Origin of the sequence: Cytobacillus sp. FSL K6-0265 (genome assembly GCF_038003465.1) — a bacterium.
Taxonomy (GTDB): domain Bacteria; phylum Bacillota; class Bacilli; order Bacillales; family Cytobacillaceae; genus Cytobacillus; species Cytobacillus stercorigallinarum.
The window spans coordinates 1,610,874-1,668,544 of the sequence record NZ_JBBOPE010000001.1; the positions used below are offsets into that span (position 1 = coordinate 1,610,874).

The window sequence follows — 57,671 nt, forward strand, 5'->3', positions numbered from 1 at the left end:
ATCGGTGACAATTGCGTCTATATCCCAACACCTCACACTATCTAATTGTTTTTTAGTATTAATTGTCCAGATAATTGCTCGTAATTGAGCTTGTTTCAGCGCGGACATCACTTTTTTGTTTACCATTGTCCACTTCAAACTTACATATTCAAATTCCTGAGCTATCCTTTTTATATCTTTTATTTGCAGGGGATAATTGACTAATACAGCGATTTTTACTGATGGCATGAGCTTTTTTATCTTCCTAAGTGAGTCGAGGTTAAAAGACTGAATAATGATTGAATCAGTAGAATATGGCATTAGTAACGAATGTAGTAAGCTTTCAATGCCAGGATTTTTTTCAGGTTTTTTTAATTCAATTAATATACCTAACTGATTGTAAAACTTATCTAATACATCTTTGAGTAAGGGGATTTTTTCACCTTGGAATGTTTTAGAGAACCAACTCCCGGCATCAAATTGGCATAACTCTTCATATGTATAATCAGATACTTTACCTGTTCCGTTTGTTGTTCGATCAATTGTTGCATCATGTATGACAACGATTTGTTGGTCTTTAGTTAACTGGATATCTAATTCAATCATGTCAGCACCTAATTGAAGCGCACGCTCAAAAGCAATCATAGTATTCTCTGGACGTATTCCCGCAGCACCTCTATGCGCAATTTTTTGAAAGCTGGGATGAAAGAACTGGTTTTGTTTCTTAAACATTAATGCCAATTTGGCATTAATTGTATGATAAGCTCTTTTCACTTGTCTCATTCTTATGCCCCTTTCTCATGATTTTTGCTTATCGTAAATGACTATGACACTTGTTGTCAATCCCAGTTCTCATATTTAATTTTACCTCCAGTTAATGCGATTGTTTGATGTTCCCCTTGATATATTAGCTTACCATCCTTCTTCACTACCAATTTTTCATAAGTAAATACTTTTTGTCCTGAAGGTAGTTGAACAACGATTTTCTCACCATAATCAGTCTTAGGTGCTTCGATAACAATTATACTTCTACTATAAAAGTAAAGTGCGATAATAGCAGTAATCATCAGTGTGATGAGAAGAATAAGTATTCTGTTTAAATTAAAAAGTTGCTTTTTATTCCTTTCTTGACGTGTCAAGTAGTTCCCTCCTATTCAATATTCAACATATTCAAGTAGAAGAAAATCATGACAAATAATGAAAAATTTGAAACCAATCGCCCGCTCATTCGTATGTATGTTATAACCTATTTTATGTGAGGGGGAGTGTGGATTTGTGTGAAAGAAAGGAAAGTATAAAAAACAAGGATGATGATGATGGAAGTTTTTAATCTATCCATTGAAACACTGTATTTGTATGCGTTGGTGATCTCAGGTGTACTAATTATTCTTTTATTCTTTTTTGGGGATGCATTAGGGGGAATAGAGGAGGCTAGTCCTTTTCTTAATCCAATATTGATTCTTGCTTTTATTGTCTTTTTATCTGCAAGTGGCTATTTATTAGAAGTATTAACAACGATGAATAGCATTCCCATTGCCTTAATCTCTATAATTATTGCCTTTATTTTTTCCGTATTATTAAATGTGTTTATCCTTGTTCCAATGTCTTCTGCTGAAGAATCACTTGTCTATTCAGAAGACTCGCTAAGAGGACGGGTGGGAGTGATCATCATACCCATTCCAGAAAAGGGCTATGGTGAAGTATTGATTGAGAGCTATTCAGGTAGAATTTCTAAAACAGCTGAAAGCCTAAACGGAAAAGCAATCGCTGATGGCGAAAAAGTATTAGTCATTGAAGTAAAAGAAAGTAGAGTCATTGTTACGACACATGACCAGATATAGAGGAGGAGAAACTTATGCTTTTAATATGGGTTGTTATAGGAATTGTAGCGGTTTTAATTGTTGCGCTATTAGGAATTTTTGTTACGAAATATCGTACTGCTGGACCAGATGAAGCTTTAATTGTGACAGGTAGTTATTTGGGCACTAAGAATGTACATGTAGATGAAGCGGGTAATCGTATTAAAATTATTCGTGGTGGAGGGGCGTTTGTCTTACCTGTTTTCCAGCAAGCAGAACCTCTTAGCTTATTATCAAGTAAATTAGAAGTCTCAACACCAGAAGTTTATACTGAACAAGGTGTTCCTGTAATGGCAGATGGAACGGCGATTATTAAGATTGGTGGCTCGATTGGTGAAATTGCTACAGCTGCAGAACAATTTTTAGGGAAAACGAAAGAAGATCGTGAAAACGAAGCGAAAGAAGTATTAGAAGGTCATTTGCGCTCCATACTTGGTTCAATGACAGTCGAAGAAATTTATAAAAATCGTGATAAATTTTCGCAAGAAGTGCAGCGTGTCGCTTCGCAAGACTTAGCGAAAATGGGTTTAATTATCGTCTCATTTACAATCAAAGATGTAAGAGATAAAAATGGCTATCTGGATTCATTAGGTAAACCGAGGATTGCCCAGGTGAGAAGAGATGCAGACATAGCTACGGCAGAAGCAGAAAAAGAAACGAGAATTAAGCGAGCAGAAGCTGATAAAGATGCACAAAAAGCAGAATTAGAAAGAGCGACTGAAATCGCTGAGGCAGAAAAAGAGAATCAAATGAAAATGGCTGATTATCGTCGCGATCAAGATATCGCTAAGGCACGTGCTGACCAAGCCTATGATTTAGAAACAGCAAGAGCTAAACAAGAAGTAACTGAACATGAAATGCAAATAAAAATTATTGAAAGACAGAAGTCAATTGAATTAGAAGAAAAAGAAATACTTCGAAGAGAAAGACAGTATGATTCAGAAGTAAAGAAAAAAGCAGATGCCGATCGTTATTCAGTGGAACAATCAGCAGAAGCTGAAAAACGTAAACAAATTGCGCAAGCAGATGCGCATCAATATCGAATAGAATCAGAGGCGCGTGCAGAAGCAGAAAGAGTACGTGCAGATGGGTTAGCCAAAGCAGAAGCACAAAAGGCACAAGGGGAGTCAGAAGCTGAAATTATCCGCTTGAAAGGTTTAGCAGAAGCAGAAGCAAAAAGAAAAATCGCAGAGGCATTTGAGCAGTATGGGCATGCTGCGATTATGGATATGGTTATTCAAATGTTACCAGCATATGCGAAAGAAGTGGCAAGTCCACTATCTAATATTGATAAAATTACAGTTGTAGATACTGGTAGTGGCGCAAAAGGTGGAGCGAATAAAGTGACAGGCTATGCCACTGACTTAATGACCACGATGCAAGAATCTGTTAAAGCATCGTCAGGCTTGGATATTAAAGAATTAATCGAAAATTTCTCAGGCAAATCTAATATTAAGCAAAGCATTGAGCAATTAGGCATGGATATTAAAACCGAAAATCATAAAAAAGAAGCGTAATAGTAGGAAAAAACAGCAGTGAGCCTGAACTCACTGCTGTTTTAATCTTTTTATTCAGCTGTTTTTAAATCTTCAATTGAATCGATATCCATATATTCAGGTACAACGATTCCTAATTTTGTTCCTTCTAAGTTAGTACCTAGATCTTCAAATTTACCTTCAAATTTATCATAATAATCAGCATGAGTTAAAGGCAACCATCCAGCAATATGGGCATCAAGGCTACCTTCAGCAACACCAGTCCACATTGGTCCTGCCTCAACTTGACTAAGAGTAACATCATAACCTAAATCAGTTAAAACTTTACTGATAACATTTGTACTTGCAATTTCAGTATCCCAAGCAACATAGCCTAAGCTAAGTTTATCACCATCAACTGATTCAACGCCTTCAGTCCATTCTGATACGAGATCTTGGTTATTCTCAACCCATTCAGCCGCTGCTTCTTCAGGCTTTTGTCCTTCCGAAATTTTCACCATAACATCATTCATGTGTTCTTCAGTCCAATTGAAAGCATCTAATACTTGATAAGCATTTGGCTTGTCTTCAGCTAGACCATTTCTCACGATTGTATGGATATTTTCCTCTTCTCCAAAAGTCCCTTTAGGGTCTTCTAAATATTTTAAATCAAATTCCGAGAACATCCAATGTGGGCTCCAGCCTGTAATAATAATTGGTTCTTCAGCATTATAAGCCTTTTTCAATGAGGCTGTCATTGCCGCACTTGAGCCTTCAACTAAAGTCCAATCACTTAATTCATATTCTTCAAGTGTTGTATTTGCCGCTTTCATAATGCCAGCACCAGGATCGATCCCGATGATTTCGTAATCAACCTGATCTCCTATAGTGGCATTTTCGTCTGTTTCATTTGATCCACATGCTGCTAATCCTAATGCGACAGCTGGAACCATTAAGTAAGAGAGCCATTTTTTCTTCATGTTATATTCCCCCTAGTTTTTTTTCTTTCCTATATTTTGAGTAAGCCTGTCAAGGATAATAGCCATAACCACAATCGCAAGACCTGCTTCAAAACCTGTACCAATTTGGATCTGCGTTACTGCACGATAAACATCCGCACCTAAACCTGGTGCACCTACCATTGATGCGATAACAACCATTGATAAAGAAAGCATAATACTTTGGTTAATACCTGCCATAATCGTCGGTGTTGCTAACGGTAGTTGTACTTTTAGTAATCGTTGTTTTACAGTTGATCCAAAAGCTTCAGTTGCTTCAATAATGTCGGTCGGGACTTGTTGAATCCCGAGAATGGTTAAACGGATCGTCGGTGGTACGGCAAAAATAACGGAGGCAACAACACCTGGTACAACCCCAATACTAAAGAAGAATATTGCCGGAATTAAATAAACAAATGCCGGCATTGTCTGCATAAAGTCTAGAATAGGTGTAACAATTTGTCGCACCGTTCTTTTTTGTGAAGCCCAAACACCTATTGGTAGTCCAATAATGACGGTAATAATAACAGATGTTAAGACAAGGGATAGGGTTTGTAACATACCTTCCCAATAGCCGAGATTTTGTATTAATAACAGTCCAATCAATGTAAAAAGTGCAATGCCCTTGCTAGCTAATTTCCACGCGAGTAATGCTAAAATGATGATTAAAATCAATGCTGGGATAGCCATTAATACTGTATTCATACCATTTACAATCGCCTCAAGTACAATGGTAATACCATCAAAAACAATTGCAAAAGTAACGGTAAGCCAATCAACAAAGGCATCTATCCAGCTAGCGACCGGAATTTTAGGAATAAAGCTTTCTTCCATGATTAGTACACCTCCTTATTAGATTGATCTTGAGTTGTACTTGTATCATGTTCAAAATCATTAATCGCTTCGTTATTGCCTGCGAGTGCTGCAATTACTGCACCTCGAACGAGAATACCGTTCAAGCGGCCATTTTCGTTTACAACAGCTACAGGAATCGAGGCAGTAGAGACAATATCAAAGAGATCTGTCAGAACGGTATCTTCCGTTACTGTTTGATAATTTGTATCTAATATCTCTTCGATGGTCTTTCTTGAATCAACTGCTTCTTTTGCTGCGGATGCATGGACAATACCACGAATATTTTTCTTTTTATCAACAGCATAAATGCTGGAAATGCCCAGTTTCTTCATTAATTGTAGGGCGACTCTTGGTCCTTTATCTATCTGCACGGTTTCAGCTCGCTTCATTACATGTTGAGCTGTAAGTACTTTTGATAAATCAACATCTTCTACGAATCTTTCAACATATTGATTAGATGGGTTCATCAGAATTTCTTCAGGTGTGCCAATTTGTACAATGACACCATCTTTCATCAATGCAATTCTATCTCCGATTCTTAGCGCTTCGTCTAAGTCATGTGTAATGAAAACAATCGTTTTTGCCATAGAGCTTTGTAAATCAAGGAGTTCATCCTGCATATCTTTTCGGATTAATGGATCAAGGGCGCTAAATGCTTCGTCCATTAATAAAATATCTGTATCATTTGCTAAAGCTCTTGCTAACCCAACACGTTGTTGCATACCACCACTTAGTTGATCAGGGTATTGATTCTCATAACCTTCAAGACCAACAAGTTTCAATGCATCAAGTGCTTTTTGTTTACGGTGATCCTTAGCCATTCCTTGAATTTCTAAACCATATTCTGTATTTTCTAGAATGGTACGATGGGGGAGTAGGGCAAACTTCTGAAAAACCATGCTTATTTTTTTTCTTCTTGTTTCTCTTAGTTCATCCTTGGACATTTTTGTAATGTTCTTTCCATCAATAAGTATGTCTCCAGTTGTTGGTTCGATGAGTCGGTTGAGGGTTCTTACTAATGTAGATTTACCACTACCAGAAAGTCCCATTATGACGAAGATTTCACTATCATAAACATCAAAATTGGCTTGGTTAACACCAATTGTTGCACCGGTCTGTTTAAGAATTTCATTTTTACTTTGACCCTCATTTAAGAGTTGAGTGGCCTTTTTAGTGTTTTTGCCAAATATTTTAGATACTTGACTCACGCTAATTTTTTTTGCTCTCTCATCCATTGTTTCACCTCGTTTAACTTGTATATGTTGTTTGTTTATACAGGATTTGGATCATAGTCGAATGAAATATGTTTTTTCTTACGCTATCATTAAGTACTATTTGTAGTTACCTACTTTATGAAATATATGGAATCTAACTGTCGTTTTATTAACTTTTTTGTAACCAAATCTACGAAATACGACAAATTCCATCATTCTTAATTATGAATCCTCGTTCTATTTTCCTGTGAATTACGACCTTCTTAATTGTAGGAGTTTAAAGAAATAAGAGCAAAGTTCATATATTAGCATATTCTATAATATAGTTCATACAGTAAAAACTGTACGAACTGTATACAGTGAATTCTTATAAATGCTCTGTAATGCTCGATATTTCAATTGTTATGCTCTCTTTACAAGGGGGAAAAAAATGATAAGCTAAAATTGTAAGTTTCTTGTCATGGCAGGTTTTAGTTAGCATTTAATGATCAATAATAATTATCAATGAAATTAAATGGGTGTGATGATGATAAAATGTATGAAGAAAGGTTAGACAAAGCAAGAGAAAGAGTAATTGAAACCATTTCTCAAAATATGAATTTATATGGGATAACGCCATCTGTAGGTAGGTTATATGGTTTATTATATTTTCAAGCAGAACCAATGACGTTAGACGAAATGAAAGAAGAACTAGGTATGAGTAAAACCAGTATGAGTACCTCTGTGAGAAACTTATTAGAATTAAAAATGGTAGAAAAAGTATGGAAAAAAGGGTCGAGAAAAGATCAATATCAAGCAGAAGAAGATTGGCATCAAACTTTTGTTGATCTTTTTACAACGAAATGGAGACCTAGCATTTCAATGAATATTTCAGCTATTGAGAAATCATTAAAGGAAATGAACCAATTATTAGAAGAGGGAAATGTCCCAGAAGAAGTACTAGCGGCAGCCCGTGAAGATGTAACAAAATTACACGACGCACTAAATTATTATGATTGGTTAGGAAGATTAGTGAATAGCTTTGAGTCTGGAGAGATATTTCAGTTAGTCCCAAAGGAACGAAAATCTTAATAACCGTTTTAAAGTCACAGCCATTGTTGTTGTGGCTTTTTTTATGAATGAATAGTGTAAAAGACAGAGAAGAGGGTGCAGCATCGAGTCAGAAGAAAAAAAGAAGTGAGTACTAAATCGAAGAAAAAGCGGATACATAATAATGCTAACGGTTTAAGAAATGTCGCTTAGTTGTCGTAAGAAGACGACAATCGCTATGTTTACCAAACGAACCAACTTGAAATGGTAAAGGTTCTTTTTTGGATATAACGGTCCAAGACTAGTGAGAAGGAAAAAATCATCTACTAAGGATAAGCCTAATAGTTATTTGCCCTAAAAATGTGCATTTGACTATCGCACATATTAGGTTAGTTGAATAGGATATATAGAATCAAGATAAAGGAGGTTATTCAAATGTCAGAAGGATTTGGATACGGTGGAGGCTTTGCACTCCTAGTTGTTTTATTTATTTTGTTAGTGATTATTGGAGCTTCTTGGGGATACGGTGGCTTCTGCTAATCACCTAAAGGTTTTGGAATAAAAGGGTAAATATAAAAAATAGGAGGAGATCTTTTTATGTATGGTTACGGTGGTGGCTGCGGTTATGGCGGTTACGGATACGGTGGCGGATGTGGCGGTTTCGGTGGCGGTTTTGCACTGATCGTTGTATTATTCATCCTTTTAATCATCGTTGGAGCGGCTTGTTTTAGATAATTGCTAAGTGATAAAAAATCGAGGGGATGCCAATTAAGGCATCTCCCTCTTTTTTATTCAATCGCAAATTTATTAATCTATTGGTGCATTAATATAAAGTTTTCCTTCAGCGATTTCAGTCGTTTTATTGCCAAAGGTATCTTTAACAGTGACTTCAATCTCTGCACCAGGAGCTACTACATTAGAAGTAGCAGTATAATAACCAACATAATGACCTGGAGATGTTTCCATAATTGGTAGGTCATTTACGTTTGTGGTTTGTGCACGTAAGTTTGTTAAAGGCATTTTTAATGCAAATGTTGCTTTTAAGCCTGGCTCGCTGTCAAATTCAATTTTCACTGTTTGACCAGCTGCTAATTCTCTATCTTCACCAGGTTGAAGATTTTCAATATCAAGGCTTGAGTATTTGGCTTCAATTGTTACAGTTTCAGTCGAAGAGTTACCCGCTTCGTCAGTAGCAACAACTGTAATTTCGTTTGTACCTTCATCTAATAAAATACGTTTTGAGAATGTACCATCAGATACATTTGCATTTTGGCCATTTACTGTAACAGTATCTAAGTGGTCATCAGAAACCGTTCCTTCTACAGTCACCGCTTCTTTATTTGTTTTCGAACCATCTTCAGGACTAGTAATAGCAAGTGATGGAGCTTCTTGATCTAATGTAATTGTCACTGGCTCTGAAGGATCCGTTTCACCAACTTCGCTTACACCTGTAGCAGTTAAGACATTTTCACCTTCATTTAATTCAACATCTAAGCTGAATTCACCCTCTGCACTAGCAGTTGTTGTTCCAGCTTCTTCATCACCATTGTACACTTTAACATCCACATTTGGTTGTGTTGAACCTTCCACAGTTACTGTTTCTTCATTAGTATAACTTCCATCAGTTGGGGAAGTAATGGTTGGTGATGTTAATTCATAGTTAACTACCGCACGAATCATATAGTTTCCTTCCGCAGCAGGTGAAGCTGACCAAGCGCCACCAACTAATTGGAAGCTTCGTCCAGCGTTATCTCCATTTTCATCTGTTCCTAATCCAGGAGCATTAGGGTTAGGGTCTGTTTGAATATAAACCATGAAGAAATCACCATCTACTGTTACACCTTCAGTGGCAAGATCGACATGTGTCCATTCACCATTTCTTAATGCTGTTGCATCAATAGGTCCAGCTAGTTTTTCACCAGGTGTACCATTTTCTGTTGCATCATAAATCGCAACTTGGAAATCTGTTCCACCAGGTGTTGGAAAAGATGTATCCCAGAATCGGAATAAACCGCCAGTAACCATTGCAGATTCTTGACCTTCTTCTAGACTCATACGAACGGCCCAGCCATTGCCAGCATCATAGAATGCACGTGCGTTTTCAGCTGTACCATCATCATAACCGATTTCGCCTTCAAAACCGATGAATGGTTTTAGTTCGATATTTACTTCTACATTTTCTTCATCAAGTGTGACAGTCACATCTTTACTTGAATACGAGTTGGCCATTACACGTAGAGTGTACTCACCTTCATAAGCCGTAATTGAGTAGTTACCATTTTCATCTGATGTAACCGGTGTTACTTTTGCATCTTCAACAAGAAGGATAGTAGCTCCAGTAACTGGTTCGCCAGTTCTTTCATTTGTTACTGTACCATTAATTGTTCCTTGCGGTAGTTCATCTAAGACGAAGTTTGCAACTGCTTCTCCATCTGCTTCAAGATTTACTGTTTGCTGTTCAGAAACAAAACCATAGGTTTCTGCTAAAAGGGTATATTCACCAGCAGCGTGAACCAATTGGTAAGAACCATCAGCCGGGTTCGTATTTACAGATCTACCTGATTCAATTACACTCACTTTTGCACCAAGTGGTAAAGACATTGGAGTTGCTTTTTTATCCGACCCTTTTTCAACTGTAGCTTTTTCAGTGTTAGGTTGGATCTTATCAGCATTTACTGGTTTCGCATCTTTTTTTGCTTCAGCTTTCGCATCTTTCTTTTCTAAAGCAACTTTTCCAGTTTTTGTTGTTTCAAGTGGTGTGTCTGTTAATGCAACATCATCAATGTACCAACCAGGTCTTGTTACAGAACCATCAGTTGTTAAGTTAAAGCCGATATAAATCCGTTGACCTGCATATTCGCTTAAGTCAACCTCACCATCAATCCAATCATTTGAAAGATTAGAATATCTAGCGAGTTGAGTCCAATTTTCTTGGTCAGTTGAGACGAAAACATGACCATAATCATAATTGTTTTCAATGTTATACCATTGTTTAAATTGTAAATAGCTACTTCCTTCTGGTAAATCGATAGGAGGCATAACAAGTGTCATGTTAGCGTTACTTGCATATTGACTATCTAAGCCAGTTGCAAATACTTTTTCTCCAGAGAAAGCACTTTCAGGACCTGTAGTCGGTACACCCCACTCCCAGTTATTCGCTGCACCAAAAGAAGTCCAGCCAGCTGGAGTGGATTCAAAGTCTGTTGAATAGCCAACTGTAATACCAGGTAATACAGATACTTCGTACATATCACTTTCAACAGTGTTTCCACCAAAGTCAGTCACAATGAACTTATAGGAGACAGAAGGTTCATCAATGTCATCACCTGGAATCACTGCACTATACGTGCCAGATTTGTAATCTCCACTGTCACGTGTAGCAGTAACAGTTTTTGTGCTTCCATCTGCAGCAGTATATTCAACTGCTACATTTGTTACACTTACATTATCAGCAGCCGAAACCTCTAATGATAAATCCATACCAGCATAAGTTTCGTCAATTGCTTCATGTTCAAATGTTGGTGCTTCTTCATCTTCGCCATCTTTAGCAACAGTACCCTTAATTGTCCCCAGTCCATCTAAGATTGAGTTTACAGCATCGTATGCATTTACTAAGCCATGCCCGAAGCCATTGTTAGGTACTTCTGTATATGTTCCATTTGTTAAAGGTATAGCAGTAGAAGAAATAATCTCTTCCAGATCTTCAACGGTTAAACTTGCATTCACTTGTCGTAGAAGTGCTGCAACAGCTGCTACGTGTGGACCTGCCATGGAAGTACCGTTCCAGCCACCTTCATATCCACTGCCAGGTACGGATGAGCGAATATTTACACCAGGAGCTGAAATATCTGGTTTAATAATTCCTCCATAAGGAGAAGGACCTAATAATGAAAAGCTTCCTAGGTTATCATTGATGTCCGTTGCTCCAGTTGTGTACGCTTCTGGTAAGTTACCAGGGTTCGCAACTGAACCAGGACCACCTGGATTAAATAAAGTTGTATTTCCTGCAGAGAATTCAGGGAAGATTTCAGCAGCACGCCATGCTTGAACTACTTCTCTATACCAATCATCGATTCCAGGACCGCCGCCCCAAGAATTGTTAACAACATCTGGCGCCATTGCTGGGTTTGGATTCCCTTCAGCATCTGTAGGGGCTAAAATCCACTCACCAGCTGCAATTAATTGAACATCAGAACCACTACCGGCAGAATTTAATGCTTTAGCAGCAATCCATTCTGCGCCAGGTGCAACACCAATTTGGTTGCCACCGTCTGGCTCAGAACCAACCATAGTACCAGTTACATGTGTACCGTGACCTTGGTCATCATAAGCTTCTTCATTGCCATTAACAGCATCAAAGAAATTGTACTCATGATCAGGAGAATCTGGATTAGCAGCATCATACCCACGATATTTCTCTTTTAATGCTGGGTGATTCCATTGCACACCTGTATCAATGGAAGCAACAACTGTACCTGAACCATCGATTCCCATTTCCCAAACAGCAGGTGCTCCGATATGATCAATATTCCATTCAATATTATTGATCTTACCAGCTTCTTCCGCTTTTGCTTGTTCTTCTACCGTTGGTGTATGTAGCTTTCTTGTTTCATTTGGTAGAATTTTTTCCACTTCAGGGAAAGTGGCGATTTGCTCCATTACCTCTTTAGTTGCTGTCAAAGCAACCGCATTTACGATAAAGAAAGATTGAACTTCCTTAGCGTCCCCTTTCTTTTCTTGTTTTTCAAGATAAGAAAGTACATTTTCTTGTGATTCAATTGCCACTGTTCTCATATCTGAAACAATTGCTGAACGTTTCATATATTTTGTTTGTGCAGCAGACTGTTTTTGAGCCTTTGCAGTTTTTTCCGCTTTTTGTGCTGATTTTTGAGGATCAGCTTTTTCCTTAAATTTAACTAAAAATGTTACTTTTTCTTCTTCTTTAAATTCTTTCTTCAACGTTTTGCTAATTTTGTTTTCCGCTACTTCGCTACCTGACTTTGCAACAGAGGTATTTACGCCTTTATTACTAGCAGAGCTGATGCTAGGAAACATCATTGGCACGATTAAGAAAGCGATCATAGCCATACTTAGTAGACGAAACCAACCATTTTTTCTTTTCCGCTTCAAGTAATTCCCCTCCTAAAAATGTTTTCATTAATATTTGATGCTCCTTGTTATTCACCTCCTCGTATGTTGAAGGAGCGGTTACTTTTAAAAGAAAAGTATCCCTCCTTATGATTAACACTCTAGCTAACGAAGGGTTTCAAAGTTGTCGGAAAATGTCGAATTTATTTGTTCGTTTTTTAAAATGAGTTAATCGTAATAGCGAACAAAACGATAATTAGTACATTTGAATCCAATCGCATGAGAAATTTTGCCGATTCTTTGCTCGTTTTACTCAAAAAGCACAAGTAATTGGGTGAATTTTTAGAAAATTAAGTAAAAGGTAATTATGTTGGAAAATCTTACAATTTTTCATAAAACTTTTGAAGGTGGTCATAAGTTTAGGGTCAATAGTAAGAGAAGAGTAGATTGATATCTGGTTTATGATTGAAAAGAACTAAATATGAGCAGACAGGCGAGTGAAAAAAGTGTATACAAGGTTTGTTTCACTTAAAAGGAACTAAATAAGAAGCGACTAGGAAAATTAGTACGGAGGATATGGAAAGTTTTTTGTATTAGGAAAATAGTTTCATTTAAAACTGAAAGCAATCTTGTCTAATTTTCTAGAAAAAACTTGTCGCTTTTTTTAGAGAAGAAAAAGAAGGAGATTTTATGTTTCATTTGAATTGTAATATAAGGAAACACAAAGAAAGGATGAAAAGGGGTTGGAATCACACGGCCAATCATTTATTGATATCTATCGTATTTATCATCATCAAATCTTTAGATTCATTTATTCAATGATTGAGCAACAAGAAACAGCGGAAGATTTAATGCAAGAAACATTTATTAAAGCTTTTTTGTCAAAGAACCAAGTGGAGCATCAAGACAAAATTCATAGTTGGTTATTTAGTATTGCTAAAAATACGACGATAGATTTTATTAGAAAACAACAGAAGTTTCAATATGAGATATGTTTAAATAAAGATTGGAAAAAAATTAATGCTATTCCGGAAGATCAATTTATTCAAGGGGAGGGAGTCACAGCGTTATATCAGGCAATGAATCATTTGAAAACGAATTACCGAAGAGTGCTTGTTTTAAGAAAGATAAAAGAATTTACGATTAAAGAAACAGCAGAAATTTTAGGTTGGAGTGAGGAAAAGGTAAGAATTACAACGACGAGGGCGATTAAATCGTTAAAGAAAATTTGGAAAAACACATATGGGGATCATTACCATCTATTATGATAGATGGCTTATTTTTTGTCATCATATTTAATGTAAAAGCGTTACACTCCAACAATCGTCTGATTCTTTTCTTGAAGGATAGAAATTGCGAACTCAAGGTGATATCTTCATGGCTTGATGGTTAATTCTCTTTAACCGTCGTTGGTTTGTTTCATAACACATAAATCGTATCTGATAACAAGATAGCTTCTTCAATTTTTATTAAAGAGTCAATCACTGACTATTCAACAGCACATTGAACCCACCATTTGAGCATCTTCACTGGAATTTCCGCAACCTTGCTAATAGAACACGGCGAAAAGAAACCATATGAACCATCTTTTCATTCTCCTATTCATTCGTTTTGAAGGAAAAAAAACGCCTAAAGGATTCACTATGGGCGCATATCAAAAACAGATAAAATGTTTTAAATATGTTCCTACACTGATATGAAACAGATCAGGTTCAAAGGGTCATTCTAAAACGGATGAATCTCAACCAGCATTTACTGCTACCCCCACATATTGGTTTATTGTCATTTTTATTTCCACCATTATTACAGCAGATGTTTGTTATCATGCTAGTTTAAATAAAAATGGGAGAAATCTCCTGCTTAACCATGGAAAACATTGCGTTTGAAGTAGGGTTTCTATCATGTTAGTCTTAATTTTGTTATTTTGAGTTCATTGTATATATGAATGGAGGAAAAGATGTTGAAACTGATTGCAGTTATTTTTGCAGCAAGTACATTGTTTTTAGTCCATTTCATCCAATTTGCTGATTTACGCGTTTTTGCTGAGACATTAGATGTCTATGATATATATGAGGTTAAAGAGGGCGAAACGATTTCTTCCATTGCTGACCAATTAGAAGTGTCTGAGGAAGAATTAACAATGATGAATCATCTAGAAGATCAACCGATTCAAAAAGGTGATAAGCTTATCATTCCTAAAGTAAAGGATAAAATAAAGAAAGAAAAGAAGCCTGACATTTCGTTAACATCTGAGGAGAAAGATCTTTTAGCAAGACTTATCCATGCAGAAGCGAAGGGCGAACCGTTTGAAGGAAAGGTAGCTGTAGCGGAAGTTGTGATCAATCGAGTGCAGGATGATCGTTTTCCTGATACCATTCGAGGTGTGATTTATGAAAATAAGCAATTTCAACCTGTTGATAATGGTTCGATTAACAAGCCTGCAGATGAAGAAGCAAAAAAAGCAGTAAAACAAGCAATGAAAAACCATGCATTGCCAGATGAAACGGTCTTTTTCCACAACCCAACAATTGTACCGCAATCTTGGTTGAATACGAGAGAAGTTGTTACAGAAATCGGTAATCACCGTTTTTCGATGTAAAGCAAACCCTTCTATCTTATTGAACGAAGATGAACTAAGAATAAAAGAGTCTAAAGTGACAGCAGTCACTTTAGGCTCTTTTTGTAGTGTTAAAAAAGGGTTACTATAAGGAATTTGCTTGCCTTTATGTAGTGTTCAATTATAATGGGAATTGAAATATAAATAATATCTTACGTTATGTCTTACATAAAGGAGTGATACTATGTTATCAAATATAGGTATACCAGGTCTTATTCTTATACTGGTACTGGCACTCATTATTTTTGGCCCGAAGAAGTTACCGGAAATTGGACGAGCAGTGGGAGAAACGTTGAAGGAGTTTAAAAACTCTGCTAAAGGATTAGCTAATGATGATGACGATCATAATGAAAAGAAGAAAAACAATTTAGAGAAATAAATTTCAACTAGAAGTTGGCTGACATCTATCCTATGTCAGCTTTTTTGTGCGTAATAAAACTTGCATTCATAGTGGGTGACAATAGGTTGATATATGTAATATAAAAGGCGCAAACCTATTGGTTATCTTTTTAAAGAAAATGCCATATATTGAATAGCATTGCAAAGTTTCATATACAAGGATAAAATTGAGGGTACGCAGTAGCGACTAAATAAGAATTTATACATGTTAGTGAGGAATTATATTATGAGTACATTTAAAGACGAAGTATTATCGCGTCGAACATTTGCAATTATTTCCCACCCTGATGCTGGGAAAACAACCTTAACAGAAAAGCTGCTTTTATTCGGAGGGGCTATTCGTGATGCAGGGACTGTAAAAGGGAAAAAGACAGGGAAGTATGCAACAAGTGACTGGATGGAAATAGAAAAACAACGTGGTATTTCGGTTACTTCTAGTGTCATGCAGTTTGAGTATAATAAAGCTAAAATTAATATCTTAGATACTCCAGGACACCAAGATTTCAGTGAAGATACTTATCGTACATTAACAGCAGTTGATAGTGCAGTTATGATTATTGATTCAGCAAAGGGAATTGAGGATCAGACCTTAAAACTTTTCAAAGTTTGCCGTATGAGAGGTATCCCTATTTTTACATTTATTAATAAATTGGACCGACAAGGTAAGATGCCATTAGAACTGTTAGCTGAATTAGAAGAAGTGATGGGCATTGAATCATATCCGATGAATTGGCCTATAGGAATGGGGAAAGAGTTTTTAGGTATTTATGATCGTTTTAATAATCGCATTGAACAATTTCGTGTTGATGAAGAGGATCGTTTCCTTGAATTGAATGATGAAGGCGAAATTAACGGAGATCATTCTTTAAAACAATCAGGACTTTATGAACAAACGCTCGAAGAAATCATGTTATTGAATGAAGCAGGAAATGAATTTTCTCGTGATCGCATTGCTTCGGGTGACCTAACACCTGTGTTCTTTGGCAGTGCCTTGACTAATTTTGGTGTGCAAACGTTTTTGGAATCTTATTTACAGTTTGCACCTACTCCTCAACCTCGAGAATCGACTATCGGAGAAATCAATCCTTTAACAGAAGATTTCTCAGGGTTTATCTTTAAAATTCAAGCGAATATGAATCCTGCACATAGGGATAGAATCGCTTTTCTAAGAATTTGTTCAGGGAAATTTGAACGAGGAATGAGTGTGAATATTCCTCGCCTAGGTAAACAAGTCAAATTAGCACAATCAACACAATTTATGGCAGATGACCGTAGCACTGTTAACGAAGCTGTTAGTGGCGATATCATTGGTATTTATGATCCAGGAACATATCAGATTGGTGACACATTAACAAGTGATAAAAATGGTTTCCAGTTTGAAAGACTCCCTCAGTTCACCCCGGAATTGTTCGTTCGAGTCACAGCAAAAAACGTGATGAAGCAAAAGCATTTTCATAAAGGGATTCAACAGTTAGTGCAAGAGGGGGCTATTCAGCTCTTTAAAACAGTAAAAACAGATGAGTACTTGCTTGGAGCGGTTGGACAATTACAATTTGAAGTATTTGAACATCGAATGAAAAATGAATATAACACCGAAGTATTAATGGAAAGGTTAGGCTCTAAAATTGCAAGATGGGTTGAAGGTGAGGAACATTATGATAACCTTTCTAGCTCTCGCAGTTTACTTGTTAAGGATCGGTATGAACATCAAGTGTTTCTATTTGAAAATGAATTTGCCCTTAGATGGTTCCAAGATAAAAATCCAGATGTACCATTATATAATCCGATGGATCAGCAGCAACAATAATTATCATTACAGGCACGCACAATTTTTTGTGCGTGTTTTTAATTTATTCCAAAATTTTAGGCAAACAACTGTCATGCTCAAAAAAAATATTGCTTTTCAAAAAGAAAGAATTTGAGCCACAGTTGTTATCCATACAAGTACAAGTGAAGGTCAAATTATTTATATGAAAATAATGATTGACAGTAAATGAAATACAGATTATAGTATAAATACGTTACAAAAATACTTTAGTGCATAAAAGCGTTCAAGCAAAATAGTATTATTAGATTTTATATAAATTAACCGGTAGTGTCAGTAGGTGACTTATGAACAGCCAAAGAGACTGAATGGGTGGTGAAAATTCAGGTCATAAGTTTTCCGAATTACAGCTACCTATAAAGGTTAAAAATAGATGAAGTGGACAAGTGAGGTTGACTTGTCAATTAGGGTGGTACCGCGGAGCTCATTCGTCCCTAAGTAAGGGAGTAATGAGCTCTTTTTGACGCTTTTAGAAATATTGGAGGTTAGTATTATGCAACAAGAACCAGTCATCAAAGTAAAGACATGGGAAGCGTTATTTATAACCATCATTCTCCTTAGTGGCATAAGTTATTGCATGATTGCCATTGAGGCACCACCACATATCCCTATTATACTTTCGATGATTTTTTTAATTGTCTATGGACTAGTTAAAGGAGTCGAGTTTAAACAAATAGAGCAAGGTATAATGGATGGAACAAAATCTGGGTTAGGTGCTGCATTCCTATTCTTTTTTATAGGTATGTTAATAAGTAGCTGGATGGCTAGTGGCACAATCCCAACATTTATTTATTATTCTTTAGAAATAGTTGGACCGAATTATTTTTATGCGATTTGTTTCGTTGTTACCTCAATTATTGGTATGAGTATTGGTAGCTCATTAACTACAGCGGCAACGATTGGTGTAGCTTTTATGGGATTGAGTGCAGCATTGGATTTAAATCCAGCCATTACAGCAGGTGCTATTATCTCAGGAGCTTTTTTTGGAGATAAAATGTCTCCACTGTCAGATACAACTAATTTGGCATCCATGACTGTTGGTGTGGACTTATTTGATCATATTAAAACAATGAGTATGACAACGATTCCGGTATTTATCTTATCCTTTATTATTTTCTTCTTAATCTCACCAAAGGGGATGGAAGAAGCAAGCTTAGAAAGAATAAATGACATGCAAACTGGTTTATTGCAGTTAGGTTTGGTGCAGTGGTATTCAATCATTCCTTTTCTTGTCTTAATTGTACTAGCGATAAAGAAAATACCTGCTTTAATCACATTAGCATCGTCAATTGTTACAGCAATTATTGTTTCCTTCTTTGTGCAAAATGAAATGAATATAGCAAAGTTGATTACTATATTATTTAGTGGTTTTACTTCAAATAGTGGGATTGAGGATATCGACTCATTATTAACTAGAGGTGGAATGGAAAGTATGTTTTTCTCTATTTCACTTGTCCTCTTGGCTTTAGCAATGGGTGGGTTATTTATTAAACTAGGGATATTAGCGGCACTTATACGAGGTATTACTGATTACTTATCTAATCGTGGACTATTAATTTCAGCAACTGCTTCCACTGCAGTGGGTATTAACTTTATTGTTGGTGAGCAGTATTTATCAATTCTATTAACAGGTAACGCTTATAAAGATTCTTTTAGTAAAGCGAACTTGCATCCTCGATATTTATCCAGGGTTTTAGAAGACGCTGGAACAGTGGTTAATCCACTTGTACCGTGGAGTGTTTGCGGAATTTTTCTAACGACAGTGCTAGACGTTAGTACTTTAACCTACTTGCCATTTGCCTTATTTTGCTTAATAAGTCCTTTAATGACTATTTTATATGGTTGGACAGGTTGGACAATGAAGAAGCAGTAATACATTGGAGTCATTTTTTCTTTCAGATTGGTAACTGAAGAGGAGAATGACTTTTTTTGTGCAGTCATCAAATCCTATCTAACCCACTTTATGGTTATGAATGAAATGATTGTAAATTATCGGTAATATTTCATCATATTTTAATTTTTGATAACATTTTTCTATTTATATTGCACAAGTATGAAAGTTGCACAACTTTTGTCATTATATTGTAGTGAATGTGGTTTAAAAATATTCTTTACCCCTATAATTTTCTAATTTTACCCGTATATTTGTATTGATAGACTAATAAAGATTGAAGCTAGTCTTCATGCACGATTCATCTGAATTTCCTGTGTTATAATTTGGGTGAATAAAGAGGTGAGTGCATGATTAAATCACTGTTTAGAGGCTTGAAGACTCAAAATAAAACCATTGAAGAAGAAGTTTATGCGATTCAAAATGGTGATCGATATTTAAGAGATGTGTTTATAGATAAATTTAAACCTTTTATAGCTAAGTCTGTTTCTTTAGTCTGCAGGAGGTTTATATATGATTCCGATGATGAATTTAGTGTAGGTCTAATCGCTTTTAATGATGCCATTAATAATTATAATCGAGCAAAAGGAACGAGTTTCGTTTCTTTTGCAGAGGTTGTTATTAAACGAAGAGTGATCGATTTTATTAGACAGCAATCGAAACATCAAACCCTTAGTATAGATGCAAACCATCAGTATGAGGATGGTTCAAATGAACAAGCAAGTGCGTTAATAGAATCAGAAATATCGATAAGAGGCTACTTAGAAATACAAGATCAACAGGCAAGGAAAGAGGAAATAATAAAGTTCACAAATGAGTTATTATATTTTGGTATTAGTTTTAAAGAGATTGTTAAATACTCGCCAAAACATGCGGATGCAAGAAAGACAGCAATTGAAATTGCTCATTTGATTGCCAATGATGTGATGTTGAAAGACATGCTGTACTCGACCAAAAAATTACCAATCAAGCATATGGAATCAAGAATAAAAGTAAGTAGAAAAACAATTGAAAGAAATCGTAAATACATTATCGCAATGACATTGGTTTTATGTAATGACTATGTCTATTTAAAGGATTATTTGAAAGGGGTGTTAGAAACGTGAAAAGAGGAGTGATTGTTGCCATTGATGAACGTTTCTTAACACTTTTAACAAATGAAGGAGAATTTTATTTAAGCCATAAATTTGAAGCAATATATGAAATAGGCCAAGAGATTGAGTTTGAGCCAGTGAAGAAAAATCCGAGGGTAAAATATGTTAAAAAACCGAAATATGTAAAAATGATTATGCTTGCTGCTGTTTTTGTTCTTTCCTTTTTAGGTATGTCTTTTTGGCCTAATCAATCTGAACAAATGATCTCTGCTTATATGACCATTGATATTAATCCAAGTATTGAATTAGCAGTAAATGAACAATTCGAAGTTGTACAATTAAAGGGTTATAATGCAGATGGAAAAAAAATCGTTGAAGAGATATCAGGTTGGGAAAATAAGCAGTTTGATATCATATTTTCAGATATTCTCGCGATCATTAAGAGTCAAGGTTATATGAAAAAAGGAAAAGAATTAACGTTCGCGACAGTTATCATGTCAGATCAATATTTTGAAGAGAGCTTAAGGAAACATACTGACTTTGTTACAAAAAAAGTGAATGAAGAAGAAGTAAGTTTGAATTTGATTGAAGGATCTAAAACAGAACGACAGTTAGCGCAAGAAAAAGGACTTACTCTAGGTGCGTACAAAGAGTCGAATGAAAGCACCGAATATGATAATGCCCCAAAATCGGATATAGATGAGTCTGAAGAACAGAAAATGTCCGAAGTTACTAAAGAAGAAAGTGATGAACAAGAAGATAAAAAAGAAATGGAAAAGCACACGTCCATAGAAGAAAAGGAAATAAAGCAAGCATCTGATGATAAAGAGGCTACTAATGCAAGTAAAGTGGCAAATGAATCGAAAATAATAAATCATGAAGAAGAAGAGATTGAAGAAAAAGTGTATCGTAAAAGATATACTGATGAAGAACATAAAGGCCCACCGTCTAAAAAGAACAAAGATATGGATGATCTTAACTTAAAAGAAAAACATCAAAATAAACATGATAAAAAAGACTATCATAAAAAAGATGATGATAAGAAGAATGACAACGACAAAGATAATAATCGAGGTCGTGATGACGATGAATGGCATGACAGGCATCATCCAGGAAAGCGCAATGATGAAGTGAGAGATGAAAATAATGAGAGAAAAAAATATAATGACGAATCACCATAATTACAAGATTTATGGGTATAATAAAAAGTCCGAGTTGATCCTCGGACTTTTGCCATGTTATTTTTGTTTTCCAGAAAGTTCTGCTTGAGCTTGTTGAACTAATCTTTTGGTGATTTCTCCTCCGACTGAACCGTTAGATCTGGAAACAGTATCCGAACCCAACTGTACACCAAATTCTTGAGCGATTTCATATTTAACTTGATCTAAATATTGTTCAATTCCCGGTACTAAAAGTTTATTACTATTCTTTGGCATGATCTCACATCTCCTAACGATAATTTTACAGTAAATGATATCACTGTATTTGTATTATGATGAATTGTGTTCATTTCATGAGTGGTAAATTAGCTGTTTGTATCCTTGTTTTGGCAAAGAAAAAATAATTAGCTTTCAAAACAGAGGGAGATTATATTATTATAGAGTTTAATTGAGTTTAGTTGAGGTGAAAAACGTTTGTTAAAAGATCTTAAAGACTGGATAAATAGGCGTTCGCCAGCACAAATAATTACGGCCTACTATTTCTTATCGATTACTATTTCTGTAGGACTTCTCTATTTGCCAGGTGTTAATCAAAAAGGTGTAGAAGTTAGCTTTATAGATACTGTATTTACTGCTGTGACAGCTGTTAGCGTAACGGGATTAACCGTTGTTGATTTATCACAAACCTATAGTGTTTTTGGCTATTTTGTGATTATGATTATCATGCAATTCGGTGGAATTGGTATTATGGCATTAGGTACATTCTTTTGGATGTTATTAGGTAAGAAAATTGGCTTGAAGAGTAGAAAACTAATCATGGTTGATCACAATCAGTATGCGCTATCTGGACTTGTACAACTAGTGAAAGAAATAATTAAATTAATGATTCTTATCGAAGTAATAGGAATGCTTATCCTCGGCTTTCATTTTTTAAAGTATTATCCTTCGTGGGAGGAAGCTTTTCTCCACGGATTATTTGCTTCTGTAAGTGCGACAACAAATGGCGGTCTAGATATAACAGGTTCATCAATGATTCCATATGCACATGATTATTTTGTGCAATTTATTACAATCGTACTAATCTCTTTAGGGGCAATTGGTTTTCCTGTTTTAATTGAAGTAAAAGCTTTTCTATTAAAACGTAAATGGGAAAACTCGCTACCGTATCGTTTTTCTTTATTTACTAAAGTAACAACTGTTACATACGCTTTTTTACTCGTTTTTGGAACAATTATTATTTTAGTAATGGAGTTTCAGCATTTTTTTAAAGGACTTTCATGGCATGAAAGTTTCTTTTACGCACTATTTCAGTCAGCAACGACAAGAAGTGGTGGGTTAGCAACAATGGATGTTAGTGAATTTACATTGCCAACCCTATTGATTATGAGTATTATGATGTTTATTGGTGCTTCACCAAGCTCTGTTGGGGGAGGCATACGGACAACCACTTTTGCGTTAAATATTTTATTTATCTGGAATTTTGCCAAAGGAAATAAACATGTGAAAATCTTCCGCAGAGAAGTTCACCAAGATGATATATTGAAATCATTGGTTATTACAATTTTAGCCACTCTTTTATGCTTTATAGCGGTTGTATTGATTAGCATAACAAATACGCATTTATCGCTAATTTCAATAATATTCGAAGTATGCTCTGCTTTTGGAACGACTGGCCTTTCGATGGGGATAACAGCTGATTTAAGTCATACTGGAAAAATTGTCATAATGATTCTGATGTTTGTCGGTAGAATAGGCTTAACTTCATTTTTATATATTATAGGTGGTAAAGAAGAAAAGCCACATTATCATTATCCAAAAGAGAGAATTATCATTGGATAATTAGATGGATACGAAAACCAAGCTTGATAAAAAGCTTGGTTTTCTAATCTGCTTTATACCCTACATCTTTTGTTGGATGAGAGAAGGGAGCATCAGGTACTTCTTTTTCTTCTATAAGTGCGCGATTCTCAGGCGTATTAAAACCAATATCGTTTGTTGGATGAACCCATCTATCTCCAGCCATCACTGCTGGATCTACTTCATCACTCCAATTCTCAAGAGGAGACTGTTCAGATGTATAATAACTATCGCCAATTGTTACACCAAATTCGTTTACAAAAGGTGGCTGCAGCTCTTTATGACTTTTTCGAAAGTCAGGTGAAGAAATTTGATGTGGTAAGCTTTCCAATTTGCTTCGCTCTTGCTTGTTTTTTCTTTTCACTTAGCATCACTCCTCTTTTTATCTTTCTCTTCTGTTGAGTCGTTTATTATATTGAACATGAAGAAATAAAAGGTAAGCATAATGAAACGAAATTAGGTGGAAAATATGTTTGTTCTTACGAATTACGAAGGAGGAGGCAGGATAATGAAGAGAAAAGCTAGCCATCGTGCTGTTGAAAAATATAGTAAGACCCCAAAAGCAAATCAGGAAGATGTTGAATTTTCAACTGAATTTACTAGTGGTGAAGATGTAAATAAAGGTGCGAATCGCAATTCAAAACAAGGAAGAAAAGGGAGAAGCTAAATGAAACAGTTGAAAAGTGAGCGGAAACAGAAACAGCCTCCACAGGTTAATGTAGAGTTTGGGATGGAGTTTGGCGATATGAACGCTTCAAAGATATATGATGTTACAAGTAAGAAAGGCAAGTTAAATAAGAGATAGATAAAAGTACAAGCCAGAAAAGTTTTACTCTTTTCTGGCTTGTATTAATCCTCTATGATGCAAACACAGCTGCCTGTTCTTTGGCATAATATACAACCATAACAGATTCATTCATCTCAATGAAACCGGTCTGGATATATTTCTCAAGATTAAAGGGAAGCTTCTCAACAATGGAATGTTTATATAGTTCTTTTTCATTTAGATGTAGTAAAGCAAAGTCTTTGCTGACTGAACTTGGATCTTTCAGGAACTGTTGATAAAGCAAAGATCGTTCTTTTTTATCAATAGAGGATGGCCACCAAGGCTTTCTTGGCTTATATTTTTGATTAGAAAGGTAATCATATTTCATTAATCCTTCAATGACTGCTAAATTTTTTACCTTTGTATCCTCTAGGAAAGCAAATAATCGATGGAATAAATCCTCTAATTGGTGGCCAATTCGTGACCATCCCATCCCTTCCCAATAACTTCCGAACTCTTGGAAAAAATCAAAAGGAGTAGGGAAAATGTTTGTAACTAAGTATTCAATCGTATGATCCATCCGATGGTCATTCCAATATTTCTCTATCACATCTTCTACTTGTTTGATGCGGATAATATCTTGGAATGATAAGACATTGTTCCCAAGGATTTCATAAGGTGATTGATCCATATAAATATATTGATGATTAGCTGCACTTTGTCGTAACCCTGTTCCCCTCAACATTTTTAAAAATCCTAGTTGTAATTCTTCTGGACGCAGGGCAAATACATCATTGAAGGTTTTCTTGAATGATGCATAATCCTCTTCAGGCAAACCAGCAATTAAATCAAGATGTTGATCAATTTTGCCACCTTCTTTTACCATTGTCACTGTTCGGGTCAACTTCTGAAAGTTTTGTTTTCGCTTTACCAATTCGTTTGTATAATCATTGGTTGATTGTACGCCAATTTCAAACCGGAATAAACCGGCAGGTGCGTGATCGTTTAGAAATTGAATGACTTCTGGCCTCATAATATCAGCTGTGATTTCGAATTGAAAAACAACACCAGGCATATGTTCATCAATAAGAAATTGAAACATTTCTAATGCGTAGCTGCGACTAATATTGAATGTACGATCAACAAATTTAATCGTTTTCGCACCGTTTCGCATTAAATAACGAATATCTTCTTTCACCTTTTCACGATCAAAATATCGTACACCAACTTCAATGGAAGAAAGACAGAATTGACAACTGAAAGGGCAGCCTCTACTCGTTTCTATATATGTAACCCTTTTACCAAGCTCCCTCTTATCTTCTTCAAAGCGAAAAGGAGAGGGAAGTTCGCGAAGGTTAAGTTTGTTATTTTGTGGATTAACATGCAATTTACCATCTTCAAGATAAGCAATACCGTTTACTTTACGCCAATCCTTTTCTCCATCTATTTGTTGAAGTAGCTGTTTAAAAGTTTCTTCTCCTTCACCTACAGCGATAAAATCAATTTCTGAAACATTCTCTAACCATTCAGGGACATCATATGTCACTTCTGGTCCACCGAGTATGATTATTACATTAGCATTTATTTTTTTGATCATACGAATGACTTTAATGGTTTCTTCAATATTCCATATATAACAGCTGAAACCTATGACATCTGGTTGCTTATTAATTAAATCAGTAACTATATTCATAACTGGGTCTTTAATTGTATATTCAGCAAGTTCGACGTTGAAATCAGGTTCAGCAAATGCTTTTAAGTACCGTATGGCAAGGTTAGTATGAATATATTTAGCGTTAAGTGTTGACGCAATGACTTTCATTTTCTTCTCCTTTTATAACGCTTTCAGAGAAGCAGTGGAAGCATTAAATGTCCAACAGCTCCTTTATTTTTAACTAGCGTTTCATTTGACAGTTTTCTTGGGCAATACATTCTATTTTATCATAATCTTTATTAAAATCCTAAAGTCAAAAATTAATAAGTTTTAACACTGACTTCATATTGTCTTTAAATTGGTAAGTTATGATTAATCTATCAAAGGAGGAGTGATAAAATGTTAATCGCAGCGATTATACAGTGGCACCGCTTTTGGTTTGTTGGCATAAATTATTTTTTAGATGGTGATATTCCTGAATGGTTATTTCACCAACTATTTTCGAAGTCCATGCATCATCAAGAAAAGCTCATCTATTTCTTGAAGAAACAGAAGGTCACTTCACGCACAAGGAGAGCATCATTACATGGGTAGGATTGTTATAGTTAATATAAAAAAATGGCTATAGACATATACGAATAAAAGTATATTATCTATAGCCATTTTTTTATTCTTTACTATTGTTTTCCTCTTCTTCAATAATCCCATCATTTCCTTTATCAATACCAGTAGCCTGATTGACCATCATGGAGAAAAGGTTTAAACCTTGATCCATTGGGTCCATTTCATATTGTTTCTGGCCAATTTTTTTTGACTTTTCAATATCGCTCATTAAAAGGCACCTCCATGTTAGTTAGGTTGCACTAGTTAATTTGGCACCATTCATAAATGAAAAAATTAATTATTTTTGGTTAAGGTAATGTTGTAAACACGTGGCACAAGTGATGGAATCTTCCCTAATAAACTTTATCCGTTTTAAATCTGAACGATTAACGATCGTAAAATGGTGATAAGTAATACCACATTCCGTTTTTCTTTGATTTTTAACAATATGAATTAAATGATCTTGTTTACTTACAACTGTTGGAAACGTCATAAACGATTAACTCCTTTTTATACCTGGTACTAATACGTGATAATGTAATCATAATCTATTTCGTGTTTTTTGTGAAATGATAAAATATGGATATTTAAAAAGAATAAGCGACATGAAATATAGTGAAAAGAGGATTCTTTCAAAGGGTGAATTTGTTTGATTAAATGAACAAAAATAATGAAGTAAGAACTCTTAAAGTTGTGTTAAACAAGGGAGTACATAGTTAACCATAAACAAAATAAGCACCTAGATTAAGATCTAGGTGCTCCGGGAGGATGAAAATAAGGAGGGATTTTTAGCCACCCTCTTTTATGCATGGTGTTTTTAAGATTCATACTAAATATCATTTTTTCTGCATAAAATCTAGCCCACATAAGTCCAATATCGTTTCTAATTGATTGAGTCATGTTAGTTGAACACATCATAATATTTGAAGCTACTTTAATACTAATTAAATTTGCAATTTCATCATTTGTTGATTTAACACCCAATGGAATGTTATTGGGATCTGAGTTAGGTTTCGATTGAGCTGTATTTGAAAGTGGGATACCTTCTTTTATCATAAAATTTTCTAAAGTTAATTTTTGGTGTTCAGCTAATCTTTTCGATTCGGTCAATAATTCTATTAACTCATTATCAGTAGTGGTATTTAAACAAGTTTCTAATGCAGGAATTTCTTCAGCAATTGAAGTGTAGTATAACCAACAGCCCATTGCTTCTCCTATATGGGGATTTTGTTTAGGGTCTTCTTCTACTGAGGTTGATTTTATGTAATTTATAACTGCTTGAAACGCGTTAGGCAACTATCATCCCTCCGTATTCTTTAGTTATTTAATATAAATTATCTCCAGAAGTTAAATAACTATGTGCGTCATTAGAATATCTAATGTACTACAGTTGATTAGGCAGGATCTTTGTAAATTGTAGTATACGGTCAAACAAAACGTTCACGTATCTCCAATCTCTACTTGTTTCTCGACAATTCAAGTATAAAAGGCTGGATGATTACTTGTGTTTTTTATGTCTTCAAATGGTTTTAACAGAACCAATCAAAACAAAAATAACAGGTCGATAATCTCTTGAAATCAAGAGTGATCGACCTGTTATTATGAGCGTCCCAGATAGGAATCGAACCTACGACCTACAGCTTAGGAGGCTGTTGCTCTATCCTGCTGAGCTACTGGGACATATATCGTTTTTTCTTTGACAATATAAAATTATATACCTATATAAATGAATGGTCAATAATAAAGCGCTTGAAAATTTTTAATAATTCTTATGGTTTATATAAAGGGAAAAGAGTGTTTAATGATGTGTATATTTAAAAGGCAGTAGTTACATAACAATGTAACTACTGCCTTACCTTATCTATCTAATCAATTCGGTATTTTCTTCGATAATATCGAAAGATCGTTCTAATTTGTCTTTTTAGTTGTTTAAACCGTGCAGTGCTTAACTCAATCAGTGGTTGAGTAACCGCGGTGACCCATTTGCTTGATAACAGTAAAGTAAGCACTAAGGCAAGTCCTGCTAACAAGAGAAAACTTCTCGGATCGTTGAAGAAATCTTGCACTTCACTTTCTCTAAATATTCGTACGAAAAATCCGTGAAGAAGATATACATATAATGTGTTTTTACCTAGCTTTGTAAATGAGTAATGTCTGTTAGGCACAAAAGCAAAGAAACATGCCATCATCATCAAACTAAGTAAATAGAAACCTAATCTAATTAACATAGATGAAATAGATGCATCATCAACAACGGAATATGGCTTTGACCCAAGTAACCATTCATAGTTGATGTTTGGATTAAAGTAGAATAAAACAAAAACAGCGACAAAAATACCAACCGCACCGAGGCGAATCGATGGTCTAAATAAGACTTGGAAATGTTCTTTTTTCATTAAATAACCAAGTAAGAAGAATGGGAAAAACACAAACGTTCTAGATAAACTTAAATAGTTTGATACCCAATCAGCATATCCTACAGCTAACCCAATCGCAAAAGAGAGTATAATGGCTACACTTGGTTTGAATTTGGCAAATATCAATAACAATAGATGCCAGAAAAATAAAGAAATTAAGAACCATAACGACCAATGTGGATTTAGTGGATCCACGTTAAAGGCAGCACCTTGATGTAAGAAATAATAAAAGACCGAATAGATTAGTTGGAAAATAAGGTATGGCAAAATCAATTTTTTAGCTATTTTTTGAATATATCCCTTTTGATAATAACCTTTTGCAAAAAAGCCTGAAACTAATATAAATGCAGGCATATGAAATGTATAAATAACTTTGTAAAGCGTATAAATTGTTTCACTATCTTCAATAAAAGAGCGAATCAAATGTCCGAATACGACAAAGAAAATAAGAATAAACTTTGCGTTATCAAAAAAGTAATCACGCTGTCCCATAAATCCTCCTTTATTAAAGACCCCCTAAAACATCCCTTATTATATACCCATTATTGAAGAAAATAAATCAATTTAAACATGTGAACGAGTGGATAAAAATCTAATACATGGACATGTAAAGGTAATATGGCATCAAAACATATAGGTATATATAACTAATTGTAGTTAAAATACCCCTTCAATATCCCCCTTTTATCGATTATAATGTTAGCAGAATCTAGTATAATGGAATCATTATTTTGTAAAAGGATACATTATTTAAAGGAGGAATTATATTGAAAATACTGAAAAAATGGCGATTAAAACAAAGTAGTATCCCTTTTTTAAATGTGATGTTATTAAAGGTATCCAAGTCAGATAAATGGAGAAAGTTAAAAATCGGTCAAAAGTATGGGGTCGCTTTGTGGCTTACTTTAGGCGTATTCACGCTATCTACGATTTTGTCTTTTTTTATGCTTGTATACAGTACCTTTAAACTCAATGAAGCAGAGAAGGCAAGTGAAAGAGCACTAGAAATCGCTGATATAGGTACAGATTTCTACTTAAAAGGCGGAACGATTGGGAATTATATTATTGATTCTAATCCAAAACATTTAAATACATATGAAGAATTAGAAACAGAAATAAAGAATAAGCAACAAGATATACAACAGATGATCCAGTCAGAAAAAGCAGAAGAGATGTTTAGTAAAATCAATGAATATGATAAAGAAGTGAATCAATTATTTTACGATGAAATCGCACCAAATGTGAAGTTGCAACATGTACGCGAATACCGTTTAGGCAAGTTGCAGGTAGACAATTACATCGAACAGACAATGAATACATTAGATGAATTAATATCTATAGTAAAAGCAGAGCAGGAATCTGCCATTAACCAAGCAAGTTGGATGATGATTGTATCCCTTGTTATTTTGGTACTTTCATTAGTACTATCAGCAATTTTCGGATTTTTTAGTCATAGAATAGTGAATAAACAATTAGCCTATCGCCTTACAAAGGTTGTGACAGCTTCAAAGGAAATAACAAAAGGGAATTTAAAAGCTAGTGATATTCATTCGAATAATCAGGATGAAATTACAGAAATCGCAGACGCCTTTAACCAAATGAAACACCAGTTGCGACAAATGATTCAAGAAATGCTTACAGTTTCACAAAGTTTAAATGAGAGAAGTGTTCACCTTGGTACAGTTTCTTCGGAAGTCGCAGCAGCTAGCCAAGAAATCTCGGCGACAATGGAGGAACTATCGGGAGGAGCAGAAGAGCAAGCAAGTGCAAGTGCGGATTTATCAAAAATAATGGAAGATTACTTATATAAAGTGGAGAATGCAGAATCGAAAAGTGTTTCTATGCGCGAAGCAGCCTCAAATGTAAAAGATATGACATTAGCAGGAAATGAATTAATGGAAAATTCAAAAGAGCAAATGAATAGAATAGATGAAATTATTAATGATTCGATGCATCGAGTGAAAGGGTTAGATCAAGAAACGAAACAAATAACTAAGTTGATATCTGTTATCCATGATATCGCTAACCAAACGAATTTGTTAGCATTAAATGCGGCAATTGAGGCTGCGAGGGCAGGGGAGCATGGCAAGGGCTTTGCTGTTGTTGCTGAGGAAGTAAGAAAACTTGCCGAAAAAGTCTCCTATTCAATCAGTGATATTACTTCAATTGTAAATAAAATTCAATCAGAGTCGGTTGGAGTAGTAAAATCGTTACAAGCTGGCTATGAGCAAGTAGAGATCGGAAGTAATAAAATTCATCAAACAGCCAATACGTTCCACAGTATATCAACTGCCACTACTGCTATTCATGGAGATATCGAATATATTTCGTCAAGTATGGTAGAAATGCTAGAAAATTCAGTAGTGATGAGTGAATCTATAGAAAACATTGCTGCTGTTTCGCAACAATCAGCAGCTGCAGTGGAAGAGACGAGTAACTCGGTTACACATACAAATGATTCAATGGAAAATATTCAGCAATATGTACAAAAGTTAGCTGAAATGGCCAATACATTAAATAAACTTATAGAAAAATTTAAATTATAATGGTAAAAACAAGTATTCTGCTGAATTAAGCAAGTACTTGTTTTTTTATTATGAATAAAAAGGATTATGACGATTTTTGTAGAATAACCTCGGTGGTAGAATAATTTGTTTTAGGGGGTAAGGTCTTTTGCCAACATCGAATAGTTCTTTTGAAAGACAAAAGTTGTTAGAAAAGCTCTCAAATGATGAAGGAATCTATTCAGAGCTCTTTATGGAAGCCATAGATGGAATCATCCTATGGGAGGATGGTGGGAATATTGTACATGCGAATGAATCAGCGTGTCGCATATTTGAAACTTCATATAATGATATTACAAAATGTAAGATTGAAGATTTTGTTGTCGATAAAGATAAAAAGTACAAGGAAATCTTAAATGTATTATATAAAAGAGGGGCAATACGAGATGAAATTCTATTCTTTATGCCTAACGGACAATCCAAGATTTTAGAATTTACAATGAAACTACAATCCTTTACAGGTTTTCATATGGGGATTTTTCGCAATGTGAGTGAGCGAAATCAAATGGAACAAGAATTAAGGAAAAGTGAATTGAAGTTTAGAAGAGTATTTGAAGGTACACTTGAAGGGATTATTTTATGGGATAACGAGGGAGTGGTACAAGACGTTAACCCTTCTGGAGAAAAAATTTTAGGGGCAACGCGCGAAGAATTAATTGGAAAGTCGTTAAAACATATGGTTGCTAGATTCTCAGGGAATTTAAATGAGATGAGAGAGATCATCAAACAAATTACAATGAACGGTTCTTATGAGGGAAGGATACAACTACGAGGTAGCGAAAATGAAAATAAATTATTTGAGTATTTAGTTAATTATAATTTATTTTCAGAATTTACAATTTCTACATTTAAGGATATAACGGATAAAGTCGAAATGGAAGAAAGATTAAGGAAGTCCGATACACTGAACGTATTGGGTCAACTTGCTGCGGGTATTGCACATGAGGTGCGTAATCCAATGACTGCAGTAAAAGGATTTATTCAATTGCTTGAGAACTCATTAAAAAAGGAATCGGATCATGAAATGTATTTTAATATTATTTCTACGGAACTCGCAAGAATCGATTCTATTATTAATGAATTTCTTTTTTTAGCAAAACCACAGGCCGTGAGGTATATGGAGAATGACATGATCAACATTATGCGAGAAACGGTTAAGTTATTAAATGCTCAGGCACTTCTGAATAATATCCAATTCCGTACTTATTATGAATATGGTTTACCAAAAATTATGTGCGAAGGAAACCAACTGAAAAAAGTTTTTATCAATATTATAAAGAATGCAATTGAAGTGATGCCAGATGGTGGATATATCACAATTACCATTAAACGTCTTGATGATAAAACGGTAAGAATTTCGATCCAGGATGAAGGTGGAGGTATTTCGCAGGATAAGTTAGAAAAGCTTGGACAGCCATTTTATACTACGAAAGAAAGAGGGAATGGTCTTGGATTAATGGTTTCATATAAAATAGTTGATGAACATAATGGAGCAGTTGAAGTGGAAAGTAGTGAAGGTGTAGGGACAACTTTTCATATTATTCTTCCTATGAACAACTAATTTTTTGAAAATATTGGTAGGGAGAATGTATTTTATGTTATAAAATTAGATATATATCTAATTAGATATATGTTAAAATGTATATATTCATATTGTTGTTAAGAAAAGGAGTGAAGGATTATGCAATTAAACCGCCTTGTTGCTTTTCATAAAACGATGGGCGATCCAACGAGAATAAGAATTGTATATTTGTTATCAAAAGGTCCATTACACGGACAAGCAATAGCAGGAAAGTTAGGTTTAACACCACCAACGATTACCCATCACCTTCATAAATTAAGAGATATTAATTTGGTTTATACAAGAAGAGAAAAAAATACAGTCTATTATTATTTAAATGAAAAGATTATTCTTCATCAAGCTGTTACATTAGAGAAAATCATTAGCCAAAAGGAGGAGTTAGAAGAAATGGAGCAAGATTACGCTTATACAAAGAAAGTTCTAGACGCTTTTATTCAAACTGATGGAAAATTAAAATCTATTCCTGCACAAAGAAAGAAAAAGCTTATCATTTTTGAACACATGGTAAAAGGGTTGAAAAAAGGGGTGAAATATGAGGAGAAAGAGATAAATGAATATATTAAAAATTTTCATGATGACTTTGCCACGATTAGAAGGGAATTTATTACGAATCAATACATGTATCGTGAGAATGGGATATATGAAGTAAATCCTCCAGAAATGTGGGCGAAAATAGAATAAATAATAGCAAGGTTACTCTAGACAACAAAATCATTGTTGTGATTGCCGATTGACCATTAGTATGAAAAGTAGGGGGCTTTTGATCTTGAGTTTGGGCTAAAAATAAACGAGCAAATGCTGACCGGTATAAGGTATTTGCTCGTAAGTTTATCTAGCCGTAAGTTTCTTAGTAAAATTCAGGTTTGCGATCTTCGAAAACAGGGATAGTTTTTCTGACACGATCAACTTCCGAAAGGTCAATCGTCGCCGTAACGATTTCCTCATCTTCTTTACCGCTTGCGAGAACTTTCCCCCAAGGGTCAATAATCATCGAATGTCCAGCGAATCTATTGTTAGGATCCTGCCCAACGCGGTTACAGGCAATCACATAACATTGGTTTTCAATCGCTCTTGCCCTTAATAAGGTTTGCCAATGATCGACTCTTGGTTTCGGCCATTCTGCTACAACAAAAATCGCTTTGGCCCCGTTTAATGTATGTGCTCGAAACCATTCTGGGAATCGAATATCGTAACAAATCACACCGGCTACTTTCTCTCCATTAATATTAAAGCTACCTTTTTCTTCTCCAGCAGATAAAAATTTATGTTCATCCATTAATTTAAATAAGTGCATTTTATGATATTCTTGTAGCAAATCACCATTTTTATCAATTGAAATCATCGTATTAAAATAATCATCTTCACGCTGAGTAGCAACTGATCCGCCTACAATATGGACATGATATTCTTTCGCTAAGTTTTTTAGGAAGGCAATGGTTTTTTCCCCTTTTACATCAGCAGTAGAAGACAAATTTTCAAGATCATATCCAGTTGTCCACATTTCTGGTAGAACAATAATATCTGGGTATGGTTGAATTTTACACGCTTCCTTTACCTTCATTTCTACATGCTTATAGTTTTCTTCAGGATGCCCAAATTGTATATCTATCTGTATACAAGCAATATGTAAATTCATCGTTAAAACTCCCTTATTTCAATCTTATTTATACTTTAAATATATACGATTTTTAAAAAGTTTACTACTGCTTAATCATTTTATCTATTTGTCGAAAAGCCATGCAAACGATTCTTGAAAAGTGTCGAATCATGTTGATATAAAAAAAGATTGTCTTATTTTGCGAATCTATTTACTTTTATAAAAATTCTTGTAATAATTTCTCAAGTAGACAAAAAAATAATCGAATGCAGGACAATTTTAGGAGGAGAAAAGTTGAAGTTAAATCAAAGGGAATTATTGGACAAGATTCAAATAAAAAGAGAAATTATGATGAAGTGTGCAAGGAAAGTAGGTATTAATGATAAAATAACTATTCAGCATAGTCAGGAACTAGACATGCTTATATATGAATATCAGAAGGCAAAAATAAACTCCGAGCCCCGTAGGACCCGAGAATATAAATTAAATATTACACAATACCATGTAAATATAAAAAATAAAGCTGTATGAAATTAAAAAAGCTCAATTAACAAGATCATGAAAAGTAAACCAATGATAAAAGAATAGGTAGATGTTCTTTCATGACCATCTCCATGGCTCTCTGGTATTAATTCCTTGTAAATAATAAATAGCATGGCTCCTGCGGCAAATGCGAGTCCATAAGGGACAAGTGAAGCAACATAAGACGTTAAGTAAAAACCTAATAAGCCCGTGAAAATTTCAATTGTTCCTGTCAACGTGGCAACAATAAATGCTTTGAATCTACTGATTTTTTGGTTGACCAAAAATAAAGCAACTAAGAATCCTTCAGGTGCATTTTGCAACCCAATGGCAAATGCGATTAAATTACCAGTGTCTCCTCCGTTTTCAGACGCATAACTAACACCAACAGAAAGTCCTTCCGGAATGTTATGAAGTGTAATTGCGGCAACAATTAACATCGCTTTTTCATCAAATTCAATCCCTTTTTTGTTATGAGCGATGTCAATATGTGGAATGTTTTTTTCTAGTACTGTTAAAGTTAAAACCCCTAGAAAAATACCTACGACTAATGGTAAAAACCCTCCTGCATTTAATGCCTCTGGAATAAGACTCATTGTAGAAGCAGCCATCATTATACCTGCAGTAAATGCCAGTAAAATATCACGCCATTTATGTGTCATCGATTGACCAATAAACAAAATGATTAATGCACCAAGTCCTGTGGACATTGCTGAAAGAATTGTTCCATATAGCACTTCTGTCATTTTATAACTCACCCCTTTAGAATCAGCCCTAAATTAAAATAATAAGATGCAGGTAATTAATTAGCCTAGTATATGCATAATCAAGGAAAGAGGTCATTTAAAAAATATGACCTCTTCTATCGTGTCAAATAAGAAAATTAACATCCATTAATCATTCATTCCATTCAGCAATTTTTTGATCTGATGGTAATAAAAGGCTAAGGAATCCGATTAAAGGAAGTAATCCAGTGAAAATCATCGTTTGGTTAATACCAATCCAGTCACTTAAATAACCTAATGCAATCGACCCAATTGCGCCCATTCCAAATGCAAATCCAACTGTCAAGCCTGACATCATTCCAATTTTACCAGGTACTAATTCTTGAGCATAGACAACTGTTACAGAAAAACTAAGCATCAAAATAAATCCTGTGAGTGCCAAAAAAACAAAGGCAACACTAGCTGGCACAAATGGAATAAGTATGGAGAATGGTAAAGAAAGCGCTAAAGATAGAAATATAACAGTCTTACGTCCAAATTTATCTGCTAAAGGTCCTCCGAAGAAGGTACCAATAGCACCTGCTGATAAAAATACAAATAGCATTGTTTGTGCTCCGCTAATTGAAAAATCATAATTCTCTATTGCATAAAAAGCATAAAAGTTTGTCATCCCTGAAACATACCAAGATCGGGCAAAAATAAGAATGAGAACAATGGCTAATGCTATTTTTACTGGTTTAGTAAGTGGTTTATGTGCAGCCACCTTTTTCTTTGCCTTTTTATTAGTTTCTTGCAATCTTAGGTTTTTTGCATACCAAATGGCAATATAAGCGAGAAAACATACGGCTAAAAAAGCAGCAATAGTAAACCATAAAGCGCCTTTTTGCCCAAAAGGCACGAGTACCAACGCGGTAATTAATGGGGCTAGCGATTGACCACTATTCCCACCAACTTGATAAATCGATTGGGCTAAACCTCTTCTTGGACCAGCGGCCATGTAAGCAACTCTTGAGCCTTCAGGGTGAAAAATAGCAGATCCTAATCCTATAAATATGACGGAAATGATAATCCATTCATACTTAGGGGCAAAAGCCAATCCGACGATGCCAAATAACGTAATAGTTAAACCAATGGGCAAGGCAAAAGGCATGGGCTTTTTGTCTGTCATGTTGCCAATAACAGGTTGAAGAACAGAGGAAACAATATTTAATGCGAAAGCAATCATCCCTAATTGGGTGAAACTTAGTCCCATTGATCTTTCTAAAATAGGGAACATCGCGGGAATGATTGCCTGAATGGCGTCATTTAATAAATGACAAAGCCCAATAATAAATAAAATACGATAACTAGTATTTCCTTGCTTAGGGAGGGCTTTAAGGGAAACAGCTAGGCTCATAGAGAAAGGCTCCTTTTATGTAAGAATAATTCAATATACGAAATAATTATTGGAGTTAAACGAACAAAAATCAAGTCTTTCTTTTTAAAAAATGGAATATTCAAAAAGGAACCCGAACATTAGAAGTATTAGAAATTAACTATTCTTCATCCTATTTTATTTCTTATAGCATCGATTTTATATGTTGGAATTTATTCCAATCAAATGCGATAAAAATAATTAGTGGAAAATGAAACAAACTATTTATTAGCCTTTCCAGCAGAAGGAAACATATCCAACTTGTAAGGGAAGCAAATATTTTATAAGCTTCCCTCATGATTCATATGTCTATGAATTGATGGAATCAGACGCTAACGGTAAAATGATTGTCACAACAGTACCGTTAGAAGCACTACTTTCGATTGTGATTTTTCCTTTATTTGCTTCGACAATCCTTTTGCATACAACGAGGCCTAGGCCTGTACCATAATCTTTAGAAGTATAAAAAGGTTCAAAGATTCTGTCCATCTCTTTCTTGGGTATACCTACTCCAGTATCTTTAATGGTGAGATAACAATGGTGAGAGCTTGTTGTTAGAGAAATAGACAGATACCCATTACTACTCATTGACTCAAGCGCATTTTTGGCGATATTTAAAAACACTTGCTTCATTTGATCTTTGTTGCAATATATTCCTACGGGTTCTTCTGGTAAAGAATCTTCATAGTGAATATTGGCTAAGTTGGCCTCAGATTTAATAAGTGGCTCTAGTTCACGGATAATATCTTGTACATAAATATATTCCTTTTTTTCAATAGTTGGCTTCCCAAGAATAAGGAACTCACTAACGATTTCATTTATACGACTGATTTCATTATTTATAATTGAGAAATAATACTGATCTTCTTCATGTTTATGTTTCTCTGATAATAATTGGATCAAGCCTTTCACACCAGTAAGTGGATTCCTAATTTCATGGGCTGTACTTGCAGCTAAATTTCCGACTAGCTCTAGTTTCTGTATTTCATTTTCCTTCTCAGCGTTTTTGGCATGTTTTTTTAACATGAAATATTTTATAAAGAAAAAGAAAATATGAAGCAATATAAAAAGGGGTAAGAAGAAGATTGCTGTATGCCTAAGTATACTGCCGCTATCGACATCAGAAATACTTACTTCAATATTCCAAGGCAGGCGATCAATTGGCACAGTATATACTTGATCATTTTTGCCTATACCGCCATTCATATTCATTATTTGCTTTCCACTTGAATTCGTAATGGAGATGGATGCATCAGGGGTAAGAATTTGCATAATATTTTGCATATAATCTACTCTTAAATGTGCACCTACTATTTTTTCTAGCTGGAAATTAACATCAAGAATAGGGTTGGCAATCCCGATGACTTGTTGTTCAGGTGTTAATGTCTCCACTTCTTCAGATATAATTAAATCATTCGTGCGCATAATTTCTTGGATATATCGATCGTTAGTAAAGTCATGATTTTTTAATAATTCTGAAGTCCCTGTTTCGAAAGAACCCTTTGCGTCCAAGAGAAACATGCTGCCATATCTCATGTCAGTTAATTGTGTGCGTCTCACTACTTCTCGAATGGTTTCCATATCATTTTGTGCGTCAATTGATAATGCTAAAATATCTAAAGTGGTCACTGTTTCAGAAATGAATTGATCCCAGTTCTTTTGGTGGATGGTTGCAATCCACTTTGCGTCACCTAATCTTTCTGTTTCCTCACGGTCGCCTACATAATGATAAATAGAAAGCATCCCGAGAATAGAAGGTATAATAACGATAATGATATACAGGAAATAATTATTCTTTCGTTTCATTCTTTTTCTTCTCCATAAAATAGCCTCAATGATATTTATTAGTAAATATATAGAAATTGACAGTATGCTTTTCGTTACTTATAATTAGTTTGAATTCAAAAATCTCTATTTTAAATTATTTTAGGAGGATTGGAGACATGACTGAATCTAGCCAATCACTCAAACTATATATTGTACTTTCAAGAGCGAATAGAGCGATTAATGAAATTGTTAATCGTAAAATTCAAACCTATGGATTAAATCCGACTGAATTTGCTGTACTAGAATTACTATATCATAAAGGTAATCAACCTTTACAGCAAATAGGTGGTAAAATTTTGCTTGCTAGTGGAAGTATTACGTATGTAGTTGATAAGTTAGAAAGTAAAGGGTATTTGCGAAGGGTGGCATGCCCGAATGATCGAAGAGTGACTTATGCAGAAATATCCGAAGAAGGTAAGGCCTTTATTGAAAGCGTATTTCCAGGTCATGAAGAGTATATTCATGAATTAATGAGTGAATTAAATGCAGAAGAAAAAGAGACAGCTATTGAATTAATAAAAAAACTTGGGTTATCTATTAGCAATCGATAAAAACGGTTCATACAGAATCGTTTTTTGTTTTATTCATGAGGTGTGAACTTTAGAGAAATAAAGGTAAATTAATTTAATTATGTGTTGTTACTTAAGTCCTGTGTATTTTTTAATAAGAAATATGCAGGATTTTATAATATATTATAGAAAGAGTTAACTTGCTCAAATTTTCGTTCATCATGAAAATACATACAAATTAACGATTATTACTTGGAGGTGTATGGGGATGAAATTTCCTGAATATGAATACAAAAGGCCACAACTGGACAAAGCAAAAGTTCAGTTTGATGCGGCACTGCTCGCATTTAAACAAGCAAAAACAGTCGAGGAACAAATAGAAGCGATGAAAAAAATTAATCGTATACGAAATAAGCTGTTTACGATGTTAAACTTAGTAATGATTAGGCATTCAATTGATACGAATGACGAATTTTATCAACAAGAACAAGAATATACAGATGAAATAGGACCAGAGATTGATGGTCTTAGTACACAGTTTTACGAAGCTCTGGTGCAATCTAAGTTTCGCGAAGACCTTGAAAGTAAATTTGGTAAACAGCTATTTGCCTTAGCAGATAGTGAATTAAAAACATTCAAGCCGGTAATTGTGCCGTTATTACAAAAGGAAAATAAACTTACAAGTGATTACAATAAGTTGATCGCTTCAGCAAAAATAAATTTTGATGGTAAAGAATTAACATTAGCACAGTTAGATCCATACTTAGAATCGAAAGACCGTCAATTGAGAAAAGAAGCGAGTGCGGCTAAGTTTCAATTTTTGGCAGATAATGAACATAAACTAGACCAAATATATGATGACCTCGTTAAAATAAGAACAGAGATTGCACATCAATTAGGGTATGAAAACTTCGTTGAACTTGGATATTATCGAATGTTTAGAATTGATTATGATGCCGATATGGTTGCAAAGTTTAGAAAACAGGTGGAAGAGTTTATCGTTCCGATGGTCGCTAAATTAAAAGAAAGACAGCGTGTAAGAATTGGCGTGGATTCATTAAAGTACTATGATGAACCGTTTAATTTCCTTTCTGGAAACCCAATGCCTAAAGGATCATCTGATTGGATTATTAACATGGGGCAGAAGATGTATCAAGAACTTTCACCAGAGACTGGCAAATTTTTTGAATTCATGATTGAAAATGAATTAATGGACTTACTTGCGAAGAAAGGGAAAGAAAGTGGAGGCTATTGCACGTTTATTGAGGATTATCAAGCACCATTTATCTTTTCTAATTTTAATGGGACTTCAGGGGATATTGATGTTTTAACACATGAAGCAGGTCACGCTTTTCAAGTTTACTCAAGTAAAGACTTTGAGATTCCCGAATATGTATGGCCAACACATGAAGCGGCAGAGATACATTCGATGAGTATGGAGTTTTTTACTTGGCCATGGATGGATACGTTCTTTAAAGAAGATGGAGACAAATACCGCTTTGCCCATTTGAGCAGTGCCCTAATCTTCTTACCTTATGGTGTAGCTGTTGATGAGTTTCAACATTGGGTGTATGAAAACTATCAAGCTTCTCCAGCGGAAAGAAAAGCAGCATGGAGAAATATTGAGAGAAAATATATGCCTTACAAAGATTATGAAGACAATGATTATCTAGAGAGAGGCGGATATTGGCAAAGACAAGGCCATATTTATAACTCTCCATTTTATTATATAGACTATACGTTAGCACAAATTTGCGCCTTTCAATTTTGGCAAAAATCACAGGAGAATCATGAACAAGCCTGGAAAGATTATCTTCATTTATGTAAACTCGGCGGTAGCCAACCATTTACAGGATTAGTATCTGAAGCAAATTTAATTTCTCCTTTTGAAGATGGTTGTGTTGAATCCGTTGTCGATTCAATCGAGCAGTGGCTAAATCAAGTTGATGATAAAAAGCTTTAAAAAATGAGGTGCAAAAAAAGGAGAGGCAAGAAACCTCTCCTTTTTTGATGAAATTATCTTCCTTTTTATTGAATGACAATATTTCCTTCTTCTAAAACTGCGGATAATTCACTTTGTTCTTCCTCATCAATAATTTTGTCTGCAATCTTATCTTCTAATTGTTCCTGAATGACCCTTCTGAGAGGGCGGGCGCCGAATGCAGGATGATAACCTAATTGAGCCAATTTAGCTTTTACCTCATCTGTCACATTTAAGTGGATATTAGATTGAGCTAATACGGCATTCAATTCTTTTAATAGTAAATCAGTGATAGTGAGAAGATGCTCTTTTGTTAACGATTTAAATTCTACAATATTGTCAACTCGGTTTAAAAATTCAGGTTTAAAAAATTGTCCTAGAGAGTCGAGTATACTTGCTTCATTCCAAGCGTTATTTTCCGTTGCAAAGCCAACTTGGACTTCTTTTGTTTGAACACCGGCATTACTTGTCATAATAATAACGGTTTCGTTAAAGTGTACCGTCCTACCTTGGCTATCTGTTAAGCGGCCATCTTCAAGTATTTGTAGAAAAAGATGCTGCACATCGGGATGTGCTTTTTCAATCTCATCTAATAGGATAATGCTATAAGGGTTTCTACGTACTTTCTCCGTTAACTGTCCTGCCTCTTCATGGCCAACATAACCTGGGGGAGAACCTATAATTTTCGCTACACTATGTTTTTCCATATATTCACTCATATCTAGTCGTATCATAGATTCTTTTGTACCGAATAATTCTTCAGATAATGTTTTCGTTAATTCTGTTTTACCAACACCTGTTGGTCCGACAAATAAGAACGATCCGATAGGACGATGTTTAGATTTAAGGCCAGCACGGCTTCTTCTAATAGCTTTTGCTACTTTTTCGACTGCGACTTCTTGGCCAATCACTTTATTGTTTAGGTTTTCTTGTAGATGTTTCATCTTAGCTTGTTCATCTGTCATTAATTTTCCGATTGGTATGCCGGTTTTATCCTCAATAATTTTTTGGATATGTTCGACCTCTACTTTTGCTCTTTTTCTAGTGTTTGAACCAAGAGCCTTTTCCAATTCTGTTTCTTTATCTCTTAATTTAGCTGCTTCTTCATATCTTTCTTCTTTAAGTAACTGTTCTTTTTGCTTTGCTATTTCTTTTAAACGCAATTCAATATCTTCATCAGATGAAACACCCAATGTTAAATTTAATTTTGACCCAGCTTCATCCATAAGGTCGATTGCTTTATCTGGTAAGAAGCGGTCTTGAATATATCTAGACGATAGTTCTACACAAGCTGTGAGGGCTTCGTCTGTATAAATAACATCATGGAAGCTTTCATAATTGTCTTTTAACCCTTCAAGGATATGTCTTGCTTCCTCCAAACTTGGTTCTTTGACGTGAACAGGTTGGAATCGTCTTTCTAACGCTGCATCTTTTTCTATTTTTCTATATTCAGAAATAGTGGTTGCCCCAATTAATTGCATCTCACCACGTGCTAGTGCAGGTTTTAAAATATTGCTAGCATCCATTGATCCTTCAGCTGAACCCGCACCAACTAATAAATGGATTTCATCAATAAATAGGATTATGTTTTTTCGTGTCTGTACTTCATTTATTAGTTGTTTCATTCTTTCTTCAAATTGACCTCTAATTCCTGTATTCGAAACAAGGGAGGCAACATCTAACAAATAAACCTCTTTATTGAGTAATTTCTTTGGTACGTTACTATTAACTATTTTTAGTGCAAATCCTTCTGCGATAGCTGTTTTCCCAACACCGGGTTCACCGATTAATACCGGATTGTTTTTGCTTCGTCTATTTAGTATTTCAATTACTCGTGAAATCTCTTTATCTCGACCAATCACTGGATCAATGAGACCCGCTCTTGCCATTTGGGTTAAGTTTTTAGCGAATTGATCAATGAACCCACCATTACTACCTTGTTTTCTTTGAGATGATTCATTCGCTTGCGGTTGACTTTGATGATGAGCATTTTGCCCATTTGTCAATTGTTTAAAAAGATCATCGAATGGGATAAAACCAGAGAAACCATTCATCGTTGGACCAAAGGCAGGAAGAGATTGTTTTTCGTTCTCGTAACAGCTTTGACAAAGACGAATCGTTGTCTCTTTACCGTTAATCGCATATCTCATATTGACATTCGCTTCATTTTGTTTGCATGCTTGACATTTCATTAAAAATTCCTCCTTTTGACTTTGACTAACTTTGACCTTATGAATACAGTATACTTTGACCTTCTTTGACTTTCAAGTATTTTGATGAAGTTTTTTATTAAAATTAGAAAAATGGGATTCAGTAAGAAAAAGCTCGTCTTTGTTTGTCCTTCTTTACATATATTGTGAAGAAGGAGGAGATCGACTTGACGAAAATTAATTGGGGAGCTTCCTTTCAAATCGCAGCAGTCTATGTAGGGACTGTTGTTGGTGCAGGGTTTGCAACTGGTAGGGAAATCGTCGAATTCTTTTCGAGATTTGGATTTATTGGTTTAATTGGTATTTTAATGAGTGGATATATATTTGTGTTCTTAGGATCAAAACTAATGATTATTGCTGCAAAAATAAATGCAAAATCTTATCAAGAGTTAAATACACATTTGTTCGGGAAGCATTTTGGAATATTGATCAATGGATTAATGCTCATCATGTTATTAGGTGTCTGTGCTGTTATGCTTTCAGGTGCAGGTGCTGTGTTTGAAGAACAACTAGGTTTATCTAAATCGACCGGTGTAGTCTTTACCATTGCCTTATCAATTATAACCATGCTTGTAGGTATAAAAGGATTATTTGCTGTAAATGTTGTTGTCGTTCCTATGATGATCAGTTTCAGTTTCATCTTGTTGTTTTTCTCTATTCAACAGCCGTTCTTTTTAGAAAATATTTTATATATTCCTTTTGCTGAGGACGGTTGGAAATCAGTTGTATCTCCATTTACGTATGCCGCGTTTAATTTAATGTTAGCGCAAGCTGTGCTCGTTCCAGTTGCTTCGGATATTAAAGATATACATACGATTAAATGGGGAGGATATTTTGGTGGGATTGCATTGACATTGATTTTAGTTTCTAGTCATTTATCATTGGTCAATGTACCTAATTTAGAAAGTTATGAAATTCCTATGGCTGCGATTATGAAGTCACTTGCGTCTTCAATATATTGGATATTCGTATTTGTTATTTATGGTGAAATTTTCACTTCTGTGATTGGAAACGTTTTTGGAGTGGAAAGGCAAATTCGGCAATATTTTAATATTCCTACGGTGGTAACAGTGATTGGGATTTTTACTATCTGCTATTTCGGTTCATTCATTGAATATGGAGAACTGCTTTCCTATTTGTACCCTTTATTTGGCTATATTAGTTTAACCTTTATCATCTTATTATGGATGAAAAAAGAGACTGACAGCTAGGACAGTCTCTTTTTTTATTATTTTGTTTGAATGGTTTTGGCCATTTCTATAAAAGCATCTTTATAATTAGTATCTTCATTCTTATTGAATAAAGTAAGTTTTACTTGAGCTGAATCATTGTGGATAATAAATGCCGTTACTGTATCGGTTTCAGATGAAGCTTCGATCATAACAGCATCTTTGAAAAAGTCATCTTGTGGAAGGGAAGGATGCTCTACTTCTTCGTTAACAGATTGAAGTTGGATGATTGTATTCTCCTCAAGTTGTTTCATGTCCACTTCTTCAGGAAGTACCTCAATGCGCATAAACACCTCAGCTTGATCATTTAAATGAAGGATATCTTTATTTGGTTCCTCTGCGGTTAAGGTGAAATCGGGTAAAACATGTAAAGAAAACGCTTGATTGTCACTTTCTTTAAGAAAAGCTGTTTCTTCTTTTGTTTCACCGTCTATTTCATATGATAAATTTTCCTCCATGACGCGAATTTTATTTTCTTCTTTTTGGCTATCGTCTTTGTTTTCGTTTTGATCTTCATTTTCATCTACTTCTTCATTTGGTGGATTACTATTATTATTTTCGCCATTACCATTGTCTGTTTCTGATGTCCCGCATGCTGCTAAAAGAAAGATAGCTAATGGAACAGTTAAGCATTTTAATAGGTTCTTCAAAACAAATTTCCTCCCTAAGTTACGTAATCAATGCATTAGACGAGAAATGCTGCATATTTGTTACAAATTTCCTCTAATAATATTGATAGAGAGCTAACAGCTAAGCATAGAAAATATATGCTTGCGACCATTTTCACAAAATCTATCTGGTTATACTAAAGGACTGAATACAAAAAGGAGCAAGGAAAATATAATATGTGAAGTGATCAGTAAAACAATGCTTCTTTTCCAAAGGTAAATGGTTCCCCAATATAATCCTGCTACTAATGCTGCTAGTGGCAATGCCCATGAGCCTGAATAAAACTGTACTGAAGCAAAAAGAATAGAGGCGATGCCAACAGCAAGAAAACCATTTATATAGTTCATTACCCTCTTTTGTACAAATCCACGCCAGAAAATTTCTTCACCGGGAGCGAAAAGGAATATTAATAATAAATACTGCCAAATATTCTTTGCTCCATAATAACTATAGAGCTTTTCGACAGGTTCTGTAATCGAGACGCCGATAAAACTCAATACTGTATAACCTAGCCAAAAAATGCCATATAGAAAAACCCCTGATAATGTACCCCATAATAAGTTTTGGGTAAAGGATTGTTGATGATCTAGTTCTATACTTATAATGGCAAAACTAATAAGAAATAACATGGTGGCACTAAAGATATACCAGAAGATTGATTTGTCCTCAAATGTGAAATACATTAGTACATGTGCAAGGACGATCCCGACAACTAAGCGAATGTCAGGTGAATTCTTACGCATTTCATATAACCCCTTTCATGCAAGCCAATCATTATTCTATCAAAAAAGCAGTAAAAAAAATATGATTATATCATTAGAGGATTTTATTTATGACGAATATATGTCAAATGGAAAGAAAAGGTGACCATGTAGAGTAGAGAGAGAGAAAAAGCGATTCCGTCTAATGTAATGTGGTGTATCCATCGCGATTTTCTTTGGTGTAGGAGTAGCAGAAATGAAAAAATCCAAACAAATCTGAATTCTTATGAAAGAATTCACTTTGTTCGGACTTTTCTTTTTAATGAAATGTCGATCAATCTATAGTTATCTTTAATGTTTTAAAAAAATATGGTTATTTCTTATTAATTTTCTTGGACAATTTTATAATTTTTATGATTTACTACTGTCCGGTGTTCTAATTCTAAATCTCTGTAGTTTTCCATATAGCTCAAGTCAACGATGACGGAGTTCTCATTTACTTTTTCGACGATGCCCCTCAAGCCATCTCTAAATTCAATTATGTTTCCAACTTCAGCTTTTTTCACATACATTGCTCCTTTTCTTTCCATATTTTTTGTTAATAACCATTTTGCACTAAAACTGATTATTCGTAAAGGAATATACATTAATAATACGAAAAATCTAAACCTTGATGGATGACCGGTCTTTATTTTCCTATTTTGCCGTACTCTATAGTTTTCACCTTGTGTTAATAGGTATCACTTAAATCTGATTAATACTCTTTAAAAGCATGCATTTTTTTTATAAAATGGAAGGAAGCAGAGGTGAATAATATGGATGCATCAACTATAGAAGAAATCATAAACAAATTAAAGGATAAAGAGATCACAGAGTACTATGTAAAAAAAGAAGATTTTTTAACGTTTCGCTCAGTCATTGTTAATAGGGATGATTTTAAATATATTAGAGGAATTGCCCAAAGAGGGGGAGATGTCATTTATCAATATTTAACTGAACCTAGAAGTTAAAAAAGGTTTGTTTTTTATACATGTGATATAGTAAAAGAATCCTAAAAAATATGTTATTCTAATGGATATCTATATTACATATAAGAGTGATGAAAAAGGAGATCGATGAAAATGATAGAGAAAAAATTTATAGTAACTTCACCAACAGGGATTCATGCTAGACCAGCCACACAATTGGTACAAACAGCGAGCAGATTTACTTCCGATATTCAATTAGAGTATAAAGAGAGAAAAGTAAATCTGAAATCGATTATGGGTGTAATGGCATTAGCAGCAGGCAAAGGTGCGGAAATTACGATAATTGTTGATGGTAATGATGAAGAAGCGGCCATTGATCAACTTGCGACAATGCTTAAAGAAGAAGGTCTTGCGGAATAATGGCTTTCTTACAAGGGATACCTGCATCAGAAGGAATTGCTATTGCAAAAGCTTTTCGCTTTGAGCCAATTGATGTGAAGATCGAGTGTGAAAAGGTTGAAAATAGTACAAAAGAAGTTAACTCTTTTTTTGAAGCACTCGAAAAAACCGTTGATGAATTAAAGCAAATTAAAGAGCATGCGAGTACCGAGGCAGGAATTGAAAATGCGACAATTTTTGATGCACATCTTCTTGTTTTGAGGGATCCGGAATTAATTGAACCAGTGGTTGATCGGATAATAAAGAAACAGTATAATGCAGAATTTGCTGTGAAAGAAATAACCGATCACTATATTCATTTATTATTACAAACTGAAAACGAGTATTTAAAAGAAAGAGCAGCAGACATTAAAGATGTTGCCAATCGATTGCAGGCACATCTTTTAGGGATACCTGTTTTAAACCCAGCTATGGTGGCGGAAAATGTAATTATTGTATCCGAAGATTTATCACCATCAGACGCAGCGCTTTTGAATCCCAGCAAAGTGAGAGGGGCAGTGACAAATGTGGGGGGTAAAACCTCTCACGCTGCGTTTATTGCCCAATCGCTTAATATTCCCTCTGTCGTGGGTACAAAAACGGCCTTAGGAGATATCGAGAACGGAGATGTACTTGTAGTCGATGGCTATACTGGTATCGTTCATATTAATCCAACGCCTGAATTGATTGAAGAATATGAAAAGAAACAGGAACAGACTTTAAGAGATTTGTCCGAGCTATCTTGGTTAGCAAAAGAAAAAACGATTTCACTCGATAAGCAATATTTCTCTGTTGTTGGAAACATCGGTAGCATGGAGGAAGCAAAAGGAGTAATCGAGCACGGGGGAGAAGGAATCGGCTTATTTAGAACAGAGTTTCTTTTTATGGAAAAAAAGCAATTACCGACTGAGGAAGAACAATTTCAAGTTTACAAATCGGTTCTAGAATCGTTGGAGGGCAAACCTGTAGTTGTTCGAACAATTGATATTGGTGGCGATAAAGAACTGCCATATTTAAAATTATCAAAAGAAATGAACCCTTTTTTAGGTCTACGGGGAATACGCTTCTGCTTAGGAGAACAATCCATTTTACGGACACAGTTACGCGCATTAATAAGAGCCAGTGCGTTTGGAACATTAAAGATTATGTTTCCCATGGTTGCTGTTATTGAAGAGTTTAGACAAGGGAAACTTATGTTCAAAGAAGAATGTGAGAAACTAAAAGAAGAAGGAGTAGAGATTGGTCATATCGAGCTTGGTATGATGGTCGAAATTCCAGCTACTGCACTAATGATTGAGGCATTTGCAAAAGAAGTAGATTTTATTAGTATTGGTACGAATGATCTTATTCAATATACATTGGCTGCCGATCGATCGAATGAGCAAGTGTCGTATTTATATCAACCTTACCACCCTGCAATTTTACGACTCATCAAAAATGTCATTGATGCTGCCCATAAAGAAGGGAAATCAGTCAGTATTTGCGGTGATATGGCGGGTAATGAGGTGGCAATCCCGTTATTAGTGGGAATGGGCTTAGATGAGTTCTCTGTACACTCAGCAGCCATTATTAAGACAAGAGCACATATACGTAAATTAAATAAGTCAGAAATTGAGAAAAAAATAGATATGCTCCTTAATTTGCCGAATGCTGTTGAAATTGAAGAGGCACTTGAAAATTTTTTCTATAAAAAGTTATAAAAAATGGTTTATGTACTGACTGATGTGGGTAATTTTTAAATATGCACTTAAGAAAACCTTAAGTCAGCTAAATCATTCTCATTTTCCCCTTATTAGCTAGCCGATTGGCTAGCTTTTCTTTTTGTTCTAAACACAGATATTTAGGAGGAACAGGCGACTTATTGTCTGGTGTATGAGGGTGTTTACGTGAGGTCAATTTTCTATCTCGTTCAATAAGAGTATAGGGTATATAAAAAACCGAACAAAGTAATTGTTCGGTTTCAAAAGTATTGCAAAAACTTATAACGATTTTATTTATTTCTTTTGAATTGTGATTGACCAAGCTGCATCTCCAAGTTGTTCAAAGTTGGTTACTTTATGACCTGCTTCTGCAGCCCAGCGTGGGAGACTTTCAGTTGCTTGTGTACAATCAAATTGAATAATCAGTTCATCTCCTGATTGAATCGTTTCAATGGCTGATTTTGCTTCTACTAATGGAAATGGGCAAACTTGACCCATTACTTCTAATGTTTTTTGCATATTTGTTTCCTCCTATATAGCTTGTTGTGATGGCGTACTTTGAGAAGCACGTCTTTTTTGTGGTCTAACATAGACAAAGTAGGCAGCGGTCCAGGTACCTAAAATAATAAATAAGAGACCGATCCAGCCTTGCCATGTCATCATTGATGTCATTACTAGTCCATTACCTATTGAACAACCACCGGCAAGGCTAGCGCCGAACCCCATCAATAATCCACCAATAAAACTGTTTATACCTGTTTTTTTATCAGGCATTCTAAAACGAAATTCCTTGCTGCCTTTGGCTGCGATAAATGATCCAAGGAAGATTCCTAATACAAGAAACACTCCCCAGTTAATAAATGCAGCATCACCAATCACTAAATATTGTAGAATGTTTGCAGACGGAGTTGTAATGCCTAAACCAGACATTCTACCTGTAGCAGCGCTTAGTGGCCATGCAAGGAGAGCGATTAGCCCTACAAGGATGGCAGTGACAAATGGATGCCATCTTTTTTCAAACAATAAATGATTAAGACCAGTACGTTTAGGTTTTAAAGATGGTATCGCAATTTTAGGCTTTCTAAGCTCTCGATAAACAAGACCGCCAGTTATAAGTAATAAAGCGACGATGAATATCCAGTTGCTTACACCAAATGTAGCAGCAATTGAGTTCTCTGGTAAAGTAATTGAACTTATTTCTGTATTTACAGGCGCGAGTACACCCGTTTTCATAACCGCAGCCATTAACATATAAGCGAACAGTGCAATCCAACTACCTAGTAAACCCTCTCCCGCTCGATACCAAGTACCAGTCGCACAACCGCCGGCTAATACGATGCCAATACCAAATACAAAAGAACCAAATATGACACCTAACCAAGCAAAATTACCTGCAGTAAAATCAATGATTCCTAATTGAATAAGTGTAAACACGCCAACACTTTGCACACAAATGGCAATGAGTAAGGCGTAAAACATACGATTATCTTTTGCGATGAACATATCACGGAAGCCCCCTGTTAAACAGAAGCGCCCTCGTTGCATAACAAAGCCTAATAGCGCACCGCAAATTAATCCAGTTATTAACATTTGTATCATATTTATCCCCTCTAATTCCGAGTAAACTTATAAGCCTTTACGATTTATGATGATAAATGATAGACAGAAATATTGTCAAGGGTTTTATAAGTAATTGAAAATTGAGATATGAATAATTACTGTTAAGTTTGGCGATAACTGGATTTATGGTGTCTGAAAGGGGAGTAGAAAAATGGTGAGTCGTCGAATATTTATCGTATGCCTTGTCTTTTTTCTTTGTGGGTGTACGAGTAATGATCAGCAATCAATTATTAATCATCACGCAGATGCTTTATTGACAAAAACAAATGAATTACAATTTAGATTTCAATTAAACGATAAAGTTTTATTAGAAGAAGAATCTTACATGATTAAAGTCAATATCCATCATAAAGAATTAGCCTTAGCTTTAGGGGCAGATGAAATCTTTTATGGAAATGAAAACGGACAGGCAGTAGAAGTAATTGAACCTGAAGGGAAGAAAGATCTCTTCATCTATATGGAACCCATTCCATTGCAAAGAGATTTGCATGTTTTTGACATTGAAAATATGATTGAGAATCAAGCTGTTTCTATCGAAATAATCAATAATGAACAGAGTGTGGCGAAAGGTTATTTAACTCATTTTTCTTCACAACTTTGATGAGTAACACCGCTACTCTTAAAGCGATATCTTTCAAATAGTAAATATAAATGATAGAATAATCAATATATTTATTTTGAAGGAGAGAGAGAATGAATAAAGAAGAGACGAAGATTGGTTTTATTGGCACAGGAGTGATGGGGAAAAGTATGGCGCTCCATTTGATTAAAGCAGGATATACAGTCCTTCTCTTTTCACGCACAAAAGAAAAAGCAGCTCCTTTAATATCTCAAGGTGCTAGTTGGATAGATTCACCTAAAGAATTAGCCAAACAAGCAAACATTGTTATTACTATGGTAGGTTATCCAGATGATGTGAAATCCATCTATCTAGGTGAAGATGGTTTAATCGAAAATGCAAATCCACATACTTATTTAATCGATATGACCACGTCAACTCCTACTCTTGCGAAAGAAATTGCAGAAAAGGCGAAACAAAAAGAGATGTATGCAATTGATGCGCCTGTTTCAGGTGGAGATATAGGTGCTAAAAATGGCACCCTTTCTATTATGGTAGGTGGTGATGAAGCTGCCTATCAGTCGATATTCCCTATACTTCAATATATGGGGGAAAACATTGTCTATCAAGGAGTGGCTGGAGCGGGACAACATACGAAAATGGCCAATCAAATAGCGATAGCCTCGAATATGATCGGTGTTTGTGAAGCGATTATTTATGCTGAAAAGGCAGGATTAAATAGCGAGAACGTTTTGAGAAGTATCACTAGTGGGGCAGCGGGAAGCTGGTCACTTTCTAATCTTGTTCCACGAATGATTTCTGGTGATTTTTCTCCAGGTTTTTATATAAAACACTTTATTAAAGACATGACCATTGCCTTAGATGAAGCGGAAAAAATGGGCATGGAAACACCTGGCCTAAGCTTAGCGAAAGAAATGTATGAGAAATTAGCTACAGACGGAGAAGGGGAAAGTGGAACACAGGCATTATATAAATATTGGGAAAGATAATACTTTGTAAAAAGAAAGCTTTGCCGGCAGGAAGAGGCCGACAAAGCTTTTTTTATTGTATTTCTAGAAAAGAAGCTAATCGATTTAAGCCTTCTTCCAATGTAGCCATTGAATAAGCATAAGATAATCTAAAATAACCTTCTCCGTAAGAGGAGAAAGCACTGCCTGGCACGACAGCGACACCTGAATGCTTCACTAATTGTAAACAAAAATCAAATGAGGATACTTTTTTCAATGGGATTTTAACGAAAAAGTAAAACGCTCCGTTCGGTTTAACCACCTCAAGATTCATCTCTGTTAGTCGCTGAAAAACGTAATCCCTTCTTTTCTTGTATTCTTCTTTCATTGGAAGAGCGTCGTCTATCCCTTTTGTTAATGCTTGTAGCGCAGCCATCTGCGAGATAGATGAGGCGCAAGTGACATTATATTGGTGAACTTTTAAGATATGCTTAGCTATTTTTTCTGGCGCAAATAATAGTCCAATTCGCCATCCGGTCATGGCGTGTGATTTTGATAATCCGTTAATGACAATGGTTTGTTCTTTTAATATCGATCCAATGGAGAAATGTTGAGAATCAAAGCTTAACTCACTATAAATTTCATCGGCAATAATAAATATATCCTTTCCTCTAACTAGATGAGCAATCTCTTCAATTTCACCTTTAGATAAACTGACACCAGTTGGGTTTGATGGGTAAGGTAAAATAATTGCTCTCGTGTTTTCGTTGATAAGAGGAAGAATGAGGCTAGCGGTCATTTTAAATTGATTTTTTGTTATATCTGCATGAACGGGAGTTGCCCCGCAGAGGCGAATAATCGGCTCATAGCCGGGATATACCGGACCAGGAAGAATAACCTCGCAATTTTCATCTAATATCGTTCTTAGAGTAATATCTATTGCTTCACTAGCTCCTGAAGTCACAATTACTTCAGTTGACGGATCATAATTCAGCTGATATTTTTCTTTGACAAAATCAGTTGCTGCTGCTCTTAATTTCAAATCACCCGCATTATGTGTATACGATGTATAATCTTCATCAATCGCTGATTTAGCTGCTTCTTTTACATGTGTGGGTGTAGAAAAATCAGGTTGTCCGATCGTTAAAGAAATCATATCTTTTGTATCTGAGACCATATTAAAGAATTTTCTAATACCCGAAATTTCAATGGATTTAACTTTTGGATTAACTAAATGTTCCAATGGATTCACCTCAAATTAAAAATAATGAAGAACGTTTCAATGATATTTATATGTACTTTAGTTAGATCAACCATTTACGAAAAAAGATGACTAAATGACTTTTTGAGAATTCATGGTTTTATCTTTTTATTGTACAAAAGTTTTACCCATGGATAAACCTTTTTATTATGTCGCATTTTTTACAATCTTTTTATTGCTAATAAATAAGGTTTTTGCAAAAAATTGCTAAAATAAATTCTAAAAAATGGTATGATGGAAGAAAAAAATTGCCGAATCTCAAAATGCAAATGTAGAGGGGAGAATGAGAGTGGAAATAGAAAGAGGATTAAAAAAGAAAAAAGGAAATCAATCGTGGAAGGCATATTTAACCTTACCCATCATTTCATGGGCATTATATGATTTTGCGAATACGATTTTTTCATCCAATATTAATACCATTTTTTGGCCATTTTATATGCAGGAAATCATTGGTAATAATGAAGTGCAAGAACAATTAGCGAATACTTTTATTGCCTATGCCAATTCAATCGCCAGTTTTTTATTAGTGATTTTTAGTCCATTGTTTGGGGTCCTCATTGACCGAACGGGTAGAAAGAAAAGATATATCGTTATTTTTACTTTGTTGTCAGTAAGCTTTACTATTCTAATGGGCATATTTGCAGAGGTGAATTTGACTAGTACCATCATGGGTATTCCTTTATACCTGGCTCTCGTAATAGTCTCATTTATTATAGCGAAGTTTTTCTTTCATTCGAGTCTTGTTTTTTATGACACGATGATAGCTGATTTAGGAAAAAAAGAAGATGTTCCTCTCATATCTGGATTTGGTGTTGCGATCGGATATTTAGGTACATTATTGGGGTTAACTGTATATTTATATGTTGGAAACAGTGATTTCCATAAGGCTTTTATACCAACTGCCATTTTATTTTTATTATTTTCATTACCATTATTCTTTTTTATAAAAGATAAACCGAAAAAGGTTCAGGTTGAAAACAAAGCCTCTTTCTTGTCAGGGTATAAAGAGATTTATAAAACTTTTAAAGAAATAAAGTCACATCGTGTTATTTTCACATTTATGCTTGCTTACTTTTTCTTAAATGATGCCTTAGCAACAACAATTGCAATGATGGCGCCTTATGCGAGCACCATTGTTGGCTTTTCTGCAGGTGAATTTATTCTACTGTATTTAGTATCAACTGTATCAAGTATTATTGGTTCTTTTATTTTTGGTTATATTACCAAATCAGTTGGTGCTTATCGGGCAATTAAATATGTAAGTCTGCTCTTATTAATTGCTTTAATTATTGGTACTTTTGCTTTTAATGAATGGATGTTCTGGATTGCTGGTAGTATGTTTGGAATCGCTCTTGGCTCCATGTGGGTAACATCAAGAACTTATATTGTCGAACTTACACCAGAAGATAAAAGAGGCCAGTTTTTTGGATTATTTGCGTTTTCAGGCAAAGTTTCATCTATTATTGGACCGTTTATTTTCGGAACGATTACGTATCTGCTTGCTTCTTACGGTAGTATAGCTAGTAGGTTTGGAATGGGCTCTTTAATCGTCTTAACGCTAATTGGATTATTCTTTTTAAATAGGATTAAGCCTGAAGAGAACTAAAAATGTACTTCTTCTTATCTATACTTATTGGTTTTTGCCGATATAAGCTTAGAGTAAGAAAAAGATTGAGAGGAAGACGTTAATATGATTTCAGAAAGACAGTCAGTTGTAGAAAGTGGCATGAATGAACTAGAAATAATCGAATTCAAGGTAAATCATCAACATTATGGAATGAACGTTTATAAGGTCAAAGAAATTGTTGCACCTTTGGCGATTACGCCTATTCCACATGCCCATCCATTTATTTTAGGGATTACGCAACTAAGGGGTGAAGTTTTGCCCGTTATTAGCTTGAGAAATGCATTGGTTTCCAATCAAGAATTGTATACAAATATCGTTAAAGATGACAGTAGTTTTCTCATTGTAGAGTTTAATAAACAAAAGGTGATTTTTCATGTAGATGAAATCAGGCAGATTCATCGTCTGTCATGGGATAAAATTGAAAAACCAGATGATATTTATAATAATGAGGATAGTTATACACTTGGTGTAGTAAAACAATCAGAAAATATGATTCTCATGCTTGATTTTGAAAAAATCCTGACGAATATCAATCCAAATATTGGTTTTTCTAAAGATGATTTAAAAGCGGATATAGCAGGAGATAAACAGAAGGCGAGCATTGTTATTGCTGAAGATTCCCCAATGTTACGCAGTATATTAAAAGAAACATTAAATAAGGCTGGATTTCAGGAGCTACTTTTCTTTGAAAATGGAGAAGAATGTTATAACTATTTAGCATCTGAGGAAAATAAAGTGGATCTTGTCATTACAGATATAGAAATGCCATTAATGAATGGTCACTTTCTTACAAAATATATAAAGCAAGATAGTAAACGGCAATCCACACCCGTAGTTATTTTTTCATCGCTTATCACTGACGACCTTTTACATCAAGGAAAGAAGGTCGGAGCTGATGCACAAGTAAGTAAGCCGGATATACAAAATCTTGTAAATGTCATCTTAGAGTTATTGTAAATAAAATATCAGAGCAGCACGTTATTCATTTCATGTTCTCAGAATCCATCACAAAAAACTGGGAGAATAGTATTTACCCAAGTATAAAACCCGAACTTTGATGTGCTCTCCAATAGGTAGACAGGTTGAAAATCTGACTAATTACGGGGGAGTTCAAATTGGTTCGGGATTGTTTTGCTTTTTTTGGGTGAATAAACTAATGCTCAGTCATTTCTTTTTCATTTAAAAAGGTAAGGTACTATTTTAGAAGTATGATTCCCCTAGTTTTTTAAATACAGGCTTTTCATATTTATTTGATTTACGATTATTTGGATGATGTTGGCCTTCTTTCAAACCGGTATAAGTCATGAGTAGCTTTTTGGCTTGGCTTAAAGAAATAGAGGAGCGTGGATTTCTTACTGACGAGTCCAGGTTTCCTAAATGGGGCAATTCTGTAAAATCCATTTTTGAAGGTGGTAAGTGAAAGGTGTAGGCACCACATTTAATTAATACGTCTGATTGTTGTTGGCTATTTTTTGGGTTTCGTGAATAATGTAGGCCAATCTTTTTTGCTTTACCTTCCTTAAGAAGCTTTTGTAGCGAATCATGTTTCACTTTATATAAAAACTTCGGATTTGGAGCCGTTTTGGCGTGACGGTTAACGGTGAAGATTGCTTGTGAGAGGTTTTCTACCGTTGGTTTTAACTGAGGGTGGTGCTCATTACTTGCAGAGTTCAATTGAAGTACTCCTTTCATATTTTAGAAAAAATTAAATTGTTAGTATACATTATACCCCTTTTTAAGGAAATACAAAAGGGTAAGTTGAAATGCCCTTTACATTTGTTAAGTAATAAGGACTGAAGTTCCATTGGGAACGAAACTAGCCAATTCCAATACATCTTTATTATGCATTCTAATACATCCTTTCGAAACAGCTTTACCAATTGAACTTGGATCGTTTGTACCGTGAATACCGTACCCCTTTTTAGAAAGTGACAGCCATATTGCCCCAAATGGACCTCCAGGGTTTGGTTCACGGTTCACGATAACGAACTGACCTACAGGTGTAGTTGTTAACATTTTACCAATTGCAATCGGATATGTTTTCACTAATTGCCTGTTATTGTATAAAGAAAGCGTTCTTTTTTCTTTGGATACGACAATAGAATAGGGGATATCAGATGAATTAGGGAGTCCAGGGATTACTATTTGTTGCCCGATATAAATAAGTGATGGATTGACAATAGCTGGGTTTGCTAATAGTAATTGGTGATAAGGTATACG

54 protein-coding genes, 1 tRNA gene and 2 pseudogenes (2 of these 57 cut by a window edge) are annotated in these 57,671 nt (G+C 34.9%); 30 read left to right on the plus strand and 27 right to left on the minus strand.

Features of this window, described 5'->3' with window-relative positions:
* Positions 1–762 carry the 5' portion of a glycerophosphodiester phosphodiesterase gene (locus MHH73_RS08335; RefSeq protein WP_341066105.1) on the minus strand. Its footprint begins 33 nt before the window's first position, so only the first 762 of its 795 coding nucleotides appear in the window; it begins with the start codon at positions 760–762; the stop codon falls past the left edge of the window.
* Between the two features lie 56 nt (positions 763–818).
* A complete protein-coding gene (locus tag MHH73_RS08340; RefSeq protein ID WP_191815003.1) occupies positions 819–1,118 on the minus strand; it encodes a hypothetical protein in 300 nt (99 codons plus the stop codon).
* Between the two features lie 177 nt (positions 1,119–1,295).
* Between MHH73_RS08340 and MHH73_RS08345 the strand changes: the two genes are divergently transcribed.
* Both MHH73_RS08345 and MHH73_RS08350 read left to right on the plus strand, forming a co-directional pair.
* The gene (locus tag MHH73_RS08345) at positions 1,296–1,820 is read left to right on the plus strand and encodes a hypothetical protein (RefSeq protein WP_191815005.1); all 525 of its coding nucleotides are present in this window, start codon (positions 1,296–1,298) and stop codon (positions 1,818–1,820) included.
* A 14-nt stretch (positions 1,821–1,834) separates the two neighbouring features.
* The gene (locus MHH73_RS08350; RefSeq protein ID WP_191815007.1) at positions 1,835–3,355 is read left to right on the plus strand and encodes a flotillin family protein; all 1,521 of its coding nucleotides are present in this window, start codon (positions 1,835–1,837) and stop codon (positions 3,353–3,355) included.
* Positions 3,356–3,405: 50 nt separating this feature from the next.
* On the opposite strand, the gene MHH73_RS08355 is transcribed toward MHH73_RS08350, so the two are convergent.
* From MHH73_RS08355 to MHH73_RS08365, 3 genes and pseudogenes are all read right to left on the minus strand, one after another.
* Complete coding sequence (locus MHH73_RS08355) at positions 3,406–4,293, minus strand: glycine betaine ABC transporter substrate-binding protein (RefSeq protein WP_341066107.1); 888 nt, start codon at positions 4,291–4,293, stop codon at positions 3,406–3,408.
* A pseudogene (locus MHH73_RS08360) lies at positions 4,290–5,145 on the minus strand (ABC transporter permease). Before MHH73_RS08360 ends, MHH73_RS08355 begins: the two are co-directional and overlap by 4 nt.
* 2 nt (positions 5,146–5,147) lie before the next feature.
* Complete coding sequence (locus MHH73_RS08365) at positions 5,148–6,401, minus strand: quaternary amine ABC transporter ATP-binding protein (RefSeq protein WP_191815014.1); 1,254 nt, start codon at positions 6,399–6,401, stop codon at positions 5,148–5,150.
* Between the two features lie 513 nt (positions 6,402–6,914).
* On the opposite strand from MHH73_RS08365, the gene cudC reads away from it, so the two are divergent.
* The 3 genes and pseudogenes from cudC to MHH73_RS08380 all read left to right on the plus strand — a co-directional run.
* Positions 6,915–7,451, plus strand: a complete 537-nt coding sequence (cudC, locus tag MHH73_RS08370) for a choline uptake/conversion transcriptional regulator CudC (RefSeq protein WP_341066109.1) — start codon at positions 6,915–6,917, stop codon at positions 7,449–7,451.
* Positions 7,452–7,844: 393 nt separating this feature from the next.
* Entirely contained in the window at positions 7,845–7,949 is a 105-nt protein-coding gene (locus MHH73_RS08375) for a YjcZ family sporulation protein (RefSeq protein WP_191815018.1), read from the plus strand.
* Between the two features lie 114 nt (positions 7,950–8,063).
* Positions 8,064–8,144 (plus strand): annotated as a pseudogene (locus tag MHH73_RS08380) (YjcZ family sporulation protein); the annotation flags it as partial.
* Positions 8,145–8,216: 72 nt separating this feature from the next.
* Here MHH73_RS08380 and MHH73_RS08385 read toward each other — a convergent pair.
* Positions 8,217–12,539 carry a S8 family serine peptidase gene (locus MHH73_RS08385; protein WP_341066110.1) on the minus strand — a complete coding sequence of 1,441 codons (4,323 nt, stop codon included), beginning with the start codon at positions 12,537–12,539 and terminating at the stop codon, positions 8,217–8,219.
* Positions 12,540–13,240: 701 nt separating this feature from the next.
* On the opposite strand from MHH73_RS08385, the gene MHH73_RS08390 reads away from it, so the two are divergent.
* From MHH73_RS08390 to MHH73_RS08420, 7 genes are all read left to right on the plus strand, one after another.
* Positions 13,241–13,765 (plus strand): RNA polymerase sigma factor, encoded by a 525-nt coding sequence (locus MHH73_RS08390; protein WP_191815022.1) that lies wholly within the window; start codon positions 13,241–13,243, stop codon positions 13,763–13,765.
* Positions 13,766–14,454: 689 nt separating this feature from the next.
* Complete coding sequence (locus MHH73_RS08395) at positions 14,455–15,096, plus strand: cell wall hydrolase (RefSeq protein WP_191815024.1); 642 nt, start codon at positions 14,455–14,457, stop codon at positions 15,094–15,096.
* Between the two features lie 202 nt (positions 15,097–15,298).
* A complete protein-coding gene (locus MHH73_RS08400; protein WP_191815026.1) occupies positions 15,299–15,493 on the plus strand; it encodes a twin-arginine translocase TatA/TatE family subunit in 195 nt (64 codons plus the stop codon).
* A 246-nt stretch (positions 15,494–15,739) separates the two neighbouring features.
* Positions 15,740–17,320 carry a peptide chain release factor 3 gene (locus MHH73_RS08405; protein ID WP_225230479.1) on the plus strand — a complete coding sequence of 527 codons (1,581 nt, stop codon included), beginning with the start codon at positions 15,740–15,742 and terminating at the stop codon, positions 17,318–17,320.
* A 511-nt stretch (positions 17,321–17,831) separates the two neighbouring features.
* Positions 17,832–19,211, plus strand: a complete 1,380-nt coding sequence (gene nhaC / locus MHH73_RS08410; RefSeq protein WP_191812626.1) for a Na+/H+ antiporter NhaC — start codon at positions 17,832–17,834, stop codon at positions 19,209–19,211.
* Positions 19,212–19,579: 368 nt separating this feature from the next.
* The gene (gene sigI, locus MHH73_RS08415) at positions 19,580–20,335 is read left to right on the plus strand and encodes an RNA polymerase sigma-I factor (protein WP_191812624.1); all 756 of its coding nucleotides are present in this window, start codon (positions 19,580–19,582) and stop codon (positions 20,333–20,335) included.
* Positions 20,332–21,504, plus strand: coding sequence for an anti-sigma factor domain-containing protein (locus MHH73_RS08420; protein WP_341066114.1), 1,173 nt, complete (start codon positions 20,332–20,334; stop codon positions 21,502–21,504). Before sigI ends, MHH73_RS08420 begins: the two co-directional genes overlap by 4 nt.
* A gap of 57 nt (positions 21,505–21,561) precedes the next feature.
* Here the strand turns inward: MHH73_RS08420 and MHH73_RS08425 are convergent, their stop codons facing one another.
* A complete protein-coding gene (locus MHH73_RS08425) occupies positions 21,562–21,759 on the minus strand; it encodes an alpha/beta-type small acid-soluble spore protein (RefSeq protein WP_095369732.1) in 198 nt (65 codons plus the stop codon).
* 198 nt (positions 21,760–21,957) lie between these two features.
* Here MHH73_RS08425 and MHH73_RS08430 point away from each other — a divergent pair, with 198 nt between their 5' ends.
* A complete protein-coding gene (locus tag MHH73_RS08430; protein WP_341066115.1) occupies positions 21,958–23,322 on the plus strand; it encodes a TrkH family potassium uptake protein in 1,365 nt (454 codons plus the stop codon).
* 43 nt (positions 23,323–23,365) lie between these two features.
* On the opposite strand, the gene MHH73_RS08435 is transcribed toward MHH73_RS08430, so the two are convergent.
* Complete coding sequence (locus MHH73_RS08435) at positions 23,366–23,704, minus strand: DUF3905 domain-containing protein (protein ID WP_191812618.1); 339 nt, start codon at positions 23,702–23,704, stop codon at positions 23,366–23,368.
* 144 nt (positions 23,705–23,848) lie between these two features.
* Between MHH73_RS08435 and MHH73_RS08440 the strand changes: the two genes are divergently transcribed.
* Positions 23,849–24,007 (plus strand): hypothetical protein, encoded by a 159-nt coding sequence (locus tag MHH73_RS08440; RefSeq protein WP_191812708.1) that lies wholly within the window; start codon positions 23,849–23,851, stop codon positions 24,005–24,007.
* Positions 24,008–24,145, plus strand: coding sequence for a hypothetical protein (locus tag MHH73_RS08445; RefSeq protein ID WP_191812616.1), 138 nt, complete (start codon positions 24,008–24,010; stop codon positions 24,143–24,145).
* A 52-nt stretch (positions 24,146–24,197) separates the two neighbouring features.
* On the opposite strand, the gene MHH73_RS08450 is transcribed toward MHH73_RS08445, so the two are convergent.
* The gene (locus MHH73_RS08450) at positions 24,198–25,928 is read right to left on the minus strand and encodes a B12-binding domain-containing radical SAM protein (protein ID WP_341066118.1); all 1,731 of its coding nucleotides are present in this window, start codon (positions 25,926–25,928) and stop codon (positions 24,198–24,200) included.
* Between the two features lie 231 nt (positions 25,929–26,159).
* On the opposite strand from MHH73_RS08450, the gene MHH73_RS08455 reads away from it, so the two are divergent.
* Entirely contained in the window at positions 26,160–26,354 is a 195-nt protein-coding gene (locus tag MHH73_RS08455) for a hypothetical protein (RefSeq protein ID WP_191812612.1), read from the plus strand.
* 73 nt (positions 26,355–26,427) lie between these two features.
* On the opposite strand, the gene MHH73_RS08460 is transcribed toward MHH73_RS08455, so the two are convergent.
* From MHH73_RS08460 to MHH73_RS08480, 5 genes are all read right to left on the minus strand, one after another.
* Complete coding sequence (locus MHH73_RS08460; protein WP_191812611.1) at positions 26,428–26,592, minus strand: hypothetical protein; 165 nt, start codon at positions 26,590–26,592, stop codon at positions 26,428–26,430.
* 69 nt (positions 26,593–26,661) lie between these two features.
* Positions 26,662–26,856: a hypothetical protein gene (locus tag MHH73_RS08465; RefSeq protein WP_191812609.1), complete on the minus strand. Its 195-nt coding sequence runs from the start codon at positions 26,854–26,856 to the stop codon at positions 26,662–26,664.
* Between the two features lie 251 nt (positions 26,857–27,107).
* Positions 27,108–27,659: a DUF3231 family protein gene (locus MHH73_RS08470; RefSeq protein ID WP_341066122.1), complete on the minus strand. Its 552-nt coding sequence runs from the start codon at positions 27,657–27,659 to the stop codon at positions 27,108–27,110.
* Positions 27,660–27,969: 310 nt separating this feature from the next.
* A tRNA-Arg gene (locus tag MHH73_RS08475) sits at positions 27,970–28,043 on the minus strand.
* A gap of 185 nt (positions 28,044–28,228) precedes the next feature.
* Positions 28,229–29,272 carry an acyltransferase family protein gene (locus MHH73_RS08480; RefSeq protein WP_341066124.1) on the minus strand — a complete coding sequence of 348 codons (1,044 nt, stop codon included), beginning with the start codon at positions 29,270–29,272 and terminating at the stop codon, positions 28,229–28,231.
* Between the two features lie 275 nt (positions 29,273–29,547).
* Here MHH73_RS08480 and MHH73_RS08485 point away from each other — a divergent pair, with 275 nt between their 5' ends.
* The 3 genes from MHH73_RS08485 to MHH73_RS08495 all read left to right on the plus strand — a co-directional run bounded on the left by MHH73_RS08485 (position 29,548) and on the right by MHH73_RS08495 (position 33,607).
* Positions 29,548–31,326: a methyl-accepting chemotaxis protein gene (locus tag MHH73_RS08485; protein ID WP_341066126.1), complete on the plus strand. Its 1,779-nt coding sequence runs from the start codon at positions 29,548–29,550 to the stop codon at positions 31,324–31,326.
* Between the two features lie 127 nt (positions 31,327–31,453).
* Positions 31,454–32,905: a PAS domain-containing sensor histidine kinase gene (locus MHH73_RS08490; RefSeq protein ID WP_341066127.1), complete on the plus strand. Its 1,452-nt coding sequence runs from the start codon at positions 31,454–31,456 to the stop codon at positions 32,903–32,905.
* A gap of 120 nt (positions 32,906–33,025) precedes the next feature.
* Positions 33,026–33,607, plus strand: coding sequence for a DUF2087 domain-containing protein (locus MHH73_RS08495; RefSeq protein ID WP_341066129.1), 582 nt, complete (start codon positions 33,026–33,028; stop codon positions 33,605–33,607).
* Positions 33,608–33,773: 166 nt separating this feature from the next.
* Here the strand turns inward: MHH73_RS08495 and MHH73_RS08500 are convergent, their stop codons facing one another.
* Positions 33,774–34,562, minus strand: coding sequence for a carbon-nitrogen family hydrolase (locus tag MHH73_RS08500; RefSeq protein WP_341066132.1), 789 nt, complete (start codon positions 34,560–34,562; stop codon positions 33,774–33,776).
* A 255-nt stretch (positions 34,563–34,817) separates the two neighbouring features.
* On the opposite strand from MHH73_RS08500, the gene MHH73_RS08505 reads away from it, so the two are divergent.
* Positions 34,818–35,054: an aspartyl-phosphate phosphatase Spo0E family protein gene (locus MHH73_RS08505; protein WP_225230478.1), complete on the plus strand. Its 237-nt coding sequence runs from the start codon at positions 34,818–34,820 to the stop codon at positions 35,052–35,054.
* Between the two features lie 2 nt (positions 35,055–35,056).
* Here the strand turns inward: MHH73_RS08505 and MHH73_RS08510 are convergent, their stop codons facing one another.
* The 3 genes from MHH73_RS08510 to MHH73_RS08520 form a co-directional block, all read right to left on the minus strand.
* Positions 35,057–35,791, minus strand: coding sequence for a ZIP family metal transporter (locus tag MHH73_RS08510; RefSeq protein ID WP_191812593.1), 735 nt, complete (start codon positions 35,789–35,791; stop codon positions 35,057–35,059).
* A 151-nt stretch (positions 35,792–35,942) separates the two neighbouring features.
* The gene (locus tag MHH73_RS08515; RefSeq protein ID WP_341066137.1) at positions 35,943–37,166 is read right to left on the minus strand and encodes an MFS transporter; all 1,224 of its coding nucleotides are present in this window, start codon (positions 37,164–37,166) and stop codon (positions 35,943–35,945) included.
* A 327-nt stretch (positions 37,167–37,493) separates the two neighbouring features.
* The gene (locus MHH73_RS08520; RefSeq protein WP_341066139.1) at positions 37,494–38,990 is read right to left on the minus strand and encodes an ATP-binding protein; all 1,497 of its coding nucleotides are present in this window, start codon (positions 38,988–38,990) and stop codon (positions 37,494–37,496) included.
* Positions 38,991–39,127: 137 nt separating this feature from the next.
* Between MHH73_RS08520 and MHH73_RS08525 the strand changes: the two genes are divergently transcribed.
* Positions 39,128–39,562 carry a MarR family winged helix-turn-helix transcriptional regulator gene (locus MHH73_RS08525; RefSeq protein ID WP_191812588.1) on the plus strand — a complete coding sequence of 145 codons (435 nt, stop codon included), beginning with the start codon at positions 39,128–39,130 and terminating at the stop codon, positions 39,560–39,562.
* Between the two features lie 226 nt (positions 39,563–39,788).
* Positions 39,789–41,483, plus strand: a complete 1,695-nt coding sequence (locus MHH73_RS08530; protein WP_341066143.1) for a M3 family oligoendopeptidase — start codon at positions 39,789–39,791, stop codon at positions 41,481–41,483.
* Positions 41,484–41,548: 65 nt separating this feature from the next.
* Here MHH73_RS08530 and MHH73_RS08535 read toward each other — a convergent pair whose 3' ends face one another.
* Entirely contained in the window at positions 41,549–43,693 is a 2,145-nt protein-coding gene (locus MHH73_RS08535; protein ID WP_341066146.1) for an ATP-dependent Clp protease ATP-binding subunit, read from the minus strand.
* 185 nt (positions 43,694–43,878) lie between these two features.
* Here MHH73_RS08535 and MHH73_RS08540 point away from each other — a divergent pair, with 185 nt between their 5' ends.
* A complete protein-coding gene (locus MHH73_RS08540; RefSeq protein ID WP_341066148.1) occupies positions 43,879–44,922 on the plus strand; it encodes a YkvI family membrane protein in 1,044 nt (347 codons plus the stop codon).
* 17 nt (positions 44,923–44,939) lie between these two features.
* Here MHH73_RS08540 and MHH73_RS08545 read toward each other — a convergent pair whose 3' ends face one another.
* From MHH73_RS08545 to MHH73_RS08555, 3 genes are all read right to left on the minus strand, one after another.
* Complete coding sequence (locus MHH73_RS08545; protein ID WP_341066150.1) at positions 44,940–45,590, minus strand: hypothetical protein; 651 nt, start codon at positions 45,588–45,590, stop codon at positions 44,940–44,942.
* A gap of 150 nt (positions 45,591–45,740) precedes the next feature.
* A complete protein-coding gene (locus MHH73_RS08550) occupies positions 45,741–46,352 on the minus strand; it encodes a CPBP family intramembrane glutamic endopeptidase (protein ID WP_191812580.1) in 612 nt (203 codons plus the stop codon).
* Positions 46,353–46,693: 341 nt separating this feature from the next.
* Positions 46,694–46,876: a YkvS family protein gene (locus tag MHH73_RS08555; protein ID WP_095369711.1), complete on the minus strand. Its 183-nt coding sequence runs from the start codon at positions 46,874–46,876 to the stop codon at positions 46,694–46,696.
* 249 nt (positions 46,877–47,125) lie between these two features.
* Here MHH73_RS08555 and MHH73_RS08560 point away from each other — a divergent pair, with 249 nt between their 5' ends.
* The 3 genes from MHH73_RS08560 (at position 47,126) to ptsP (ending at position 49,416) form a co-directional block, all read left to right on the plus strand.
* On the plus strand, positions 47,126–47,320 hold the full coding sequence (locus MHH73_RS08560) for a hypothetical protein (RefSeq protein WP_191812578.1): 195 nt from the start codon (positions 47,126–47,128) through the stop codon (positions 47,318–47,320).
* A 111-nt stretch (positions 47,321–47,431) separates the two neighbouring features.
* Positions 47,432–47,698, plus strand: coding sequence for a phosphocarrier protein HPr (locus tag MHH73_RS08565; RefSeq protein ID WP_191812576.1), 267 nt, complete (start codon positions 47,432–47,434; stop codon positions 47,696–47,698).
* Positions 47,698–49,416 (plus strand): phosphoenolpyruvate--protein phosphotransferase, encoded by a 1,719-nt coding sequence (ptsP, locus tag MHH73_RS08570; RefSeq protein WP_225230476.1) that lies wholly within the window; start codon positions 47,698–47,700, stop codon positions 49,414–49,416. The genes MHH73_RS08565 and ptsP overlap by 1 nt, the downstream gene beginning before the upstream one ends.
* A gap of 294 nt (positions 49,417–49,710) precedes the next feature.
* Here the strand turns inward: ptsP and MHH73_RS08575 are convergent, their stop codons facing one another.
* Positions 49,711–49,935 carry a sulfurtransferase TusA family protein gene (locus tag MHH73_RS08575; RefSeq protein ID WP_191812574.1) on the minus strand — a complete coding sequence of 75 codons (225 nt, stop codon included), beginning with the start codon at positions 49,933–49,935 and terminating at the stop codon, positions 49,711–49,713.
* Positions 49,936–49,947: 12 nt separating this feature from the next.
* Positions 49,948–51,015: a YeeE/YedE family protein gene (locus tag MHH73_RS08580; RefSeq protein ID WP_191812572.1), complete on the minus strand. Its 1,068-nt coding sequence runs from the start codon at positions 51,013–51,015 to the stop codon at positions 49,948–49,950.
* Between the two features lie 172 nt (positions 51,016–51,187).
* Here MHH73_RS08580 and MHH73_RS08585 point away from each other — a divergent pair, with 172 nt between their 5' ends.
* Both MHH73_RS08585 and MHH73_RS08590 read left to right on the plus strand, forming a co-directional pair.
* Positions 51,188–51,637, plus strand: a complete 450-nt coding sequence (locus MHH73_RS08585) for a hypothetical protein (RefSeq protein ID WP_191812570.1) — start codon at positions 51,188–51,190, stop codon at positions 51,635–51,637.
* Between the two features lie 92 nt (positions 51,638–51,729).
* Entirely contained in the window at positions 51,730–52,605 is an 876-nt protein-coding gene (locus MHH73_RS08590; protein WP_341066159.1) for an NAD(P)-dependent oxidoreductase, read from the plus strand.
* Positions 52,606–52,657: 52 nt separating this feature from the next.
* On the opposite strand, the gene MHH73_RS08595 is transcribed toward MHH73_RS08590, so the two are convergent.
* Complete coding sequence (locus MHH73_RS08595) at positions 52,658–53,806, minus strand: aminotransferase A (RefSeq protein ID WP_191812565.1); 1,149 nt, start codon at positions 53,804–53,806, stop codon at positions 52,658–52,660.
* Positions 53,807–54,107: 301 nt separating this feature from the next.
* Between MHH73_RS08595 and MHH73_RS08600 the strand changes: the two genes are divergently transcribed.
* Both MHH73_RS08600 and MHH73_RS08605 read left to right on the plus strand, forming a co-directional pair.
* Positions 54,108–55,430: an MFS transporter gene (locus tag MHH73_RS08600; RefSeq protein WP_191812563.1), complete on the plus strand. Its 1,323-nt coding sequence runs from the start codon at positions 54,108–54,110 to the stop codon at positions 55,428–55,430.
* Between the two features lie 84 nt (positions 55,431–55,514).
* Positions 55,515–56,408 carry a chemotaxis protein CheV gene (locus MHH73_RS08605; protein WP_191812561.1) on the plus strand — a complete coding sequence of 298 codons (894 nt, stop codon included), beginning with the start codon at positions 55,515–55,517 and terminating at the stop codon, positions 56,406–56,408.
* Positions 56,409–56,651: 243 nt separating this feature from the next.
* Here the strand turns inward: MHH73_RS08605 and MHH73_RS08610 are convergent, their stop codons facing one another.
* Both MHH73_RS08610 and MHH73_RS08615 read right to left on the minus strand, forming a co-directional pair.
* Complete coding sequence (locus tag MHH73_RS08610; RefSeq protein WP_445662519.1) at positions 56,652–57,143, minus strand: YkyB family protein; 492 nt, start codon at positions 57,141–57,143, stop codon at positions 56,652–56,654.
* Between the two features lie 87 nt (positions 57,144–57,230).
* Positions 57,231–57,671 carry the 3' portion of a L,D-transpeptidase family protein gene (locus tag MHH73_RS08615; protein ID WP_191812557.1) on the minus strand. It continues 54 nt past the right edge of the window, so only the last 441 of its 495 coding nucleotides appear in the window; its start codon lies beyond the right edge, outside the window — the gene reads right to left on this strand; the stop codon is at positions 57,231–57,233.

Bases quoted from the DNA above. Each gene is read 5' to 3' on its own strand.
- sigI (WP_191812624.1), top strand. From the start codon at position 19,580: ATGATTAAATCACTGTTTAGAGGCTTGAAGACTCAAAATAAAACCATT.
- MHH73_RS08395 (WP_191815024.1), top strand. From the start codon at position 14,455: ATGTTGAAACTGATTGCAGTTATTTTTGCAGCAAGTACATTGTTTTTA.
- MHH73_RS08425 (WP_095369732.1), bottom strand. From the start codon at position 21,759: ATGCCAAAGAATAGTAATAAACTTTTAGTACCGGGAATTGAACAATAT.
- MHH73_RS08565 (WP_191812576.1), top strand. From the start codon at position 47,432: ATGATAGAGAAAAAATTTATAGTAACTTCACCAACAGGGATTCATGCT.
- MHH73_RS08520 (WP_341066139.1), bottom strand. From the start codon at position 38,990: ATGAAACGAAAGAATAATTATTTCCTGTATATCATTATCGTTATTATA.
- MHH73_RS08515 (WP_341066137.1), bottom strand. From the start codon at position 37,166: ATGAGCCTAGCTGTTTCCCTTAAAGCCCTCCCTAAGCAAGGAAATACT.
- MHH73_RS08605 (WP_191812561.1), top strand. From the start codon at position 55,515: ATGATTTCAGAAAGACAGTCAGTTGTAGAAAGTGGCATGAATGAACTA.
- MHH73_RS08355 (WP_341066107.1), bottom strand. From the start codon at position 4,293: ATGAAGAAAAAATGGCTCTCTTACTTAATGGTTCCAGCTGTCGCATTA.
- MHH73_RS08460 (WP_191812611.1), bottom strand. From the start codon at position 26,592: ATGAGCGATATTGAAAAGTCAAAAAAAATTGGCCAGAAACAATATGAA.
- nhaC (WP_191812626.1), top strand. From the start codon at position 17,832: ATGCAACAAGAACCAGTCATCAAAGTAAAGACATGGGAAGCGTTATTT.
- MHH73_RS08365 (WP_191815014.1), bottom strand. From the start codon at position 6,401: ATGGATGAGAGAGCAAAAAAAATTAGCGTGAGTCAAGTATCTAAAATA.
- MHH73_RS08580 (WP_191812572.1), bottom strand. From the start codon at position 51,015: ATGATACAAATGTTAATAACTGGATTAATTTGCGGTGCGCTATTAGGC.
- MHH73_RS08610 (WP_445662519.1), bottom strand. From the start codon at position 57,143: ATGAAAGGAGTACTTCAATTGAACTCTGCAAGTAATGAGCACCACCCT.
- MHH73_RS08440 (WP_191812708.1), top strand. From the start codon at position 23,849: ATGAAGAGAAAAGCTAGCCATCGTGCTGTTGAAAAATATAGTAAGACC.
- MHH73_RS08405 (WP_225230479.1), top strand. From the start codon at position 15,740: ATGAGTACATTTAAAGACGAAGTATTATCGCGTCGAACATTTGCAATT.
- MHH73_RS08585 (WP_191812570.1), top strand. From the start codon at position 51,188: ATGGTGAGTCGTCGAATATTTATCGTATGCCTTGTCTTTTTTCTTTGT.
- MHH73_RS08550 (WP_191812580.1), bottom strand. From the start codon at position 46,352: ATGCGTAAGAATTCACCTGACATTCGCTTAGTTGTCGGGATCGTCCTT.
- MHH73_RS08575 (WP_191812574.1), bottom strand. From the start codon at position 49,935: ATGCAAAAAACATTAGAAGTAATGGGTCAAGTTTGCCCATTTCCATTA.
- MHH73_RS08590 (WP_341066159.1), top strand. From the start codon at position 51,730: ATGAATAAAGAAGAGACGAAGATTGGTTTTATTGGCACAGGAGTGATG.
- MHH73_RS08530 (WP_341066143.1), top strand. From the start codon at position 39,789: ATGAAATTTCCTGAATATGAATACAAAAGGCCACAACTGGACAAAGCA.
- MHH73_RS08535 (WP_341066146.1), bottom strand. From the start codon at position 43,693: ATGAAATGTCAAGCATGCAAACAAAATGAAGCGAATGTCAATATGAGA.
- MHH73_RS08445 (WP_191812616.1), top strand. From the start codon at position 24,008: ATGAAACAGTTGAAAAGTGAGCGGAAACAGAAACAGCCTCCACAGGTT.
- MHH73_RS08345 (WP_191815005.1), top strand. From the start codon at position 1,296: ATGGAAGTTTTTAATCTATCCATTGAAACACTGTATTTGTATGCGTTG.
- MHH73_RS08480 (WP_341066124.1), bottom strand. From the start codon at position 29,272: ATGGGACAGCGTGATTACTTTTTTGATAACGCAAAGTTTATTCTTATT.
- MHH73_RS08600 (WP_191812563.1), top strand. From the start codon at position 54,108: ATGAGAGTGGAAATAGAAAGAGGATTAAAAAAGAAAAAAGGAAATCAA.
- cudC (WP_341066109.1), top strand. From the start codon at position 6,915: ATGTATGAAGAAAGGTTAGACAAAGCAAGAGAAAGAGTAATTGAAACC.
- MHH73_RS08495 (WP_341066129.1), top strand. From the start codon at position 33,026: ATGCAATTAAACCGCCTTGTTGCTTTTCATAAAACGATGGGCGATCCA.
- MHH73_RS08350 (WP_191815007.1), top strand. From the start codon at position 1,835: ATGCTTTTAATATGGGTTGTTATAGGAATTGTAGCGGTTTTAATTGTT.
- MHH73_RS08450 (WP_341066118.1), bottom strand. From the start codon at position 25,928: ATGAAAGTCATTGCGTCAACACTTAACGCTAAATATATTCATACTAAC.
- MHH73_RS08465 (WP_191812609.1), bottom strand. From the start codon at position 26,856: ATGACGTTTCCAACAGTTGTAAGTAAACAAGATCATTTAATTCATATT.
- MHH73_RS08375 (WP_191815018.1), top strand. From the start codon at position 7,845: ATGTCAGAAGGATTTGGATACGGTGGAGGCTTTGCACTCCTAGTTGTT.
- MHH73_RS08525 (WP_191812588.1), top strand. From the start codon at position 39,128: ATGACTGAATCTAGCCAATCACTCAAACTATATATTGTACTTTCAAGA.
- MHH73_RS08500 (WP_341066132.1), bottom strand. From the start codon at position 34,562: ATGAATTTACATATTGCTTGTATACAGATAGATATACAATTTGGGCAT.
- MHH73_RS08400 (WP_191815026.1), top strand. From the start codon at position 15,299: ATGTTATCAAATATAGGTATACCAGGTCTTATTCTTATACTGGTACTG.
- ptsP (WP_225230476.1), top strand. From the start codon at position 47,698: ATGGCTTTCTTACAAGGGATACCTGCATCAGAAGGAATTGCTATTGCA.
- MHH73_RS08510 (WP_191812593.1), bottom strand. From the start codon at position 35,791: ATGACAGAAGTGCTATATGGAACAATTCTTTCAGCAATGTCCACAGGA.
- MHH73_RS08455 (WP_191812612.1), top strand. From the start codon at position 26,160: ATGTTAATCGCAGCGATTATACAGTGGCACCGCTTTTGGTTTGTTGGC.
- MHH73_RS08560 (WP_191812578.1), top strand. From the start codon at position 47,126: ATGGATGCATCAACTATAGAAGAAATCATAAACAAATTAAAGGATAAA.